The organism is Methanoregula sp. UBA64 (assembly GCF_002502735.1).
GTDB lineage: Archaea > Halobacteriota > Methanomicrobia > Methanomicrobiales > Methanospirillaceae > Methanoregula.
In genome coordinates, this window is record NZ_DAQC01000007.1 from 55,916 (window position 1) to 111,272 (window position 55,357).

Consider the following 55,357-nt stretch of genomic DNA (forward strand, 5'->3'; position numbering starts at 1 on the left):
GGAAACAGGTTCTATCGAGGATGCCGAGAAGAGGAGCGTGATAGCGATGAGTCCCGGGATCAGGGTAACCGCCGGGGCGTTCTTCCCGATGGCAAAAGCAAGGAACATAAAGAGCGGGAAGAGGATGCCCGAGACGATGATGTTTGGCTTGAGGTAGTAGATCCTCATGTCTTTTGTTGCGATCGCCCATGCCGCGGAAAGCTCCCGGGCGATCCGGGAGTGCGCGGGTTCGTGGTTTTCAGTCGATGGCATGGACCGTACCTCCTGTTGTTTTGAGCCCGGTGATCCTGATGAAGACATCTTCGAGGGTGGGGCCGAGCGTGGTAATGCTCACCACCCGGAGCTTCCGGCTGCGGGCATAGTCCATCACCGCCTCGATGACCGTGGACGGGTCGCTTGTATAGATCCGGAACTTGTCTCCCTCCTTGATCACACTGCTGACCGTGGGAATCCGGCCCAGCGTGTCCGGCGTTCCGGCATCCGCCCGGTCAAAGGCGACCTCGATGGACTGGACACTCTGGATCGTCTTTTTGAGCCGTTCGGGAGCATCGATCGCTGCAATCGTGCCCCGGTTGATGATCGCCACCCGGTCGCACATCAGGTTTGCCTCCTCGATGTTATGGGTCGTTAAAAAGACCGTCACCCCGTCCCGCACGAGATCGGTGATGACCCCCCGGATGATCATGTTGCTCTCCACATCGAGGCCGGAGGTCGGCTCATCCAAAAAGAGCAGGCGCGGGCCGCTCACCAGGCCCATGGCAAGCGTCAGCCTGCGCTTCATCCCCTTGGAGAACCCGTGCGCCTTGCGGTCCCGGCGCCCGTACAGCCCGAAGGTGGAGAGGAGTTCTTCTGCCTTCTTTTTCCGGGTTGCGGGGTCGATATTGTAGAGCTCGGCGGCAAACATCATGTTCTGCCATGCCGTGAGATCGTCGTACACGTTCGAGGTCTCGGAGACAACCCCCATGGACTGGCGTGCGGCAATGGTGTCGTTCACGATATCGTGGCCGAAGATCGAAGCCGATCCCCCGGTGGGCGGCGAGATCCCGGTCAGGATCCGGATCGTCGTGGTCTTCCCGGCGCCGTTCGGGCCCAGGTACCCGAACGTTTCCCCCTCGTTTACGGTAAAACTCACGTCGTTGAGCGCGGCAATGTCCCGGAAACGTTTGGACAGGTGGGAGGCTTCGATCGCGTACATAAATCTGCATTACCCGGTGTAACGTTTATAGTACATCGTTTGGGATCCGGCAGGGAAGGAGACAAAAACGCATACCTTTATCCTGCAGAGGATCAATTTCATCGTAAAAGAGAAAAACCCCGGGAGAGACGATGATCTTCAAAAAGCTGCCCCGTCCTGTGTTACTGCTTCTGACCGCTGTCTGCATCTGCCTCCTTGCCGTACCGGTGGCGGCGATCTATGCCACCTCCGATATCGGGGGAACGATCACCCGGGGGCACCAGTTCACCATCGAGATCACCGGCCGGCTCAACACCCCCTACTATGTCTGGCTGACAAAGACCTGGTCGCTCAGCGGCGAGGCGGGAGACGAGCCCCCGGTCGTGGTTGCCAGCCAGTATAACGTGCAGCAGGATCCGGCCGGCGGGCCGTATACGATCGGCTCGTACAAATACTACAATGGCGGCGGGCGGACGATCCTCGACGATGTTGCGCCCACCTCGTCCCTCCTGCCCAATACCAGTTACTATGCCCTTGTCACCACCGACAATTCGGGAAAAGCGGTGGTAGCCTTTGCCACGTCCTACAATACCGCAACGCAGTCCTATTCCGTCCGGGTCGAGAACCCGACCTCGGTCAACAACGATACGCTCTTTGTGGAACGCGGGGATACGAAGGTGAACAAGGGATCGATCTCGATAGCGGCCGAGACCCGGCCGACCCGCCCGGTGACCACGGTCACGACTGTCGCGACCCCGGAAGAGACCGTAACGATACAAATCCCGGCAACCACTGTCCCGGAGACTACCGCGGTACCGTCAACGATGGCGACCCCCCGCGTCCCGCTTGACGGGCTGCTCGGTATTGCGGCAGCGGGTTGTGCCATTGCGATCTTCAGCCGGCGCTGACCTTTTTTAAAAAAACGTGGAGGCCGCAGCCCTGACAGCCGAACCAAACACCTGCACAGATCCCGGTGCAGGGCTGACCGACCGGATCCAGCGGTTCTTTACCCGGCCGTTCTTCCTCTCCCTTACTATCGGCATCCCCTTCTGCATCTTCAAGGGCCTCTTTGGCCTTGCCGCCCTCCGGGCCGGGATGGCTGCGGCCGCGCTCCCGCTCACGATCTTTGGCTGGGCGGTCATTCTCTGGGCGGTCGTGGATCTCCTCATGAATATCTGGCGCTCCCTTACCGACCTTGACCGCCGCGTGGCCGGTATCGAGTTCTGCTCCCTTGCCGAGCTGGGCCGGATCTTCCACCGGCCGGCGGTCTTTCTTGCCGTGGACACCCTCATCTCGTTTACCATCATCAGCCTGATGCTCTGGTCGGGCTGGATTGCAACGCTCACGACGCCGGAGGCGTACCTCTGGTACGCCGCAACAACGCTCAACCTGATCAGCATCTCGGTGGTCTCCCTCTATAACGAGATAAAAAAAGCAGAGCAGCCCCGGGTGTCCTGAACCGCACCTTACCGTGCCGCAAGATACCCGATCACGCCGGCTATCGTCTCCGGTGCACGGGGGAGGAGGATGTGGCAGTACTGCCTGGCCCCGGCCGCCGCTGCTGCCGGGTCGGAGGGGAGGACCAGCAGGGACGCACCCGGGAGGGCCGAGTCGCTTAAGGGAACGATCCCGTCGCCGGCGTACGTCATCTGCCAGCTCCCGTCCGGCAGCAGTTCGCAGGTCTTCCCCTCAAGGGCGGGGAAGAACGCCGGATCCCGGGCCGAATTTTCCGCACAGATGAGATGATATCCGATATCGGGCCGCATACCGGCATTCCGCAGGGCCTGCATGGTCCGGCTCTTTGGCCGGCAGGCCTGGACGATCACGTCGGCCGCAGGATCGAAGTGTTCCGGGACAAACGTACCCGCAAGACGCCGGGTGATCCCCGGGCCGATCACCGGATCGCAGAAGAGCTCTGCGAGGGCTGAACCATTGTTGGGCGGGCCGATTGCAATGAGCCGGCGCACCCTTTCGCGCCGGGCAGACCCGTCCATGACTTCGAGCAGGTACCGGGTAACGCACGAACCAATGGAATGGCAGACGATATCGATCGGACCGTCGTATCCCTTCTCCCTGCGCTGTGCGGAAATATAGTCCCCGAGCGCTGCGGCAATAACTTCCATGGACGCCCCGTTAAGAGGGGTATAATCGAAGCTCCAGAAGGGGATCCCCTCATCCTGTAACCGGGGCACGAGCCGGTTCCAGATGCCGGGATGGCTCTTCCAGCCGTGGACAAGGATCGCCGGGATCGCTTCAGGAGACATGGTATTAAGGGAAATATGGGCGGGAAACGGGCATAGCTGTTGTGGAAAACCAAAAAAACGATCGGGACGGCCGGGTGCGGTCTTCCCTCCCGCGCCACCGATCCGGCCCGCTGCCGGCCATCAGGGATTTACCGGGGCGGTTCGTCCCCGAGCGACTCGCGGCTGCGCATCTGGTAGAGCACCATCGGGTCCATCTCCTTGTAGTCCGCAGGAGTGGTCCGCATGACAACCCGGGTGATCCCGCTGTTCACGATCATCTTCGAGCACAAAAAGCACGGCCAGATCTGGGTGAGCTCGCCCGTGGCGACATCGAAGCCCGCAAGGTAGAGCGTGCAGCCCCGGGCGAGTTTTCCCGCCTGGAGCATCGCGTTCATCTCGGCGTGAACGCTCCGGCACCGCTCGTAGTTGGAGCCGGACGGGATGTTGTGGTCTTTTCTCCAGCAGCGGTTGAGCTCGGTGCAGTCCATCTGCTTCCGGGGCGCCCCGGTGTATCCCGTCGAGACAATGGTATTGTATTCGTCGACAATGATGGCCCCGAAGTTGCGCCGGAGGCAGGTGCCCTGGTTGGCGCACCTTTGCGCAAGGTCGAGGAAATACTGGTGCCTGTTGGTTCGCATCAGAGATCTGTTGGTACAGGGCCGATATTAACATGGCGGGATTGCCCCTGGTTACGGGAGAGGGAGCCCGTGTCCCTGGTACAGCAGCCACCCCAGGTACAGGATCCCGGCGATGTGCAGGACAAGGATGACCGGGACAAGGTAGAAGAGGATTTTCTTGGTCTTGTGCCGGAATACCCGCATCCCGGCCCATGCGCCAAACGGGCCGACAAGTGCGGCAAGTAAAAGGATGCGCTCGGGGATCCGCCAGTCGCCGGCCCGGGCCCGGTGCTTGTCGGCGCCGTAGAGGACAAACACGCACAGGTTTGCGACGATATAGAGTACGACCGCTGCGGTAAGGGGGGTAACGATCATGGTTCAGGGTTTTTGTTGGTCACGGGACACGAAAAAGACCGGGCGTTCATTCCCTCGCAAAAGAGATGTAGCGGGCCCCTGCAATAAGTACCCATGAACGCCCCCCGGGGAACCGCAGCCTGCGGTGCCGTTATCGTTCTCATGCTGCTCGTCGCCCTTGCCGGCTGCACCGGTCTTTCGCAGCGTCCGGAGGGACTCCCGTCGTCCGGCCAGTACGCATTCCTCGACCACCAGGTTATCTACACCGGGACGCTCGTGAGCGGGACCTGCCCCGCGCCTGCCATCAATGTCTCGCCCTATATCTTCGATGCGGACTCTAAAACGCTCGCCGGGATCGTGCCGTTCGAGATCAACGAATCCCTCCTTGTCGTGTACGGGGAGAGCACGACGCTTACCGGCGCATACGGCCGCGGGGGATACGGGGAACTCTCGGGGGTATACGCCCTCCCCTACAAAAACGGGAACCTGACCGTCGACGGGTTCACAAAAGACGGGACAATGTATCTCACGTACAACAACAAGTCAATCGCATTAACCCCGGGCATGCAGTGGATGGACTTCTCCTCCGGCACCGAGACGACCCGGGCCTGCACGGTCAACCGCACCGTCACCGATGTCATCACCTATTACGGGAACTACCCCCAGGCGGGGATCGCCCGGACCCGGCTTGCCTGACGAGCCGGGCCTTCACTTTCGTTCCGCGCCCCCAAGGGCTTTAATATCCCGGTACGGATCTCTACGTTAAACCATGATCCTCGGGAAAGGGGCATACCTAAAACAGCTCACCGCCGCCACCATGCAGATGAAGTCGGTGGAGGTGGGTAAAGAGATGGCCGGCAGTACCCCGCCTTCTGTTTTTATCGGGAGCTACAACTATCCCGACATCTATGCCGGGCCGATGATCGCGCCCGTCCACGGCGACACGGGCATCATGGACCGGCCCGAGGACTGGATATCCGGCAACCACCCGCAGGAAGAGATCATCGGGTACCGGATGAACCTGGTGCGGGGGAAGAGGCTCACCAATGCGTTTGATATCGAAAACCGGTTCGTGGAGAAACTCCAGGAGATTGTCCTTTCCGAAAACTCGATCGAGAGCGAGGCTTCGTTTGAGACCGCACCTTCGGGGCTCTCGTTCTCCGAGGAACACACGCCCTTTGGCCCGAGCGCCCCGCTCGAACGCTTCGATATCACAGCCCAGCGCTGGGACCAGACCCTTGAAAAGGTCTACTACGACACCGATCTCCTCTCAAAGGAAGCGGTCCTCGGCCTCCACCGGCAGGGGACGGCGTTCTCCACGATCCAGAAGGCGTTCTCGGCCGGGACCATGGGCAGAGGCGGAAACCGGCACCTTGTTCCCACCCGCTGGTCGATTACCGCCTGCGACACGATGATCGGCGACAACCTCCTAAAAAGCGTGAAGCAGTGCCCGGTGATCGATACCGTGCGCCTGTACGAGTACGCGAGCCTGCACAACCGGTACGCCGTGATCCTTCTCCCGACCGCGTGGCAGTACGAGTGGACCGAGGCATTCCTGCATGTGCTCGGGAACGAGGAGTACGTCTTCTCCGATTACGAGGGTTTCAAGCGGAAGGTCGGGTACTCCCCGCTCGGGGGCTGCTATTACTCCTGCAAGATGGCGGTGCTCGAAGAGCTTGCGCGGGAACAGCGGCAGGCCGGGGCGATCATCCTTAGGGAGGCCCTGCCCGGCTATGTCCCGATGGGGGTCTTCAATGTCCGGGAGAATGTCCGGAGCGCGATGCGGGAACGGCCGTCCGAGTTCGAGGACCTCAAGTCGGCCCTTTCCTATGTCGGCGGGCGTTTCACCCTGCCGGTCCAGCGCTTTATCACCGAGACCACGCTCTTACAAGAGAGCCTCCGCCAGCGCCAGTGCACGCTCAGTGATTTTGCCGGGCAGGCGGCCCGGAAAGATACAGAAGGGCCGGCCCCTGACATTGCGGGGACTGCCTGAACGGTAACGTAGGCACACAGGTCATCGGGGGATAATATGAGCGGATCGGCCGGAATCACGGGGCAGCGGATCATCCTGCACGCGGACATGGACTGCTTCTATGCGGCAGTCGAGATGCACGACCGGCCGGAGACTGCGGGAAAACCGGTGATCGTCGGCGCCGATCCGGCCGGGGGAGCCGGGCGGGGCGTGGTCTCGACCTGCTCGTACGAGGCCCGGGCGTTCGGCGTAAAATCCGCGATGCCGATCGGGCAGGCATACCGGCTCTGCCCGGATGCCGTCTACCTCCGGCCCGACATGGCAAAGTACGCGGCGGTATCAGCGGAGATCATGGGGATCTTCAAGAGCACCGGCTGCCGGGTCCAGCAGGTGAGCATCGACGAGGCATTCCTCGACGCGGGCCATGCCGGGAGTTTTCCTGCGGCCCGCGACCTTGCGGTGCGGTTAAAGCAGGAGATCCGCGAACGGGTCGGGATCACCTGCTCGTTCGGGGTCGCTCCCTCAAAAATTGTCGCAAAGATTGCCTCGGACTACAAAAAACCCGACGGCCTTACCGTAGTGACTCCGGAGGAAGTCCCGGCCTTCCTTGCCCCGCTTTCCGTCCGGAAGATCCCGGGCGTGGGCGGAAAGACCGGGGCGCAGCTCGAAGCCCTCGAGATCACCACCATCGGGGAGCTCGCCACCTGCGACATCCAGCGTCTTATCGGCGCGTTCGGGAGATCCGCCGGCCTGCTCCGGGAAGCCGCGCTCGGGCAGGATGAGAGCGAGGTGGTGGAGCGCGACGAGGTCAAATCCATCTCGAAGGAGACCACCTTTGCGCGCGACACCGACGATCCCGCCGAGATTGCCGCAACCATGGAGCTGCTTGTAACCGAAGTGGCCCGCTCGCTTGCCGAAGAAGGGCTCTATTTTAAGACCGTCACGGTCCGCGTCAGGTATACCGGCTTTGTCTCGAAAACAAAGGCAAAGTCGCTCCTGCATAACCGCAATGACGAAGCTGCCATCCGTTCCTCTGCCGGGGAACTTCTCCGCGAGCTCTGGGACGGGAAACCGATCCGGCGCCTCGGCCTGCGCCTCTCGGGGCTCTGGAAGCAGGACGCCGGCCAGCAGACCCTGTTCTGAGTCGGCGGTACCGGGGAAAAAGAGGAGTTATTCCGGGATTTGGGAGGATTCTTTTGGGGTTTCCTGGCTCACGGTCCCGTCCGGCAGCAGCCCGATCACCACAAACGAGAGGCCGGCGGCAACGCAGGGGCCAAGAATGGCAAGCAGGGCATTCCCGCTCAGGTAACTCTCCCGGAGGGGATAGACCATGAAGGCGAGGGCAAAGAGGATGGTGCCTGCGAGCGCGGCCGGGTGTTCGGTAAACGAATAATTAAAGGCCGTGATCAGGAGCAGGCCGCAGGCAAAGAAGTAGAGCAGGATCATCAGGGACTGATCGGTAACCCCCGCTGTTGCAAGGATGGCAAGCGGGATTATGAGCACAAGGACAAGGAGGACCAGAAGAGCCGGGCCGTTTACCTGTTTTCGCGGATAGATCCGTTTATACGCCGAGGAGAGCAGGAGGATTGCGACAACGAACCCGAGATCGATCGGGCCCGGGAACGGGAATGTCCCGATCTTAAAAAAGACCGCGGCGTACCATGCAATGTTTGCGGCCCCCCAGAGGGCAAAGGCCGCGGCAGCCCAGAGAAATCCCGATCCGGCTTCGTGGCGGAGGTAGTACCAGCAGAAGACCGCGGCGCCAGCAAACGCCACGAGGATTTGGAGGTAGTTGCTGAGCGTAACGTACTGTGCGGACGGGAACATGAGAAGGGCGAGTGCAAGGGCCGCGGCGATGCCGCAGAACCCCCCGAAGATGCCGGAGATCACGGAGCCGGCGGTTCCCCTGCGGCAGGGTGTGGCGATGACTGTCATACCTACCCTTTGTGCAGCCGTACGGAAAAAATGTGCGGGGCAGTAAGGAGCCGCCAAACGGGACGCGAAAAGGCCCTGTTCTTCGCCCTGATGGATATGTTAATTATTTACCACGTCGTTTATATATGCGGAGTTGTTCTCATCACCGATAATACCAAAAAGAAGACCGACAACGGTTTTGAGGAGACGGGCGCGGTAAACGCCGACGGAACACCGGTAGTGCGTGTCAGGCTGCCCAAGAAGTGGAATAACGAGATGTTCGGCTCGGCCGACCTGATGATGGGGGCAAACCACATCAGGGTGCGGTGTTTCGATGGTGTCACCCGGATGGGCCGGATCAAGGGGAAGATCAAGAAGCGCGTCTGGATCCGCGAGGGCGATACCCTGATCATCGTGCCGTGGACGTTCCAGAACGACAAGTGCGATATCATCTACCGGTACCTTCCCCCCCAGGTGGACTGGCTGCGGAAGAACCGGTACCTGTAACCTCTTTTTTTGTCCGTTCCTGCCCGTTTTAAAAAGACCGGCAGCTGTTTCATACCATTGTTTCATGGTGTCGGACGCCAGAGTATCTCCTGCTCTTATGTACGACAATGCAAAGAAGATCCGGTTGATCCGCGACCGGCTGACCCGAATAGGTATCGGCGAGCGGAGTATGAGCGATGAGATGATCCTTGCATCGTACAGCCTCAACAGTACCGGGCAGCTCTGCCGGGCAGAACGGCCCCGCCAGCCCGGATCGTAAAGAAAAAGGCTTTGCGCGCCGGCGGGTGGTCCCGGACCACCCCCGTATTCTTTTTTACCAGTTCCTACCCGGCCGGGCCGTTTATTGCGATTGAGATGATCCAGAAGTAATTAAACTAGAACATCATGCATTCTATCACAGTTTCTACACTGTATGAGAACATCATGTATGGATCATCCAATTTTGGTGGTCGCGGTCCCAGGGACTTCGGCCCACGTGAAATGACAAAGGTTACCTGTTCCGACTGCGGCAAGGAATGCGAAGTGCCATTCAAGCCCACCGAGGGCCGCCCGGTCTACTGCCGCGACTGCCTGCCCAAGCACCGGAAACCCCGGTTCTAAGGGTACAGGTTAATTTCCAAATTCTTCTTTTTTTTCAGGCATTGCCTCGTTAGTCTGTTTCCAAAAACCTGCGGCGCGTGGTCCGTTTCCTGCCACCCGCAATGTCCGTGCGGCACGGTATCCCGGATATAAAAAAAGGTGTTTTTCCCGGGGCCGGGATCGGTCAGTTGAGGAGCCAGATGCCTGCATTTAACGTTGCGGCAAAGCAGCACCAGGCAAGGTACGGGACGAGCAGCCATGCGGCCGGGGCCGAGACGCGCCGGAAGATCACGAGGGTCGCCGCGATGAGGGCAATGAGGAGAAGAAGTACCGCAAGCGCCGCGGCAACGGCATGCATGCCAAAGAAGACAACCGACCAGGCAAAGTTGAGGGCAAGCTGGGCGGCAAAGAGGATGACCCCCTGCGTTACAACGGGGCGGGAGAGACCTTCCCGCAAAACAAGGAAGAGCGCGGCTCCCATGAGGAGGTAGAGCACGGTCCAGGCCGGGGCAAAGATCCATGCGGGCGGGGTAAAGAAGGGTTTTACCAGGCCGGCATACCAGACGGGGATGCTGCCGACAGTAAAGAACGAGCCGGCGGCCCCCACAAGAAGGGGGATGGCGATGCAGAGAACAAAGAGGAGGGCGGTGCGGATGCGGGAAGAGTCCATGGAAGTAGGGTGGCGTCACCGGGTGATGAAAGTGACTGAGGGGGCAGGGAACCGTGATCGGGCGTCCGGGATGCCCGTACTCGCCCTAGATGCGAGCAGCATTAAGAAGTCGGAAAAACTCAAAGGCAAGGAGAAGGTGCAGGAGAAGGCGGCGGCAAGGAAGCGCACCCTCCAGATTGTTTCCGTTGTCGCGGTGATCATCATCGTTATCGCCGGGGTTACGGCCTATATTTCGCTGTATAACCCGTTCGTGGTTGCGGCGCCCGGCGACAAGGTGAGCGTGGTCTATACGGGCATGTTCGAGAACAAGACGGTCTTTGAAACGAACACGAACTCCTCCCCGATCACGTTTACGGTGGGCTCGGGCCGGATGATCAAGGGATTCGATGCAGCGGTGCAGGGGATGAAGATCGGCGAGACAAAGACGGTGACGATCCCCTCGGACCAGGCGTACGGCCCGTACGATCCGTCGCTGGTGCAGATTGTCCCAAGGAGCATGTTCCCGGAGAATACGTCATTCTACCCGGGTGAGCCGTTCGGGTTCCGCAGTTCGGCGACCGGGCAGTCGTACCTGGTCCACGTGACGTCTGCGGGGGTCGCCGTGGATGCGAACTCGGCGCTTGCGGGCCAGGACCTGGTCTTTACGATCAAGGTGACGGGGATCACGAAAGCGGGCTCCGGCAGTTCGGCTGCGGGAAGCTCGTAACACTTTTTTTGTTTTATTAGTAACTGATTCGTTTTTCCGGAAATACCTATTGGTCTTTCTATACTCTTCATCGGTGCAATGTTTTCATCTCGCAATCCTTATGCCCCCTCCGCAACCCATCATTATTCATGAGAAAGATTACCCTCCAGGTGGCACTGGATCTTCTTGAACTACACCGGGCAGTGCAGATTGCACAAGAGTCGCTTGCCGGGGGGGCAGACTGGATCGAGGCCGGTACACCGCTTATCAAGAGCGAGGGCATGCAGGCAGTCCGGGCATTACGCGAAAAATTTCCGGACTCCGTAATCGTCGCGGATATGAAGATCGCAGATACCGGCACCATGGAAGTGGAGATGGCGGCAAAAGCCGGGGCAGATATTGTCTGTATCCTTGCCGATGCAGATGACGCGGTCATCAAAGAGGCAGTCAGGGCGAGCCGGTTATACGGGACCCGACTGATGGCAGACCTGATCAATGTCAGGGATCCTGCCGGACGGTCCCGCACCCTTGAAGAACTCGGGGTGGATATTATCGTGGCCCATGTCGGTATCGACCAGCAGATGATCGGGAAAGACTCGCTGGATCTTTTACGGACGATACGGGAGGGGATCCATATACCGGTTGCCGTTGCAGGGGGACTCGATGCCGTGACCGCGGGAGAGGCCGTAAAACAGGGCGCCGATATCGTTATTGTCGGGGGATGGATAGCCCGGTCTGCCGATGTAACCGCATCTGCAAAAAAAATCCGCCAGTCTCTCGATTCGCCATCGGCAGCAGCGCCGGAAAAAAAGAATCCGGATGATGAGATCCACGAACTCTTTATGCAGGTTTCGACCCCGAACATCAGCGACGCAATGCACCGGAAAGGAGCTCTTTTTGGGCTTGTTTCCGTCTGCGGGAACGTGAAGATGGCAGGAAAAGCGGTAACCGTGCAGACGTTTGCCGGGGACTGGGCAAAACCCGTTGAGGCCATCGAGAAAGCACCGGCAGGTGCGGTTCTTGTGATCAACAATGACGGCGGCATCCACGTGGCGCCGTGGGGGGAACTGGCAACCTTAAGCTGCCAAAAAAGAGGTCTGGCCGGTGTCGTGATTGACGGGGCTGTACGGGATATCGACGATATCCGGGCAATGAAGTTCCCGGTCTTTGCAAAGGCCATCGTCCCCAATGCAGGAGAACCCAAGGGCATGGGCGAGATCAACGCGGAGATCCGGTGTTGCGGCCAGTACATCCATCCCGGCGACTGGATTGTCGGCGACGAAAGCGGCGTTGTTGTAATTCCCGCAGAACGGGCCTATGAAGTTGCCCGCCGTGCGCTGGAAGTAAAAAAGACCGAAGCCCGGATCCGCGAAGAGATCCGGAGAGGGAGCACGTTATCGGAAGTAACCGAACTGATCAAATGGGAGAAAAAGTAAAATTTAATGGAATACCGTGTGTTCGAGAAGGGTTGCGCCGGATCCCTGGATCTTTCCGATGGCGTCGTCTACCTGATCCACACGGAGGATAAGTACGGCAGCATTCTTTCCTGAATAGGCATAGGAATATTCGATGTTGATTCCCGCATCCCCGAGCACTTTTGCGATCTCGTAGAGTCCGCCGGGCTGGTCTTTCATCTGCACGGCGATAACATCCGTAAAGGCGACATTGTAGCCCATCGATGATAACTTCTTATGGGCTTTTTCCGGGTGATCGACCAGCGCCCGGATTACCCCGAAACCATTTGCTTCTGCAATACTGAATGCAAGGATGTTGATCTTCTCCTCACCCAGCGCATGGGCTACGGCTGCAAGCCGGCCCGGCCGGTTCTCCGAGAAGATCGAGATCTGCTTGATGACATACTTTTTCGTGTCCATACCTAGATCGCCCTCTTGTCGATAACTTTCTTGGATTTTCCCTCGAACCGGGGTAACGATCCCGGCTCCACGAGTTCTACATCAACGGCAACATTTAACGCATTTCTGAGCCGGTGTTCGACGTTCTGCCGGATCTTCATGAGATCGTTAATCTTGTCGCTGAAAGAGTCTTTTGTCAGCTCCACCCGGACGAGCATATCGTCAAGGGCCCCTTTGCGCTCGACAACGATCTGGAAGTGCTGTCCCACCTCGGGGATGGTCATCAAGGTATACTCTACCTGTGAGGGGAAAACATTGATGCCCCGGATGATCAGCATGTCGTCCACGCGTCCCTGGATCCGGTTGATCCGGGGGCTTGTGCGTCCGCAAGGGCAGGTTTCTTCGTCAACCGATGCGATATCCCCGATACGGTACCGGATCATCGGGAGCGCCTCTTTCTGGAGCATGGTAAGGGTCAGTTCTCCCTTCTCGCCGGGCTCAAGGGACTCGCCGGTCTTTGGATCGATCACTTCTACCAGCGCGATGTCGGACCAGATATGGAACCCGTTCTGTTCTGCACATTCGGTAAACATCGGGCCGGAGAGCTCGCTTGTACCGTAGATGTCATACGCTTTGATACCCAGCCAGTCTTCCATCCTCTTGCGCATGTTCTCGGTCCAGGGTTCTGCACCGAGGATACCAGCCCGAAGGTGCATGTCCTTTTTGATGTCGACTCCCATTTTTTCCGCAACTTCGCCGATGTGAAGCAGGTAGGACGGCGTGCAGGCAATTGCCGTTACTTCGAGGTCCTGCATCAGTTCGATCTGGCGTTCGGTGTTTCCCACGCTTGTCGGGAGCACGGTTGCGCCGATCCGTTCGGCACCGTAGTGCATACCAAGGCCGCCGGTAAAGAGGCCGTACCCGTAACTGACCTGGATGACATCTCCCCGTCCCAGGCCAAACGAGGTAAGCCCCCGGGCAATGGACGTACTCCACATGTCGATGTCTTTCTGGGTGTACCCGACAACCGTTGGCTTGCCGGTGGTTCCCGAAGAGACATGGTACCGGACCAGTTCTTCCTGGGGGGCGGTAAAGATACGGTTGGGGTAATTATCCCGGAGGTCTTTCTTGAACATGAAGGGGAGTTTTTTCACATCCGCGAGTTCATGGATGTCATCCGGGTGGACCTTCTGTGCCTTCATCCGGTCGTGGTAAAAGGGGGAGAAACTGTAGAGCCGGCAGACAAGGCTCTTGAGCAGTTTGTACTGCATCTTTTTCAGGTCTGCTTTTGGCAGATCTTCGATTCTCGGGTCCCAGTACTGCATCACATATCACTCCTTCTGTCAATCACCCGTTTTGCCTTTCCCTCGAACCGGGGCAGCGAACCCGGCTCAACGAGTTTTACAGTAGTCCTCAGTTCAAGGGTATCGTGAAGCTCTTTTACTACCTTTTTCTGGATCTTTGCCAGATCGGCAAGTTCACCGGAGAAATGGCTCCTGTTGATCTCGACTTCCACGGTCATCTCGTCCAGATGATTGATTCTGTCGATATAGACCATAAACTGATTGCCTACTTCAGGGATCCGGAGGAGCACATGTTCGATCTGGGAGGGGAAGACGTTGATACCGCGGATGATGAGCATGTCGTCGCTCCTGCCGGTCAGGCGTGCCAGTTTCTTTCCCCGCCCGCAGAGACACCCGTCCTCCATCACCATGGTGACGTCACCGGTCCGGTAACGGATGAGGGGCATGGCTTCCTTAACGAGCGGCGTAACGACCAGCTCCCCGCGTTCGCCATCGGAAAGGCGTTCCCCGGTCTTCGGGTTGATGATCTCGACAAGGTAACTGTCATGCCAGATATGGAGGCCGTTTCGCTCGGGGCATTCAAACGCAACCCCGGGCCCGAAGAGTTCGCTCATGCCATAGGAATCGTACGCGGTCACCCCAAGACGGTCTTCAAGCGTGTGCCGCATATTGTCCGACCAGGGCTCTGCACCGAAGATACCGGTTTTGAGCGAGGGCAGGTCTTCGTGCATCTCTTCTGCAACTTCCGAGAGGTGCATTGCATAGCTGGGAGTGCAGTGAATTGTCGTGACACCGAAATCCCGGATCATCTCGATCTGGCGGCGGGTGTTGCCGGTTGCGCTCGGGATCACGGTCATCCCGATCTTTTCCGCCCCGTAATGGAATCCCAGCCCGCCGGTGAACATCCCGTAGTTCACCATGTTCTGGAAGATGTCGTTCTCGGTACCACCGATCATGGTCATGTTTCTCGCGATGAGGTTTGCCCACGTATCGAGATCGTTTCGGGTATACCCGACAACGGTTGGTTTCCCGGTGGTACCGGAGGTGGTGTGGATGCGCACGATCTGCTTTAACGGAACCGCAAAAAAGCCAAACGGGTAACCGTCGCGGAGATCCTGTTTTTTGGTGAAGGGCAGTTTCTCCACATCGTCAAGCGACTTTATTTTTGAACCGGAAATTCCTGCCCGGGCAAACTGGTCCCGGTAAAACCCGATTTCTTGTACTGCACGAAGGGTTTTTTTTAGCCGTTTGAGCTGAAGTGCTTCAAGATCCTTTGACTTCAGCGTTTCCATCTTTTTATCCCAGAACATGAGAGCCCTCTGGTATGCTATTGCATGACACTATACCAATATTGCCTGTAATAGCCTTTATAGGTCGTGGTTTGGCCTGTCCTGTCGGGATATTCCCTCTTCCCATCCTCCGCAAAGTACAGGGAAATTCCGGAAAAATCCGTACAAAACGATGCCTTAATCAGAAGGCAAACGGCACTAATTAAATGAATTTGTAAACATGGGATTGTGTGGGCGGATATGACAAAAAAGATCCCCTGGCTGGCGGTATACGGGTTTGGTGCCCACATCAAATCCACACATGATAAACTGATTGTTTTACAGAAAGGACGCTCTGAAGAATATCCGCTTCAGGATATCAGGCACCTGCTCATTGTCGGAGGACACACGGTAAGTTCCACGACCGTGTCCCATTTAATGAAAAACGGATCGTACCTCTCCTTTTTCGACCCTGACGGAACCCCGGTCGGGAGCGTCCGGCCGCCCCATGGGAACGGCATGGATCATGAGATCCACCGGCTGCAGGAAGAGCTCCCGCAGCAGCGCTATGCAATAAAAATTGCTCAGGCAACCCTTCATTCACACCTTGTTGCAATCGGGAAATTCCAGGCACTGTGCGACCGGGATCTTTTGTATGCCGGCGAACTCGATATTCTCCACAATGCACTCGATGAATTTGAATACCTGGTAAAGATGGATGAGATACGCCGCTTGTCAAACCTGACCTCAAAAATGTATTATGAGATTATGGCCCGGATTATTCCGGAAAAATTTAATTTTAAACAGCGGACGGTCCGTCCCTTAAGCGATCCGGTCAATGCGATGCTTTCGTTCGGGTACGCCATGCTCTATGGTAACTGCATGATTGCCGTTATCGGGTCCCACCTGGATCCGGATTGTGGCCTGTTACAGGAAGGACCGGGTGCACTGGTCAAGGATCTCATTCATCCCTTTACCTCCGGGATGATCGACCCCGAGGTCTGCCGGATTGCCAGAAGTACCCTCACCGCTCAGGACTATGAACAGACTGCTACCCGGTGTATGCTCACGGATCTCCGCATAAAAGAGTTAATCGGGACGTTTAAGGAGACCATTGACAACGGTAAAATCGACAACCAGGTACAAAATTACCTAAATGCCCTGCAAAAGACGGATGATTTTACCGTGTTGTATTGAGCTGGCCTTCCGATTTAATAATTGAAAACTCGTCGTATTTCTTTACCGGGAGATCCTGTGTTTTTATCTCCCGGATCACTGCGCGGGGACAGCTGAAGAGCATTGAGGTGAACTTTTCAAGGATCATGGGTTCAGCAGTTGCAAAGATCTGTACCCTGCCATCGGTAAGATTGACGACCGTACCGGTAACCTTCAGGTCCATGGCAATCTTCCGTGCACATGCCCGAAAACCGACTTTCTGGACTCTCCCGGATATGAGGATCTCAATTGTTTTCATTCACGCATCCCCTGCATGATCTGGATTGCCAGTCCAAGCTCATCGAATACCTCGTCTCTCAACGAGGATTCCCGTATGGTTGTGGCGGTGTCTATCGCGCTATCGAGGATTTCCTGAGCGGGATGTTCGTACCCTGCTGCGAACATTTTCATGGCGAGATTACATCGCACAAATGCCCTTTTCGAAAGAGGACGGATAATCCCCGACACATTTATTGCATTGGCTAACATCCGTTTTGAAAGTTTCATATCGCCGCGTTCGCGGAACTGGATGGAAAGCCGGCAGAAAAACAGGGCCTGCCGGCTCCGGTCAGGGATGCCCCGGACTGCACGCTCAAGAACCGGGATCTGGCCCGAGGGGCAGCCCTGTTTTATCACCTTATCTGAAAACGCAATAATTTTTGGAAGATAAACACTCCTTTCCGGAGAATCCTCATATCCAATCTGGGACAGACGGATCTGTCGTAGTTCATCATCCTCAATCTGGAACAGCTGCCGGGCAGCTTTCTCAAGATAGGACGGATTATTTTGCTTTTTATAGAGTACTGATAGTAACCGTGCTACTTCACCATGAAGGGTATCTGAAATATACGGGATATTGAGAGTTTTTGAGCATCCCTCCACTTTTTTTAAGAGATACAGGGGGATCGTTTCATCGCAACTCTCAATCGAGATGGGGATAATTTCCAAAAGAAGAAGGATCTGATCATAGGGAGATTCGATCTTTTCGATAGCACCGGTAATTGTCCGGACAAACGGGGCACATTGTTCTTTATCTTTTTGTACCAGGGGATAGGCCAGAATCAGGGTTCTGACGTACTCTGCGGGACGGGAGTGTTTTTCTGCGATATCATGCACGAGGGATATAGCTGTATCCAGAGGTAAAATTTCGCCTAATCCCGCAACTGCCATAACAATCTGGCGCCGTGCAACCGCATCGTTCTCCGGTCCGACAGCAGGTAATCCGGCAAGGCTGTCATGCAGGCATTGTTGCGCGTTTATCGGATCTATCGTGCTGTATCCAACCGTTAAACCGGCCAGGATCTGGATTTTCTGGTGTTCGGCTGGCAGGTACTGAACTGCAGAATAGGTTTCATCGAGGATCTGACATGCCCGTACTGTTTCATTTATCCGGAGTGCTGAATCTGCGAGAATGCAAAATCCCCTGAGTTGTGCAAACGGATCCTGTGCAAGGTCAAGGAGCCGCTTTGTCAGGTCGATAACCCGAAGTCCGGGTCTTTTTTGGTAATGTTCCAACAGGAGATATGCCATGCTTTCGTACGGGTCTGATGAATCGGGATGATCGATCGCCTCCCCCAGGCCTGCAACGATCCGGGTCATCATGGCATCGCGTTCGCAGGAATTTGTAATTTCAAGAGTGTACTGCGCAAGCGGGATGAGATAATACCGGTTGAGATCCTTTTTTGAAGAACTCATAAGGATATCGATCATTCTGGCGAGTTTTATGGAATCGAGAGGCTTACGATTCCCGACATTAAGCAGAGCCAGTCCCCGGTCAAAGGGACGCAACAACTGATCCAGGGAAATCAGGATATTTCCCTCACCTGTCGGCTTTTCGATACGATCGCATCCGATCCGGACGTAGGCCTCCGCTATACGTTCGTACAACTGCATCCTCATCGATGGATCCGTAATATCCTGTGCCAGTGTGTACGCTTCCTCAAGGGCCCCCGAATCGCAGGTAACAAGCGCATATTTCAAAACCCCCTCGGTAATATTTGTCATTGCATACCCGGCAAGATCCTGATCCTGGAGTAATCCGCTCCAGTTGCGCATTCGTAACAGAAGATCGAGATCGCCATGTGCTGCAGCAAAACTGGCTGCAGTATCAATGATACTGCTCAATATTGCAGACCGTATCGGAAGTCCTTCGATAAGACAGGTAATTCCCAGGGCCTGTTGAAGAAGGTCGCGATCTCCGGACCGGACACCGATTTCAGCAAGGGTCAGGACAATTCTGGAAAGTGCCTGCTCACTGATGGCTTGATCGGGGATTGATTTTGCCAGATCTACGAGGAACTGAGAGTCGCAGGCATCCAAAAAGCCCCGGTTAACAAGACCCGTCACAGCCTCCAGAATAAGGGAATCGCACCGGGGATGACAGGCCACCAGTTGTTTGAAAGATTCCCCGTGGGTTATAATTTCTGAAAACGGCAGGGTGTGGACGATCCGTGAAATCGCCTGGGAGATAATTCCAGAGGATAGAGACCTGTCAACTCTTGCAAAAAGCGCAGCATCCCGGGAAAATTTTTGGTCGTGCCGGACGCCTTGGACGATCAAATCCTGAAGGCACAGTGTATATACATGCAAATTACCAGCAGGCCCGGAGACTTTCTCAAACAACAGGATTGCGTTTGGATAATCATTTAGAGATAGCAGGCTCTGCAAAAACTGAAGATAAATCCCGGGACGGTTACTGACAGGAGAGATCTGTTCAAGACACAAAATCAGATCCAGAAGAGGCTTGGACGAGGCAACATTTCGGGCAACGACCTCACCAGCCCGGATTATATCCCGGATCAAGATATCCTCTTTTTTCGGAGAAGCCTTGAGGTACTGGATCGCTAGCGTCAGGTACCATGGATCGCCGGATCGTTCCGCAGCAGAGAGGAGCCCCGGGATCACCAGGCTCGTTGCCGGAGGATAGTTACCACACAAAGATTCCAGCAGTGGTGAAATCCGGGTTTTGTCCGTTTCCACCATGAGAAATTGTTCGATCAGGGCACCAATCAGATCGTTTTGACCCTCTTTAGGAAGGCCCGAAAAATGATTGAGAAACTCCGGAACTGACAACAGATCCCTGCGGAAACCGGACTTCATACCGGTGCTGATGATATGCCGGATAGCTTCCCTTCGTTTCAGGGTCTGGGGGATTTCTGCGGTGAGCCGGATGCTGTCAAAAAACAACGGGAGATCGTTTTTATTGATCGCTACCGCTGCATACGCCCGGGCAAGATCCGAATAGCACAGGGCACGTTTTGATGCATCGGTTACTTCAGTTAAGAGGCCCTGTGACCGATTCAACCGGGTAAGATCGTTATGAGCGGTAGCCCAGGGAATAAGTAACGGGATACTCCGTACGATACCTTCTGAACGATATTTCTTAAAGGAGATACGGGGGAGGCAGTCGAGACCCTCGGAAATAAACCTCGCTTCCGATTGTACAACGCCGGCTGAAATCAGGAACTCTGCGATCTTTGCAGTAATTCTGGACCGGACACTTTTCTTTCCCACACACCCGGAGACGTGATCGAGAGCGTCAAACCACCGTTTATCTCCGGTGGAAACATACCGCTCCAGAATACGGGAAACAAGATCGTCTACACTCACGGGGGATATATCGCGAAGAACGGATACTAGTTCAGGCCGGTTATTCTTCAGGGCAAAGTCCACGATTGCAGAATTTACCAAGCACTGGACAGAATCACGGGCCTGTTTTCCTTTAACGTTCGCCACACCAGAAATTACGGATTGTACTGAGGGCAGATCACCGGCTTCGAGTGCCGTAGTTAAGGTTTCAATAAAAATTGAACATTTTTCCATTGTTATATCACATTGCAAAGAACCGCGCGGGATAGTGTCAGATTGAGTGAAATGCTATATATAAGTTATCCATACCCCATTTAATTAATTAATAGTAATTTTAAAAAAAAATCGAAAATCGGCTGTTTTGGAGAGTTATACAAGATTGATTGCACTTAATCATACGACACGTAATTCACAAGAAAAATACAGAATCATAAATTAAAAAGAATAAAAAAATGGCAATCCCCTGTGTCTGTCGTGACAGATACTCCTGGATAGGAGGATAGCATTGAAAAATTGCTACATTTTCCAGAATCCAAAAAAACAGAACTGTTTTTTTTAAGAGATTCCGATGTTTCCGAATCATACCAGGATCAAAAGCGAAAAACAAATCCCCTCAGGTATGCCCAAGAGGTACCTTCATTTCCCACAGATCGCATCAAAATTCAGGTATACCTGACTGCCGTCCTGCGTATGACTGACCTCAGGATGCCACTGAAGGCCGTATATTTTTTTATCCGGGAGGGCTATTGCTTCGACGTCGCAGATGTCAGAGCTGGCAAGAACAGAAAAACCTTCGGGCACATTACATACTTCGTCCGCATGAGATGCCCAGACGGATATTTTTTCTGGATATCCTTTGAGGATATCATCGTGTTCACGGATATTGACATCCACCGATCCATAGCCGCCGGATTTACCCGGCCTGACCTCCCCTCCAAATTTTTTTGCGATGATATGAAGGCCAAGGCAGATCCCGAGCACCGGGATTCCCAGATCCAGGTATTCGGCACATACCCCGGCGCGTCCGATATCCGGGCCCCCGCCAAGGATAATCCCCCGGTATTTTGCAGCGATCTCCTGAGGGGGCGTAGTATTTGAGACGAGTGCAACTTCGATATCCAGATCCCTCAGGGCACGATGGATCAGGTGGTTAAACTGACCATGATTATTGACAACGCAGATAGGAAGCATTGTAATACCTACTATTGGGCAGGGGGACTATTAAGACTGCTTAACTATATGCTTCGACCGTTGCGAGGATCTTTTCCTGAATCTGCTGCGGAGTATACCCCATCATATATGCAAGGCACATCGCACCCCCGGCTCCGGTCCCTTCTTTTACTTCTCCCTCGCAATAACGGGCAAGGCCGGGATGGCCCAAGGTCCCAAACGAGGGATCGACATAACAGATGCCAACCCCTATACGCGATGCAAGTTCTTCCACATTTGCGGATCGGTCCTCCTTTACATAAATCGTCGTCGCAACCGTGGGCAGTGGCCGGCCCATGGCCTTTAGTACGGCACAGACAGCAAGCATCTGGGTCCCCCCGGCAAGTACAAGCGTTCCCGCATACGATTCGGCAATGCCCGCGGCCACCGGTATCATGGGGTCCCCCACCCGGCAAACAATTTCAAGAGGATCGCCAACTGGTTTTTTGGCGAGCCGGGCCAGGGCTTCCTGACAGAGAGCTTCTTTGTTGTTGACGGGATTCTTCACAAAACTGCTGCTGACCGAGGCGGGATACCCAAGTGCACGCAGGACACATAACGCAGAGGTCGTCCCTCCGGGGACACATTCTCCAAGGACGAGCAGGTCGCTTGTACGGGAAAGGAATCTGCCAATTTCTCTGCCATGGGCATAGAGGGTTTTTGCCTGAGGCACAGCATCTCCCTTGCGGGGATCGTTTCCCGGTTCCCCGAGCGCATCGATAAAGGGAACCGTCATACGGTTTTTCAATCCGGCATTGATGAAAAGCGGGGGAATGCCCGTCAGCTCTGTCATGGCCCGGGCAATTGTCGCGGGTGTCGGACAACCGGTGGGTGTGTTTGGTTTGAGGGGGAGACTGGTGATCCGGCCGGTGGTAACCAGTTCTGCATCGAGATTGGGGGTGAGAAGCGTCTTTTCAGGATCCGGTCCCGCCCCGGATAAACCGGGTATTGTCGAAAGGAGCGTATTTCCCAGGATTACACTGAATATCGGGCGTTCTGGTGAACAGGAAGGCACATCTCCGGTAATAAACGGCATATTGATCTGATGATCCTTTTTCACGTAAGGGGGTTTGAAGATATCGTCACCCGTTTCGGTCGCGTTTAAGTAAAGGAGCGGACAAATACCACGCAGGTACCCGGGCGGATATGAAGGTTATAAAAACCGGAAACTATATCCGGGAAAACCTCAAAAATCATTCTACGGTTCATCTCCCCCGTCACGTGATTCTTGCATGAAGTCAATCCTTGCCCTTTTGCAGTTTACGACAATCCTTCCCTTGGGAAAACCCCGGGAGTTCGATGCGTTCGCACGACAATCCTGGTTGTATCCCCTTGCGGGCTATGTAATTGCACTTCTTGTTGCAATTCCCGTTTTTTTTATCAGTGACAAAACGCTCGCTGCAGCAGTAGCGGTCGCGGGAGTGATCGTTCTTTCCGGGGCCCATCATTTTGACGGATTACTGGATACCGGTGACGGGCTGATGGCGCACGGCGACCCTGAAAAACGGGTTCACGCACTCACTGACCGTTATGTAGGAGCGGGAGGGATTGCGGCGGGAATTATCGTTACACTCCTCCTCTTTGCCGGTTTTCAGGCAGCAGTTTCTCTTATCACGGTATTGATTATCGGAGAGGTAGGGGCAAAATTTTCCATGGTATTCCTAACCGTGTACGGATCTCCGTTTAAAGAGGGTATGCACAGCTATCTCCACCAGTTTGCACGACCGTATTTCCCGCTGTTATCGCTCCTGCTCTGTATTCCCCTGCTGATTCTTCCGGTATCTCCGCTCCAGCTTGCAGGAGCGGGCATTATGATGGTCCTGTGTCCGGTTATTCTCCTGAAGATTGCGGAAAGCCGATTCGGAGGAGTAAACGGAGATATCGTGGGGGCATCAAACGAGATCACCCGTGCCCTTATCGTTGTGCTTGTGGCAATTCTCTAAAAGACATTATGACACGCTCATTCTTTTTGAAATAATTCCCCGGCACATTTCAGTAACGGATATGCAGGGAAACAACCCCATCAGGCTGCGCTAAACATGATAGATGGGTATTCAGCCACCAGAAGATCCCTGGAGAATTCCGGTTTTGTTTTGACAGGAAATCTTACTCTTTCGTGAGAAATGATAACCCGTGAAAAAACGGTTTCCACCCCATACGACAGGGGTTTTGGAACGGTCTCTCACAGGAGGGAGTAAACCTCTCTCAAAACCAGAGAGGAAAAACCCGCCCGTGATATATTAGAAAAACGGGAGCGTTTAATACAACCTCATATACCCTTCATTGCTGTCATCGTCACATTCAACAGCGGAGCCATCCCGGACAAGCGTGTTAAACAGGAGCGCTGCTTCCATCATGACCTCATCTGCGGCACCGCGCTGACGGAGATCGGTAAGGGCCCGGGCCTGAGGCGCGGGTGCAACCCGGTTTCCCACGCGGATGCCGCGGCAATGCCGGCAGTACGCGCATGTACTGTATACTGACACTTTACCGCCGGTACAATCTACCATGACCTGATTTTTCCCGGAATCACGCTGGAAGGGTATTGTCTTCATGCAAAAGAGAATACCCTGACATCAGATATGAGAATATCGATACAGATCTTCACCTGAAAAGACAGCCGCGGAATCGAAATACTTTAAATAGATGCGTCTCATATATGTAATGCTCGCATAGACAGACGGTATGCGGATTATCCCTCAAGGGGAGGAACATTACATGGCAGCTGATAAGCCCCACATGAATCTGGCTGTTATCGGACACATTGACCACGGAAAGTCAACTACCGTTGGCCGCATGATGTTCGAGACAGGTGCAGTACCTGCACACATCATCGAAGCCTACCGCAAGGAGGCTGAATCGAAGGGTAAGGCGACTTTTGAATTTGCATGGGTCATGGATAACCTCAAGGAAGAGCGTGAAAGAGGTATCACCATCGATATCGCACACAAGCGGTTCGATACACCCAAGTTTTACTTCACTGTCGTCGATTGCCCCGGACACAGAGACTTCGTCAAGAACATGATCACCGGTGCATCGCAGGCCGATGCAGCAGTTCTTGTCGTTGCAGCTCCCGATGGCGTCATGGAGCAGACCAAGGAACACGTATTCCTTGCCCGGACACTCGGTATCACCCAGATCATCATCGCCATCAACAAGATGGACGCAGTAAAATTCGATGAGAAGCGGTTCAACGAGGTCAAGAAAGATCTGTCCGAACTTATCAAGATGGTAGGATACAAACCCGAAGAGACTCTTTTCATCCCGATCAGTTCGCTTCAGGGCATCAACATCAAGACAGTCAGCCCCGAAACCCCCTGGTACAAAGGGCTTGCACTGATTCCGGCTCTCGATACATTTAAGGAACCCTCAAAGCCCACCGACAAGCCGCTCCGCTTACCGATCCAGGACTGTTACAGCATCAGCGGTATCGGAACTGTACCGGTTGGCCGGGTTGAGACCGGTGTCATGAAGAAAGGTATGAAAGTCTCCTTCATGCCGGCAAACAAGGATGGAGAAATCAAATCCATCGAGATGCACCACGAAGAAATCCCCCAGGCGGTTCCTGGAGACAACGTCGGGTTTAACGTCCGTGGTATCGCAAAGGGAGATATCCGCCGTGGCGATGTCTGTGGTCCCGCAGAACAGCCGCCAACTGTTGCCGATGAATTCACCGCACAGGTTGTCGTGCTCCAGCACCCCAGTGCAATCACCGTTGGTTACACACCGGTCTTCCACTGTCACACAACCCAGACCGCATGCACATTCATCGAACTCAAGAAGAAACTCGATCCCCGCTCTGGCCAGACCAAGGAAGAGAACCCCACGTTCTTAAAGACCGGTGATGCGGCAATCGTCCAGATCAAGCCGACGAAACCGATGGTCATCGAGAACGTCAAGGAACTCCCGCAGCTGGGCAGGTTCGCCGTCCGTGATATGGGATCGACCATCGCAGCCGGTATGTGTATCGCCATCCAAGCAAAACAGATGATTAAATAAATTTTTTTGGTGATCATCATGCAAAAAGCCAGAATTCGCCTGACAGGAACTGATTTCAATAAAGTAGAGACGGTCTGTGACAGGATCCGCGAGATTGCCGAACGCACAGGTGTGAATCTGGCTGGACCCATCCCGCTCCCCACCAAAAGACTTGTTGTACCGATTCGGAAAAGCCCCGATGGGGAGGGAACTGCAACATTCGACCGCTGGCAGCTGCGCGTACACAAGCGGCTTATCGACATTGATGCCGATGAGCGGGCACTTCGCCAGCTGATGCGGATCCAGGTACCGAAAGATATCGGTATTGAGATTGTCTTAGAGAGTTAAACGTTCGGTACGTGGAACGCACTGCGTTTCCCTCCGATACGATATAAAAAATTTTACTTTTTTGTTCTATGGAACACCCAAACTAAAAGAAAACATAAGATCCTGCGAACAGATTAAATAATTAGTTATAGACATTTTCAGATTTCTGAATTTGGAAAAGTCTTGCGTTGAGCTCACCATAAAATTTTCTTTTCAGGATAGGAATTTTTTCCAATAGTTTTTCTCTGCGATAAATAATGTCCTTGAACTAACAAACCTTTTTTGAGGGTACGTAACTCATTTTGTTTTCAAGACCGGAGATGGGAGATATCATAAAAAGCGTGAAGATCTTCATGGATCAATCGATAAATTGTTTCAGAATTATTTCCTCAATCTGTAACGTAACTCGTGAACTTTTGGATTTAGTAAAATTAGAAAATAATTTTTCTTCCTACTAGGTATCGCGGATATGATGGATCGAGGTAACCAATCAGGTGATTGTCCGGTTACTCTTTCTTGAATTTGTCGAAAAACACTACTTTCTTGGTCTCTTTCTTTGCCGCGATAGCCACATCGTCCGGCAGGCCGGCAGGAACAAGAGATACAAGGGTGTATTTTTCAGGAACATCGAGAAGTTTCCGGATATCCTCTGCGTACTCCTTTTTGTCGCCGGCAACCCAGCATGAACCGACACCGTACGAGTGTAATCCGAGAATCAGGTTCTCGGTTGCCGCACTGCAGTCTTCGAGATAATACTTGGCTGTGCGTTCTCCAAACACCACAAAACAAACCGCAGCCTCCGAGATGAATTTGCCGTGATCCGTAAGTCCGGCAATCTTTCCGAGTGTCCCTTTATCCCGCACAACTCCTATCAGCCAGGGCTGGAGATTCATGGCGGTAGGCGCATGCACCGCGCATTCAAGCGCCTCGTGAATGAATGCCTCGTCAACAGGCGCCGGCTTGAATTTCCGTATGCTGTGGCGGCCCTTGATTACTGCCGTTATAACATTCATAGAACGGATATGGAAAAATATGGGATAAAAATGTTGTGTCCGTGCCAAAAAAGGGATTACTGCTCTCTTTTTACCACGAAGAGCAGAAGGGCAGCTATTGCGATCAGGGAGACCGCCACATCAAAGCCCGGAGCGAACGTGGGGGAGGTCGTTGCTCCGGTGGTTACCGGTACTGCAGGCGCCGTTGTCGTAATGGCAGGTGCCGTGGTGGCAGCACTCGTCACCATAGTCTTCGGAGTCTGGGTTGCCGTAGTTACCGTTGTTGACGGTTTTTTGGTGGTACTGACCGGAGTAACCTGTGTTGTAGGACTTGTAGTAGGAACATTCACGGCTATGAGCGGGTTCTGGTCCTGGTTGAGTAGGTGTGTGGTCTGGCTCTTGGTCTTGCCGGTGGCACCGTACTCATCGTTCATGCTGTTAACATTGCATTCGGCCCAGATCGTATAGGATCCCGCAGGGTAGAGCGCGTTGCCGGTATCCCAGATAGGATTTGTCTGATAGTACTGTGACGAGGTGGTTATCCCGATGTTTTCCAAGGATGTTGTTGTCCCGGCTGAGTTCATGAGTGCTGTGAAAACACCTCCGTTTGGAGACTGAACTTTTAAGGTGACGGGTGCCGAAGCTCCCCTCTGGATAGAGATCGCATCAAGATTAGAGTCAATCCGGAACCTTACCTCATCGCCGCGGGGGACCCATCGATCCGTTACGTCGACATTGACCGTTGTATCCTCTACCCGGATGGCAAGTGACGGATCTGCAACTAAAAATGCCACGCCATCAGCATTCCCCGCTGCATTCAACCGGTACCATGAACCGGTATATGCACCGAACTGCGAAGGAAGGACATAGAAGCTGGAGGGGTTTGAGACCGGTATTTTTACATCGGGCGAGCTTGTTGCTATCGCTGCACCGGATGCCCACCACCCGATCTGTGTATCGCTTCCCATTGCGGGTGCGACATTCAGATTGCTTTCCCCGAGAAACACCGTATTTCCCTGCGAGATTGTCCTGAGGTCTCCGGCTACTGCCGGCACGCACAGCAGGAGCAAAATTCCAATGAGGATAAGTCCCCGTATCGCGATCTTCTGTACCATAACCATCAATTCGGTTTTGGTTGTAAAAAATCTGATGCTGATGGTATCTAAAAAAAGTATGAGACTAATATTCCCGGTATCCTTTCTTTATTTTGCAGACGTGACAGCGCGATTCCGATCAGTTCCCGTCCGGTTGTACGTTTTTTAGATCGGGATCGTGAAAAAGGATAATTGCGGTATAAATTTCAGGAACCGGGTTTCAGGATTTTATCAACACGTTCACGGATCTCCTGATACAATGCCCTGCCCGATGCGGCATCCGGAGAATCGACCATGATCCTGACGAGAGGTTCGGTGCCCGATGCCCGGATCAACGCCCATTCGTTCTTCCGTTTGATCTTCAGGCCATCGGTCCTGTCAATAGATTCATGCCGGTAGTGTTCTGCCAGTTTATCGATAAGGAGCGATCCATGAGGGGTTGCTATCTTCTCCTTAATCATGTGCCGTGCGGGTAATTTGCGGACAAGCTCGGACAGGGTGCTTCCCGTTTCTGCCAGAAGTGCTACCATTGTCGCCGCGGTCATTCCCCCGTCGCGGCAGAACTGGTGCGCAGGGAAGATCAGGCCGCCGTTTCCTTCCCCTCCAAAGATGACCGGCTCCCCGGCCTCGATCAATTCCCGCATGGTCCGGGCCACATAGATACTCCCGACAGGGGTGTACTGGACCCGACACCCCTCCTTTTCTGCAACCATTTCCACCATCTGCGAAGTGCTGACCGGTGTCACTATCGTTCCCTTTGCCGTTTTACAGATGTGTTGTGCGATCAGGGCAAATTCATGATTCTCTTCGACAAACGCTCCCGTCTCATCAATGAAAACCGCGCGGTCGGCATCTCCGTCATGGGCAATTCCGAATGCTGCTTTGCTTGCCACGACAAGTGCAGCCAGTCCTTTTAAGCCTTCAGCCGAAGGTTCCGGCAGGCGCCCGGGAAAGGTTCCGTCCATGATCCCGTTGATGGTGAGAACCCTGCAGCCCAGAGCCTGGAGAATTGCGGGTGTTGTAGTGCATGCTGCGCCCGACCCCGGGTCAACAACAACGGTTATGCCTTTCCCCGGCAGTCCTTTGAAATGGGAGGTAATTGACCGGACATAGGTATCGACCAGGTGGGCCCCGGGCGTCTCTTTGCCTACGCGATCCCATGATTGTGTTTCGAGAGTAGTGGATTTGTCCAGTAACCCTTCGAGTTTTATCGTTTCCTCGTCGCCCATCTCGGTGCCATCGGCTTCGATAATTTTTATGCCGTTATATTCGGGAGGGTTGTGCGAGGCGGTAATCATTGCGCCGCCGGCATACTGTCCTTTTACAATATACTGGAGAGCCGGGGTGGGGAGGATTCCGCAGTCAACAACATCACAGCCGGTTGCCATGAGTCCTGCCTTGACTGCATTGATAAGAGCCGGGCCGGATGTCCTGGTATCCATTCCTACCGCGATACATCCGGGCCGCATGGTACCAAGGGCTTCGCCAATGCGGAGCGCCAGCTGGGGCGTGATCTCCTTACCAACGATCCCCCGGACGCCGTTTGTCCCGAACAGCTGTTTTGACATCTTTTTTACGGTCATCTTCGTGTAGATCCGTTCCGGTTTGTTCATTTTAATAGTCTTCGAATGCCGAAAGGGATGCAATTACGTCGTTTACGGAAGGGTTTCTCAGTATGCAGGTATCGCTGGGGAGGTCGCCGACAACGATCTTCGGGAACCTGCGTGCTTTGAAGCCTTCGATTACGGCGAAATCGATCCCGGATGATTTGAGGTAGGACAGGGTGGTATCCAGATCGTCCGAGTGGAGTGCGATGACGGTTTTTTTGGCATCGATCCCGACTGAAATGTCTGCACCACCTTCAAAAAAGAGGGTGGTGTCCTTTCCTGCATCGAGGGGAAATTCATGGTCGCCGAGGTGTTTGATCACGCCTACCCGCCCACGGCGTTTCAGTTCGGGGATGAGATTCCGGATAAACGTGGTTTTTCCGGTATTTGCCCGGCCGGCTACCTGGATTATCTTCATGGGGGGTTTCCTGTCGCAGTATCAGGAGCGGCAGGATCTACGGGGTCTGGTTCTTGTACTGGTTCTGCGGGCAGGGGTGTACCTGGTAATTCCGGGGAGGGCCCCGGTCTCTCCGCGGAGTTTTTCGGGGTATTTTGTGGGAGTATGGCCGGTGAACCATCTGATCCCGGGGTGGGTTCGGGCGAGTTCTCTTCTTCTGCACGCGTCTTTAAGATCGTTTTTGCGGTTTCCCCGACGCTCCGCATCACCCGGGTGATCCGGTCCTCGATGTCGATCTCTTCATCGATATCAAGGGTTGTTCCTTCGACTTCAAGGAGGAACCGTGAGACCTCGCTTGCTTCAAACAGGAGATCGTCCAGCTCGTCGGTGGTAAAGAATCCGCACATGGCCCCGTAAAAAAAGGTAGCACTTGCCTTACGGACTTTTTTCTTGAAAGAATGCCGGGCCTGGTTGACGGCCTGCGGGCTGTACGGCTCTTCCATGAAGGGGACGAGTTCGGGGAGGTGTTTTCCGATAAACGTCATCTCTGCCCCGCCGGATGTCCTGAAATCCGTGCATAACCTGGCAAGCGCCCATTCCCGTGCGGTGATATACGTGCGTTTCCGTAAGAACTGGTTGACTTTCCGGTAGGTGGCGCCGTCGACTTTTTTGAATTTCCGGTATTTATTAATCTCCTGTTGAATTACTGAATCGTCCATGGTATGTTCCCTGTAATTTCGATTGCGAGGAGAGTGATCAGGCTTGTCGGGTTTGATTTACAATGGTTAATAATACGTCGTTTTTATATATATCTCCATAAGGTTTATCCCGCCGTGAAAATTGGGTACTTACCTCTTTTTCAGGATCTTATTTAGGGACTTCTGAAAGAGGCGGTTTATGGGAATGGTTGTTCAGGTCAGATCTTATTATGATCCGGGGAATCTTCCCCCATGATATCGCGGATATAGTGTTTCATTTTTATGGTGGGATCTAAGTTCCCTGGATCCGGCAGCGTCTTGTCCTGCGGGTGAGCGGGATCCTGTGGAAAAGTTCCTTGTTCCTCACGGGCGGCCGGCTTGCCGTACGTGGAAGACCTATTGCTGCTCTGGGCTATGAATTGTTCGAATGCGGAGCGGGAGATACGCCATGCACGGTACGATATTTTGGTCCCGGGTAATTTTCCTGTCCGGAGCCACTGGTGGACCGTCTTTGGATGGACGCCTAGTATTCCTGCCACTTCTTTTGGGGTCAGAAACTGCGGATCGGTTACCATGCTATCTGCATTACCAATGGCTCCTTTTAATTACATAAAGCATGAGGGATCCGTTCTCCTTTTGCATGGCTCTTCCCATAGCTGACGGGCCTGAACCCTGGAATAATCGTGCCTCTTTGGTTCCAAAGGTCACCCGACAGATTCTGGCTGAGGGCTCTCCCTGTTCCGCGTCCTCTTGCATGGGGGGGCTCGCTGATGAATGATATGCGGGGATCTGAATCGGGGGATTACACCCGGTCTTTCCCTGCGGGAATCGCGGGAATAACGGGTGATGTCGTATCCCGGCTGCGATGGGGTTTTGGGCCGTTTCCCCGGTATTTGTCCCTGATATACCGTTTCGATAGTGTTTCAGGGAAAATAATCAAAAATAGTGTATAGCATCATACGGTTTATTCAATCCCGATTTTCAACACCTGGTGTCGTGAAAATAACTGAAAATTGAGCCCTGTTGGGATAACGCTGCGGTTTTTGCAGTTTTTTGCATTCCCTGATCTTGTAATGGTGTGGTATTTGGATCCCCGCCCTGCCAGGATTTTCCCGACCGTCCAGGATCGAACAGAGCAATTATTGGGGGAGATTTGCAGGCTTCAGGTCTGATCAATGATATCAAAATGAGCGGGATGCTTCGATTTTCAAAAAAAAAGATCAGTATTTCGCAGATTCCAGTCCGCGGAAGGGGCCCAAATATACGTTAACTATACCAATCGGGTGATGGTTCTTTCGTTAAAACCGGGTCATGAAAACTGCTTGCTGCATCTGCTCTGACTATATGGTTTCAATCTCATACATTGCAGCAAAGTGGAAAAATCCAAAAAAAATCCAAAATCACTCTCTTCGGAGATACAACAATTTTCCAGATTTTCTATTTTTCAGGACCACGCATCAACAAATGCCGTTTAGCGCAGGGAACCAAAATCAAAAGGCATCTTTTCACTGGAGCGATTAATGCGATCTTGAAAATGGTGACCGGGGACATCTCTTTAAAAAAGAAATGGCCCCAGATTATTCCCCGGTCTGTTTCGAGAATTCTTTTTCCCCAGGTCCTTGTGGTATCTGCAGTGTGCTCCCAGAATGTCAAAAGTAATTATCGCAATCTCATTTTCCATTGTCTGTCAGAACACGGTTCAATTGCAGCGATCTGCCTTTAAAAACAGGTATGCCCGAAATACTCTCCGTCATAAATCCAAAAATTTTCCGGATTTTCCAATAGGGTTACCGGAGTTTTTTTCCTTATTTTTTTGGGGAATTCCCTCCGAGAACAACCCCTGTTTTTCGAAGTTTTGGAAGGGCGTTCCCAGAATACTGGTGAAGATCGCGGGGGGATCTAAGTCTGATTCATGCGTTTCGGGCAGGATTATCCATCTCATTCAGCCATTATAACGGGATGTAACAAAGTGGAAAAATTTCGGATTGCTGACGGGAGAAAATTTGGATTTTCCAAAAATTTCAAAAAATACCTCCATTATAGAATATCTGCCGGATCCTCCGAATAGGCCAGGAATAACCGGGGTCTTCGTGGCAGTTCTTATTTAACAGTACTAGTGTTTTCAGGGAGATTTCAGAATGTAAGTCAAATCGGGGCCAGCAGCTGTAGTGAATCTCTGTTAACTGCCGGTGGCGCTCTCCCGTGTGTTTTTACCCATTCCTGCGACACACTCCTTTCAAGAAGCCCGTTTTAAAATTCATAAAGCCGCTCTTAATATACCCACACACGAATCTTCGGGGATAATTCGACAATCGTGCCAATAATACCCGAGCGATGAGTGGTTTATTTCGACTTGACGAGACCGCGATTTAGTCTCTGTCGAGGATATTTCCATTTGTATCCTGAACGTTCCAGAGGATCTTTGCAACAAAAAAGCAGATATTCAAAATTTTTCGAACTACCCATTAGATCAGCACGCTCGTCAGAGAGATCCATCAGTGAGCCGAACCATCGTCATCCTTCTTTTGGGCATAGTGACGGTACAGCGTTGTATATGGAATGTCCAGCATCCGTGAAATGGCGGCAAGGGAGATCTTCTTTTCTTCCAGTTCCCGGACTTTTTTCCAGGGAATCGAGCGTTTCGGGCGTCCGAGAGGAGTTCCTTCAGCCCGTGCCCGTGCTATCCCCAGTTTGGTCCGTTCGATAAGGTTTTCGCGCTCCCGGTCAGCAACCCAGGAAAATATCGAGAGCATCAGGTCCCGCAATTTTTTGTCGTCGATCCTGCTCCACGATTCTGCAGGGGAGAGCGACCAGACCCGGGTCCCGGACTCTTCCAGGGTGCGTACCATATTCAGGGTCTCGATAAACGATCTCCCCAGACGGGAAATCTCGAAAACGTAGAGGGTAATCGTCTCCCCGTGATGATCCTGGATAAACTGCATCATCTTTGAAAAACCCGCCCGTTCCTGCATCATTGATATCCCGGAGATATGATCGACATAGATGGAATCCCGGGAGAGTCCCTCCTCAATAAGGAGCAGGATCTGGTTCTCTGCGTTCTGATCTTCCCGGGACACCCGGACATATCCAATCTTTATCATAAATCTTGCCTTTTGATAAGTTATTCTTATCAAAAACAAATAAACATTTTGAATTTTAAAAACGGTCGATTTTGGAGCTATAATCGGAGCCCGATTACCCGGAACCGGTCACTTATATCAGATCCCAATGCTGGAGTTCTCCCGGAGGCAAAGGTTCGATCTGGTTTTAACTGGCGTGTTAAGGCATGGAATCCGCGTTTCAGGATCGTCCTGGTATTTTCAGAGGAACCTGGTCTCCGGGGATCCGAGGGAAAATGCTGGCAGAAATCCGGCGATACTATTTTCACCCGGATGCTGCCTTCGACGGTTTTGCGGGTTCCTGATCTGGAAAAATCGGGAAATTCCAAAATTTGTTTACCCCTCCCGGGTCTGCGGGCTACTTACCGATCGGAATTCTCCGGCAGCTTTATGTCAGACAAAACCCGTGGTCAGATATCGTCCGTGCTCCCGATCGACGTAAAACCTCCACAAACGCGTTCCTGCGGCTTTTCCCGTGTGAGATCGTATAATCCTCTAGGAAAACGAAAAGAACCCCTGTTTTGGGGCTTTGATCTTTGGGACGAAAACCCCAAAATTCAGGGTTATTTGGCAAATCAGAGAGTTCGCAGAATATGTATTCTGCGCAAACCTTTATTTATTGGCGCAAAAATAGAATAGACCATGGATAGCGGGTATTTTTCTGAGTGGCTTAAAAGCTACCGGAACTACCTGCGGATGCGGAACTACTCCAAGCGGACGCTCGACAGCTACGAGCAGGTAATCAAACATTTCGGCTACTATGTCTGGCTCCGCCGCCATACCGAGATCACCAAGCTCGTCTTCTTCTGGAAGGATTTTGAGAATGCACGACTGGACACCGGCGTCGATGTCCCGCCTGCCATGATCACGGACTTCCTCTCTTTTGTATCAACGATGCGGACCTACAAACCCAAGACCTTCCACCGGATCATCTCGACACTGAGCTCGTTTTACCGTTTCCTCTGTGTCCAGGGCGTTGTCGTAACAAATCCCTTAAGCGGCATCGAGCGCCCGCGGATCAAACAACAGGAGATAAAATACCTCAAGCACAGCCAGGTCCTCCGTCTGATCGATTCCATAGAGGACCCCCGGGACAAACTGATTGTCCGGACTATTTATTCAACGGGTGTCCGGGTCTCCGAGCTCTGCAACATGAATATCGAGGATATCGATTTCGAGGAACATACCATCCGTATCCTGGGTAAAGGCGATAAGATCCGGATTGTTTTTGTCGATGATGAGACCCTCTCAGAGATCCGGGCATATATCGGCAACCAGATCGCCGGCCCCCTCTTTATCGGGCAGCAGGGTAAGCACATATCCCCGCGTGCAATCCAGCATATCTTCAGGAATTATGCCCCCCCGGGGATTACGCCCCATAAGATCCGGCACAGCTATGCAAGCGAACTTTACCGGCGTTCGAAGAACCTCCGGGTTGTCCAGGAGAACCTCGGTCACACTTCGATAAAGACAACGGAGGTCTACCTCCATACCGATATCGACGAACGCCGCCAGGTGTACCAGCAGTTCTTCCCTCTCTCAAACGATACTGAGTAACCTTTCCGGGACTCATTTTTTTAGGATTTCCCCTGTTCAAGGTACATTTTTTTGATCGAATGACTCCCATTTTACTCCCCGCATGTCCGGACAGGCTTTGCCACAGTGTCTTTTTTCGCCGTTTTCCGGTAGTATGATCAACGGGATGAATCTCTTCAATCTGCCCTTTGATTCTGAAAATACCTGCAATCCATTGGATTTTGTGTAAGTATTCATCATCAACAGTATCCCCAAATAAACCATATAATGCTATACACTAATTAGCCCTGGAAATTATCAGTTTCTTATCGTTTCCGGCATCCCGGATACCCGGGTTTACCGTCAGAATTCACCCTCTTTTCATCCGGGAGACATGAGAGAAATCCTGCTTTGCCCGGGTCTGAAAAATTTCGGATTTTTTGGAAATTTTTTAGAAAATCCGGATCGCCGCAAATTGGAATTTCCAGAATTTTCCAAATTTCCTGTGAGTATGTTTTCGTCGAAAAAAGATGCATATTGGGAACAATCGTTCCCTATAATTCCCACAATTTTCCATTCCGTCAGATCCGGAAGAGATCCAAAAAAATCCGGATTTCCGGTTTCCTTTCTCTCTGCCTATCGCTTTAATACCATCCGTTTCCAATATTATCCCCACGCACCCCTGTAGTGTAGCGGTCAATCATGCAGGACTTTGGATCCGGCGACACCAGTTCGAATCTGGTCAGGGGTATCGTTATCGTTTGATACCATTGTGGAACCTGTTTTATACTGCTTCCCTCCATAAAACCGGGTTGTGACAAACTCCATCGGGCTGCGGTTCCGGATCTACTTTGCCATCCTCGTTGTTGTCATTGTTGCGGGCATACTCGGGATGATCGCGTTTGAACACCGGACTCCGCTTGATTCCCTGTACTTCGTAGTGGTGACCATTGCAACGGTGGGTTTTGGAGATATCTATCCTGAGACCGCCGCCGGCAAACTGCTCACAATCGGCATTATTCTCGTGGGTGTCGGCTGTTTTGTCGGCCTTGCAGCATCGGCACTCGATCTCATGATCGAAAAGCGGGAGCGGGAGACCCGGATGCAAAACCTCAACATGGTAATCGGGGTCTTCTTTTCAGAGACCGGGACCCGGCTGCTCCGGTGCTTTTCAGCACACGATCCTGCGGTCGGGAATATCCGATCCGTCCTTGTCGTATCCGATTCCTGGAGCGATGATGATTTTTCCCGGGCTGCTTCTGCCCTGACTGCGCATACCGGAACCCTCGACAGCAGGACCGTTGACCTTCCAAAACTCAAGGCATTCCTGTCATCCCGTAAGGATTTCCTGCTCTCCCTCTTTGAGAACCCCCAGATCATCGAACACGAGGAGTTTACACCCCTCCTCCAGGCAGTATTCCATCTTGCAGAAGAATTGTCGGCAAGAAAATCCCTTGACGGACTGCCGGCATCCGATTATGCTCACCTGTCGGGGGATATATCCCGGGTTTACCGGCTGCTTATTCCGGAATGGCTTGTCTACATGCGGCACTTAAAGAAGCATTACCCGTACCTCTTCTCCCTTGCAATGCGGACCAACCCCTTTGATGCGGATGCTTCTGTAATTGTCAGAAAATAAGGTCTGCTATCAACGGTGCAGGAGGCATGCGGAAAATACACTGTACCGTGGGGCTCTGTCTGGCCAGGCGCTCATGTTACTGCCTGTGATCCCCCGATGCGGGGCGGAATTTCCCCGGGGGAATGCGGATCTCGAACCGCGCCCCTTTGCCCGGCGGGTTCGTCTGGTCGATTGCGATATCCGTAAGCATGAGGATCTCGCGGGAGAGGAAGAGACCAAGACCAGTATGTTTTCCAAATCCCTGCTCGAATAACCGTTCCTGGTCTTCTGCCGGGATTCCGACCCCGTCGTCCTCCACTGCGATAACCAGTGCCCCGCTATCAGGATACGATGTCACGGTAACGGCAGTCAGGTTTTTGCCGCCGTACCGTATGGCATTGTCGAGCAGGTTATAGAAGACCCGCTCCAGCATCTGGTCGGCATAGACCTCGGTGGATTCGACCGTGATCGCAAACCTGACCTGATCGAAGAAGACCTGGGTCTTTGCCCGGCGGATGATTGTATCGACGTTCTGCCATATCGGGGCACGGGAGCCAAGCTGCTGGTACTCCCGCGTGAAAGCGAGCTGTTCGTGCATGGCATTTACCGCAGCCTCCTGTTTTTCCAGGTATTCAGACAGGGCCTCGGGAGAAAGGGGTTTACGGAGGAGCGCGATATAGCCATGCACGATCATCAGTTTGTTCTCCAGATCATGGCGGGTGATCCGGGTGAGGAGGTTGATCTTCTTGTTGGCCGTAAGGAGCGAGAGTTCCGCCTGCTTGCGGCCGGTCACCTCCCGAAAGATGCACAGGTATCCTTTTGAGCCTGTACCTTCAGGATCGAGCGGGATCATCTGGACATCGTAAAACCGGGGCGTGTCGTCATGAATGATCTGGATCTCCTGTTCCGGTATTTTCTGATCTGGGGGGCGGTAGATCCCTGCGGTCTCGGGAACAAGGGATGCAAGGTTTTTGCCTATCGCAGATGCAGCCCGCATGCCGGTGAGCTGTTCTGCTGCGGGATTGAGGTCAATGACCCGGAATTCTTTGTCCAGAACAAAAACGCCGTCGTGGAGTGTCGAGAATACGCGGGAGTAGGCAACCGGCACGGCAGAGAAGAGCTGGTACCGGAGCAGTCCTGCCGAGATGATGACCCCGGTCAGGAAGAACGCCACGGGTGTCAGGTCGTAGTCCGGTAAGGGTGCTGCGTGGAGGATATAGGCAATATTGAGAAGGAACGGGATAGCTGCTGCAATTACCAGAATAATGGACTCCCAGCGATAGAATTTATGTCCCGAGAGGTACCTCCCGGCCACCAGGAAGAGGGCAGCCAGGCCAACGACATAGTTGTATGCAATCAGGATCAAAAACAGCGGCCCGTGATCGTAGACCCAGATCAGGGTACCCCCTCCCGTCTCCATATGGAACCCCGTGTAGTAGAGCAGATGCACGGGGTTGGTATAGACGAGGAGGCAGACCAGCGCAGGGACAATAAAGAAGAGCGGGACGATCTTTTTTGTGAGATAATGCTCCCTGCCGGAGTAGACAAAGGCAATAAAGAGCAGTGCTACCGGCACGGTCATCATTGCCGGGTATTCGATATTGTTGATCAAAAGGACCGTCTGGAGCTGGGTGCTCATCAGCTCGCATGCCGAACCCAACAGCCAGACGGTCTCAGCTGCCATAAAGAGGACAAACGGCCGGGCGATTGGGAGAGCACGGTTGTAGTACCCGATGACCGCGAAACCTGCAGAGAGGATCCCGCAGGAAAGCAGAAGCACTACCATGGGTGAGAACTGGAGTATCATATGCCGACCTTCTGGTGCTGCAGCTGGTTCCAATGCGAGGCCGGGCTGCCGGTGACTATCTCTCTGATTATTTCATAAATACCGGTTCATAAATCACGCGATATTGATCCGATCCCCGATCAGATGTAAAAAAGGGCAGGATTGGGATTGATAAAAAATGATCCTCGTGGGAGTCCTTAACAGTGGCACCGGAAAAGATCCCTGACCAGGTCCGGTATCTCCGAGGGCCGTGAAGCAACCGGGATATCCATCTTCTTAAGCCGGGCGATCTTCGACTTCGCATCGCTCTCCCCGCCTTCCACAATAGCCCCGGCATGGCCCATCCGTTTATCCGGCGGTGCCGAGACGCCGGCAATGTAGGCAACGAGCGGCACATCGGTGTTCTGTGCGCCTTCCGCTTCGAGGTTCCCGCCCACTTCGCCAATGAGGACAACCGCCTTGGTCTCCGGATCGTCCGCGAACCGGGCGAGCACATCCTCAAAGGTCTGGCCGATCACCGGGTCGCCGCCGATCCCGACCACCGTGCTCTGGCCGATACCGGCCCGGGTGAGCTCGTCCACGACCTCGTACGTGAGCGTCCCGCTCCGGGAGATGACCCCCACGTGGCCGCGCGAAAAGAGCCCTGCCGGCATGATCCCCATCTTTACTTCCCCGGGCGAAAGGAGGCCCGGGCAGTTGGGGCCGATCACGGCGCAGCCCTGCATCTTTGCATAGGCAATGGCCTTCATCGTGTCGTGCACCGGGACATGCTCGGTGATCGCGACCACCAGTTCGAGGCCGGCATCTGCCGCTTCCATGATGGAGTCAGCCGCCGCACCGCCCGGCACAAAGACTACGCCGGTGGTTGCATCCTGCTCGCGCAGCGCCTCTTTTACCGTGTTGTACACCGGGACCCCGTGGACGGTCTGGCCGCCTTTCTTTGGCGTGACCCCGGCGACAACTCCTTTCCCGCCTACCTGTCGGGCGTACTCGTTCATGAGGTTGATATGGTACTCGCCCTGCCGGCCGGTTGCGCCGGTTACGATGATGCCGGTCTTCTTGTCCCCGTAGATCATGGTGCCACCTCCACGGCCTTTTTTACCACAAGATCCATGGTGTCGAGCATCTCGTAGCCCTTCTCCGAGAGGAGCTTTCGCCCCTCTTCTGCATTGGTCCCTGCGATCCGCACAATAACCGGTACGGAAACACCGGACGCGATGATACCCCGGGCAACCTCGTCGCACCGGGTGATCCCGCCGAGCAGGTTCACCACGATGACTTTTACCGTTGGCACGCTTGCGACAAGGCGCACCGCGTGCATCACGCGCTCGCTGTCCGCACCGCCCCCGACATCGAGGAAGTCCGCAGCCTTGCCACCATAATACCCGATGAGGTCGAGCGTGGACATCGTAAGGCCCGCACCGTTCCCGATGACGCCGATGCTGCCGTCCAGCTCCACAAACGAGAAGCCGTGTTTCTCTGCTTCCCGCTCGCGCTCGGAGAGGTCGCGGTTGATCGCAATCCCCTGCCGGGCAAGACTGTTGTCGTCCACAATCAGTTTCGCGTCTGCTGCGTACACGCCGTCCGGTGTGGTGACGAGCGGGTTGATCTCGGCAAGCAGGGCATCTTTCTTGCAGAAGACATGGTAGAGCCGGTTGACCGCCTTCTGGATATCGGCCGGCGCATTCCCGCAGAGCTCGCGCAGGAGGAACCCCGGCACGTCGGGCAGGATCGGGCAGAAACTGACCGACCGGATTGCGTCTTTCGAACTCTTTGCCGTCTGCTCGATGTCCACGCCGCCGGTCTCTGCAAAGAGGATCACGGGCTGTTTCTTTGCCCGGTCGATCGTAATGCTCACGAAATACTCGTGCTGGATGGCGAGACGCTCTTCGATCAGGATCCTTTGCACCGGGACGCCCTTGATGGTCGTATTGAAGAGTTTGCGTGCCGTCTCGATGACGGTATCTTTGTCGGCCATCAGAACGCCGCCGGCCTTTCCCCTGCCGCCGACATCCACCTGGGCTTTTACCGCAACCTTTGCCGGCATTGCGTCCATGTGGAGGAGGATCTCCTCGTGCTTGCTTACCAGGATGCCCTTTGGCACCCTGATTCCTTCTTCGCTAAAGAGCTGCTTTGCCTCGTACTCCAGTAGTTTCATGCCTTCTTTCCTCCTGCATGGGCGATCCCGAGTTCCATGGCTTTCGTGTTGAGCGATTCGGTACCTTTCGGAACGGAATCGAGGATGGCTTTTTTGAGCGCATCTTCGCTCACTACCCGGGTATACCCGACAAGGGCCCCGAGCATCACGATGTTTGCCACGATGTCCCGCCCGAGCACGGACTTTGCCTCGGCGGTTGCCGGGACCTCGTGGTACGTGCAGCCGGGCCGGGAATGGACAAGCGTGGAATCGAGGATCATTACTGCCTCCTTCCGGGCCGCAGAGCCGTACTTCTCGAATCCTTCCTGCGACATGATCACAAATACGTCGGGGTCAGCCACCTTGGGGTACAGGATCTCGTCGTCGTCGATGATCACGGCGCTCATCGATGCCCCGCCCCGGGCCTCGGGCCCGTATACCTGCGTCTGGACGGCGAACTTGTGGTCGTACATCACGGCCGCCCGGCCGAGAATAACTGCGGAAAGGATGATCCCCTGCCCGCCAAACCCGGAGAACCTGACCTCGCGCCTCATGGTGCGGCCTCCTTTTTTGGGATGCCCATTGCGGGCCGGCTGCGTTTCATAAGCTCCCCGATCACGTACATGTCCTCGGGAACTGCCTCGCCCTGTTCGAGCATCCGGTCCCGTTTTGCCTTCAAGAGGGAATGGGCTTTGATGTACTCGATCTGGTCGGAGACCTTCTTGAACTTGTTCCGGCGCCCGAAGTTTGTCGGGCACTGGACGAGCGCCTCGATAAACGAGAGCCCCGGGGTTTCAAGGCCGGTCTTTACCGCCCGTTCGAGTTCCTTGACATGGTACGAGCTCCACCGGGCAACGTAGTTTGCCCCGGCGGCTATTGCCAGTTCACAGAGATCGAATGCCGGCTCGGCACACCCATAGGGTGTCGTGGTCGAGAGGCAGCCCCGGGGGGTGGTCGGGCTCCCCTGCCCGCCGGTCATCCCGTAGATCTGGTTGTTCATGCAGACGACTGTGATATCGATGTTTCTCCGGCAGGCGTGGATGAAATGGTTCCCGCCGATTGCCGCAAGGTCGCCATCGCCGGTAAAGACGACCACGTGGAGGTCCGGCCGCGCCATCTTGACCCCGGTTGCAAAAGCAAGCGCCCGCCCGTGGGTTGTGTGGAGCGAATCGGTAACAATGTAGCCCGGCGCCCGTGAAGAACACCCGATCCCCGAGACAAAGACAGTCTCCTCCTTCTTCCAGCCCATCGAATCAACGGCAGCGAGCGTGCAGTTGATGATTGTGCCATTCCCGCAGCCGGCGCAGTAGATGTGGGGGAGCCGGTCCTGCCGGAGCCACTCGTTGAAGCTCATGCGCCTGCCTCCAGGATCTTCCAGAGTTCTTTTGGCGTGTGGAGTTCCCCGCCCAGTTTCGGGACGGAGAGAACCGGCACCTTCGCGTGCCTCTCGATCTCCCGGGCAATCTGGCCGAGGTTGAGTTCGGGGACGATGAACCTCTGTGCGTTTGTAAAGATCGAGAGCGCATGGACCGGGAACGGCCAGACCGTGCGGATCCGCAAAAACCCGATCGAATCCCGGGGGTGATCGTGGAGCACCTGCTGGACAGTGCGGACCGGGGAACCGTAGGCAATAAAGACCTGTTCTGCATCGGGGTCGACCACATCGAAGTCCGCGAGTTTCTCTGACGCCAGTTCGATCTTGTCCACCAGGCGCTTTACGAGTGCTGCATGCAGGCCGGGGTTCGTGGCGCTGGGAAAGCCCCTCTCGTCATGGGTGAGGCCGGTGACGTGGGTGCCGTACCCGTTCCCGAACCGGGGAAATCCCGGGATGAGGGTCTTCTCATCCGGTCTGAACGGCGGCGTCCCCGGAACAAAGGCCGGCCTTTCGGTATGCGCAACGGAATCGGGGATGATAATGCGTTCCCTCATGTGCCCGATCACTTCGTCGGCCATCAAAAAGACCGGTACGCGGTATTCGTCTGCGAGGTTGAACGCCTTTGCCGTAAGGTCGTACATCTCCTGTACGCTTGCCGGGGAGAGGGCGATTACCGCATAATCGCCGTGCGACCCGAACCGGCACTGCATCATGTCGCCCTGTGCCGCCATGGTGGGCTGCCCGGTCGAGGGCCCGCCCCGCTGGACGTTTACTACCACGCAGGGGGTCTCGGTCATCGCTGCGTACCCGATATTTTCCATCATGAGGGAAAAGCCCGGCCCGCTCGTGGCAGTCATTGCCCGGGCGCCGGTCCATGAAGCCCCGATAACAGAGGCGATGCTCGCGAGCTCGTCCTCCATCTGGATAAAGACCCCGCCTTTTTTCGGGAGCTTTGCCGCCATGTGCTCGGCAATCTCTGTCGAAGGGGTGATAGGGTATCCCCCGAAGAACCGGCAGCCTGCCGCAAGGGCCCCTTCCGCCGAGGCGATATTACCCTGCCAGAATTCCGTCCGCGTCAATATTCAATCGCCACCTTGTGGGGTTCGTAGGGCTCCTCTTCAACCCAGTGGATCGCCTGGTCCGGGCAGGTGAGCTGGCAGACCCCGCAGAGCTGCCTCCCGTAGAGGTGCCGGAGCCGGCAGTTGGTGCAGCGCTCGGGCCGGTCGAGTTCCGGTACCACGATTCCCCGCCGGTTGGGGCGTTTGCCCTCCTTGAAGATCCGGTAGGGGCAGACCTGGGTACAGAGGTTGCAGCCCTTGCACCGGGTCTCGTCGATGGCAAGCTTCATGTGATGATATCCTATGTATGTAGCCGTTGAGGCGAAAAAAACCTATTTGTCCGTGCATTTTTCCGCAGGGCCTGCACCGGCGGCGGCCCGCGCCCGGTTCTCTACCTCAGAGAAGAGATCGTTTCCCGCGGAATCGATCCCCACAACGAGCGGCAGCCGGTCGAGCTCGATTGCCCAGACGGCTTCGGCCATGCCGAGATCCGGGAAGTACTCCCCGACAAGTTTCATGTGGGAAGCTGCAAGGGCCGCGCAACCGCCGGTAAAGGCAAAGTACACGCCCCTCCCTTTGAGCTGCTCCCGGACTGCCGGGCCCATGCCGCCTTTCCCGATCAGCGCCCGCACGCCCTTTGCAAACAGGAACCCCGAGAGGGAATTCATCCGTGCCGATGTTGTCGGCCCGGCAGCGATAATGGTCTTTTCCCTGACGACCGGCCCGCAGTGGTAGATTACGGCACCTTTTGGATCGAACGGGATGCCGTCTTGTTGCATGCGCAGGTGCGCCTCGTCCCGCGCCGTATAGACTACCCCCGAGAGCTCGACATGGTCCCCGGCCCGGAGGGCAAGGACTTCGTCGCCGAGGGGAGTGTGCAGGTGCACGGCCTCTTTTGTCACCATTTCACCTCCACGGTTGCGTGCCGGTTCGCCCAGCACTGGACATTGACTGCTACGGGAAGCGATGCGGTGTGGCAGGACGAGGTCCTGACCTTGACCGCAAGCGCCGTCGTCCTCCCGCCAAGGCCCATCGGGCCGATCCCGAGCCGGTTTACCGCATCGCAGAGCTGCTGCTCGAACGCCGTCATGGTATCGACCGGATATAAGAGCGCCTCTTTTGCAAGCGCAGCCGCGAGATCGAAGGTCCCGCCGATCCCTACCCCGAGGATGACCGGCGGGCAGGGCCGGCCCCCGGCGATAAGCATCGTCCCGGTGACCACCTCCGGGATCTTCTCTTTCTGGGACGGGAGGAGCATCACAATCCTCGACACATTCTCCGCCCCGGCCCCTTTGGGCAGCACCGTGACGGTCAGCCGCTCCCCGGGCCGCACATGTATGACAGGCATCCCGGATCCGCTATTATCTCCGGAGTTATGTCGGGTGAGCGGGTCGACCACGTTTGGCCGGAGCGGGATAGCCTCCGTTGCCCGGCGGACGCCTTCGGCAACGGCATCGTAGAGTTCCTGCGTAAGCGGGACCTCTTTTGGGATCGTGAGATAGACGACCGGCACTCCCGTGTCCTGGCACATCGGCACCCCGAGCCGTTCCGCGGTTTTGATATTTGCGAGGATATTGGCAAACTCTCCCTTAGCCACCTCATCGGTCTCTTGAGCGGCAGCCCGTTTGATAACCGCGAGCACATCCGGCGGGAGGCGGATCACTGCGCTCCGGTATGCCGCGGACGTGGCTGTGGCAAGCGCATCGAAAAGGGGGGAGTGTTCCGGCGTTTGCATTCAATTATACTGGGAGGCGCGGGTTATAAAGGAGAGGGCTTTTGCGGGCCGGTGATCCGGACCTCGCGGTCTGTCATAAACAACAGTTCCAAAAAAGCTCAAAAAATAATCGGTAAAAAAAATTACTTCTTGCCGCCCTTTTTGTGGTCGGCACCTTTTGCATCTGCGCCCTTTGCTGCCTCGGCCTTTGCCGGTTCAGCCTTTGCGGGGCCTTTTCCACCCTTGTGGTCAGCACCCTTTGCCGCCTCGGCTCCCTTTGCCGGTTCTGCCGCTGCTGCTTCCGTCTCGGCTTCGACCTTGACCGGTGCTGCGATCTTATCGCCGGCGATCTTCGGTGCCGCAACGATCCTGCCGCTGACCTTGATGGTGTGAACCTTTAAGTGCGACGGGCTCGGGAGCTTGTGTGCGCCGTTTCTCATTGCCGCCTTGATCTTATCCAGGTACTGGGCCGTGGAAAAGACCGTGAAGATGACCTGGCCGGCCTCGACACGGGCTGCCGTGCCGACAGCCTTGCCGAATGCAAGGCGCATGCCTTCCGACACACGGTCTGCACCTGCGCCGGTTGCCTGCTTGTTCTCGCGGAGCACGTGGTGCGGGAAGACCCTGACCTTGAAGTGGAAGTTCGTCCTGCCTACATCCTTTAAGAGTTTCCTGTTGATGGAGATACGGGATGCCTCAAGGGCGCTGTGCCGGATCTGGCAGGTCTCTTCGACGATCAGGTCAACTTCGGTCGGGAACTCCTGCGAGAGGTTTCCCATCTCGAACTGTACGATCTTATTGCCGGGAACCCCGCCCATATATTCGCGCCGCGTATAGGCTTTCTTTGCAAGGTTCCTGTACATCTTTCCCGGTTTTCTTACCATCGAGTCCTACTCCTAGTGTATGAATAGTAAACGCAGGCACGGAACTGGCAGGGATACTTGCTGCCATCGTGCCGGCACACTTCACAAACTGCTTCTATAAAATAGGGATGGCGCGTATTAAACCTTACTGGACTGCGCAGTTCCTGCTGATCTGGTCAAGGATATCGCGCCTGAGCTCTGCGAATTCCGGGTTCGTGCGGTCCCGGGGCCGGGGGAGTTCGATGGAGACCGTCCTGCATACCTTTCCCGGGCGGGGCGAGAGGACAATGATACGGTCGGAGAGGTAGACCGCCTCGTCCACGCTGTGGGTGATGAAGATGATGGTTTTTTTGGTCTTCTCCCAGATCCCCAAAAGCTCGGTCTGGAGCATGTTTCTTGTCTGCGCGTCGAGCGCCCCGAACGGTTCGTCCATTAACAGGAGCACCGGGTCGAGTGCGAGTGCCCGGGCTACCGCCACCCGCTGGCGCATCCCGCCGGAGAGTTCCGCCGGGTAACTGGTCTTGAACGCGCTCAGGTTGACAAGGCTCAGGTACTGTTCTGCAATCCGGTACCGCTCCTCCCTTGGCACGCCTTTCATTTCAAGGCCGAACGCGATGTTGTCGAGCACGCTCCTCCACGGGAAGAGCGAGTATTCCTGGAAGACAAACCCGATCTTCGGGTTCGGGCCCTTCATCTCTTCTCCGTCGAGGACAATGGATCCGCCCTCGGGGGTGTCGAGACCGGCAATAAGGCGTAAAAGCGTAGTCTTTCCGCAGCCGGACGGCCCGAGAATACAGACAAACTCCTTGTCCTTTACTTCAAGGCTGACATGGTCGAGTGCCGTCAGTTCGGTATTGTCGTCTTTTCTGAAGGCCTGTGTTAAGTCTTTGATGACCAGGTGTCCCATGGTGTCAGGCCACCTCCTTTACCTGCCAGCGCAGGAAATGCCGGTTCATGTAATGCCGGAATCCCATATCGATCACAAGGCCGATGAAACCGAGCAGTAACATATACACTACCACGCTGTCCATCTGGTGCAGGTCGTAGTAGAACCAGAGCGCCATGCCGAGGCCGTTGTTGGAGACCCCGAAGAGCTCTGCCGCGACAAGGCACATCCACCCCACGCCCGTTGCAATGCGGATCCCTGACGCAATCGAGGGCAGGGCTGCGGGAAACGCAACGTGCCGGATGAGCGACAGGTTTTTTGTACACCCGAGCATCCGGCCGGCCTCGACGTAAATTTTCGGGACGCTCCGAAACCCGCTGTAGGTGTTGATGACAATGGGAAAGACCGCCCCGATAAAGATAACAAATCCCGCCGACGATGCAGTCAGGCCAAACCAGATGATCGCAAACGGGATCCAGGCTAAGGGAGGGATCGGGCGGAGGAGTTCGACGACCGGGTCGAGAAAAGCATCGAACTTCCGGCTCCAGCCCATGGCAATGCCGATGGGAATTCCCACGACAAGCGCAGCCCCGATACCGATGATGAAGTGCTCCATACTCACTTCAAAGTCCAAAAGCAGCCTGCCTTTTTCAATCAGGCCGATAAATGCAAGGAAGACATCCGGAGGAGAGGGCAGGATAAACGGGTTGGCGACGATAATGACGGCCGCAATCTCCCATACGATAAGGACCAGCAGCAGGGCACACAGTCCCAGCCACCGGTAATTATTTTTCCCGTTTTCCGTAACCATCGCCGTACTTCCTTTGTGGAATATATAAGTAATAACCGGCCTGCCTGTGAGTGGCGCCCGGCCTTAAACTGGCTCTGTAGAATTGAGGGGAGCTGCTAAAAATAAGTGTTGGTACCGGCGACAGAGGCCGGTCCCTTTGTCATTACTTCTGGTACAGGGTCAGGTCAAAGAGGTCGGCCTCTGTCAGGTTCTTCTTGATATACCCGTTCTGGTACTGGAATGCTGCGTAATCGAGGACCGGCTGGACGATGATGTTCGGGTCCGATGCCCAGTTGCCGTCCCACTCCTGTAAGGATGCCTGCACATCGGTGAGTTTTGCGCCGGTCTTGTTCGCGTAGATTGCTGCGGCTTCGTTAAGGTTTGCCTCGTTCCAGGCAACCGCCTTGTTGTTGGTCTGGATGATCTGTTTTACGATCTCGGGGTGCTCCCGGATCAGCTTGCCGCTCACGACAAGGACACAGCAGGTGTGGTTGGGGTACATCTCACCGGAGTGGACCACGATCTTTCCTGCGCCCTGGTTCACGATCACGCTCGGGTTGGGTGTCGGCAGGAAGACTGCATCGACTTTTCCTGCGGTAAGTGCGGTTGCCGCATCTCCCGCGGAGGACATTCCCTTGATCGTGACATCGGTTCCGGGCGTAAGGTTATTCTTTGAGAGCCAGTTGCGTAGGACCGTATCCTGGATAGTCCCTGCCGGGAAGGTCGCGATGGTCAGGCCCTTGAGGCTCTGGGGGCCGGAGTAGGTGAGGCCGTTTCTGATGACAAGGTCGGACCCCTGGGTGTTGACACCGGCAACGATCTTTGCGTCAAGGCCGGTACTGATGGCCGAGAGGACCGGTGCTGCGCCGACATAGGCGACATCGATCTGGTTGGCGAGCATGGCCTGCATTTCAGGTGCGCCGGTCGGGAAGACCGTGTCGGTGACGTTCGTGACGCCGTACTGGGCGAGATCCTGTGCATACCAGCCCTTGTTCATGGCGGTGATCTCAGCCATCTGGTGGGTGCTGGGCTGGTACCCGATCCGGATATCCTTTACCGGTGCGGCAGTCCCCGGGGACCCCGCGGTGCCGGACTGCTGCGTGCAGCCGGCGGCAACAATAACGAGCACGAGGGCGAGCGCGAGAAGTGCGGCTGCCCCGATCTTTGGAAACTTCATACCCACGGGTTACCCGCGCTATCATAAAAAAGGGTATTATTCAGGCAGTTTTTCTCTCCTTTTGGGGTTTAAAATCCAAAAAATTATCCCAATACGATAATGTATTGGCCTGTATTGTCCATTTTTTGGGGCCGAAGTGCCTCCGGGTTTGGACACAAAAGAACATTTTTACTTCTGGATTCTCCAATTGTACTATTGTCATGACACACGTGGACCCGATCGACCGGCTCATGCGCGCGGCCCTCTCCTCGGACGAGGAGTTTGTCGCAACCCTAAACGATCTCATGAAAAACGACCTGCGCATCAGCGTCCGCGACCTTGCGGAAAAGAGCGGGATCGCCCAGAGTTCGCTCTATAAGATCCTGCATAATGAACGCTCCCCCAATCTCTCGACCCTGCGGGATATCGTCCGGGCCCTGCGCCAGTTCTACCGCGTGGGCGACGAGCACTTCATCGGCCTGATCGCAGCCCGGCCGGTGCTCGAAAGCGTGGAGGAGCGCCTTGCCGATGTGGACGGCCACCGGATGCGGGTCCGGGAATACCCGGTCCATACCATGGAGGACGCGATTGTCGGGGCGGTCCGGGCCGAGCGGGAAGGGGCGATTGCAATTGTCTGCGCCCCCATCGTCTCAAGCATCATCGAGCAGCTCGTCCATGTGCCCGTGGCGACGATTGTCCCCCGGGAATCGGTCCAGCGGGCAATAGAACTTGCGGCCCGGAAGGCGTGGATTTAATCGATCCGCGCACACACGTTGTACTATATAGTGAGGAGAAACGGATGCGGACCGATGTAGTACGACTCGGACGCCTGTCGGGCGAGCGGACGGGGGAGATGATGAAATTCCTCTCCTCCATGCGTTCCGACCGGTATATTGCGGATTCTGACGTGCTGGTGGATATCGCCCACGTGCTGATGCTCGAACGCCAGAAGATCATCGGCACCGATACGGCAAAGCAGCTCCTGCCGGCGCTCCTTGAGCTCAACAGCGAAGGGATCCCCGAGGAGGCCTTCGACGACCGGTTCGAGGACGTGCACGCGGGAATCGAATCGCTCATGATCGAAGCGGTAGGTGCCGATGTCGGCGGCCGGATGCACATGGGCCGGTCCAGGAACGACGAGGTCGCCACCTGTATCCGGCTCAAGCTCCGCGACGACCTGCTCAAGCAGATGGCGGCGCTCTTAAAAGTCCGCGAGGTCCTCATCGCGATTGCCGAGCAGCACCGCGAGTCCGTGATGCCCGGGTTTACCCACATGCAGCACGCCCAGCCGACCACCCTCGCCCACCACCTCCTTGCCTACGAGCAGCAGTTCTCCCGCGACTTCGACCGGCTCCGCGACGCGTATGCGAGGGTGAACATCTGCCCGCTCGGGGCGGCCGCATTCGCATCCACCGGCTACCCCATTGACCGGGAATATACCGCCAAGATACTCGCCTTCGACGGCCTTGTCGTCAATACCATGGACGCGGTCGCAACGCGGGACTTTGCCCTTGAGACCCTCGCCGACCTCTCGATATTAATGGCCAACGTGAGCCGGCTCTGCGAGGAGCTCGTCATCTGGAGTACCTCGTTTGTGAAGTTCGTTACCCTCGACGATGCGTTCTGCTCCACCTCCTCCATCATGCCCCAGAAGAAGAACCCGGACACCGCCGAGATCATGCGGGCAAAGACCGGCTCGGTCTTTGGGGCCTACACGGGAGCGCTCATGACGGTCAAGGGCCTTCCCATGAGCTACAACCGCGACCTCCAGGAGCTCACCCCGAATATCTGGCGGGGGATGCAGGACGCAAAAGAGAGCCTCCGTCTCCTCATCGACATGCTTTCGAGCGCAACGTTCGAGACGGAACACATGAAGGAGGAAGCAGGAAAGGGCAACTCTACCGCAACTGAACTCGCCGACACGCTCGTCCGCGACTACGGCCTGCCCTTCCGCACCGCGCACAACATTGTCGGCCGTGCCGTCTCGAAGGGAAGCCTTTCCTTAGAGACCCTCGAAGCCTCGGCAAAGGAGCTCGACCTCGGGATCTCGCTTGCGGGAAAAGGGCTCACGCAGGATCAGATCGATAAGGCCCTCGATGTGGTGCACTCGGTCGAGGTCAGGAAGGCAACCGGGGGCCCGGCGCCGTTTGCAACGAAGATCGCGATTGCCGACCGCAAGAAACTGCTCGACACCGATTCGGCGTTTATCGACGAGAGGCTCGCGAAGATTGCAAAGGCGAAAGAAGACCTCCTCTCCGACGCGCGGAGGCTGGTAGCATAACGCAGGCGTTCTCGTCAGGCGACCATGTCTCCTGCACCTACGGGGGAAAGACCCTCTCCGGGACGTACATCACCGACCGCGACGGCATGGCCGTGGTAAAACTTTCGAGCGGCTACAATATCGGGGTGGAGAAGGGCTGCTGCACGCTGGTGGCCCCGGCCCCTGCACCGGCTTCGCACATGGCGCCGGTCCGGCAGGACCCGAAGCTGCCCGAGCTCTCTATTATATCAACGGGCGGGACGATTGCAAGCCGGATCGATTACCGCACGGGCGCGGTCACGAGCCAGTTCGATGCGGACGATATCCTGACGGCTATCCCGGCGCTCGCCGAGATCGGGCGCTACCGCACGAAAGTGCTCTACACCATCCTCTCCGAGAACATGACGCCTGCCATCTGGCAGGAGCTTGCCCGGGCAATCCACGACGAGATTAAGCACGGCGTCACGGGGGTCATCGTCACCCACGGTACGGACACGATGGCCTACAGTGCGGCGGCGGTCAGTTTCATGCTCGACACCCCGGTGCCGGTGGTCTTTGTCGGCTCGCAGCGCTCTGCCGACCGGCCGTCGAGCGACAATGCCATGAACGGCGTCTGTGCTGCGCTTGCCGCAGAGAGCAGTCTAGGCGAAGTGGCTATCGTGATGCACGGGACCACCAACGACGATTACTGCGCTATCCACCGGGGAACGAGGGTGCGGAAGATGCACACCTCCCGGCGCGACGCATTCCAGAGCATCGGCATTCCCCCGGTGGGAACCGTCGATTATGCGTCCCGCACGGTCACCCTCTCGGACGATGCGGTCAAAAGGGGCACGCACAAGCTCGCCCTGCACGACAAGCTCGAACCGCACTGCGGCCTTATCCAGTTCTACCCGGGCATGGCCCCGGAGCTTCTTGTGGCGTACGAGGGATACAAGGGCCTTGTCCTCTCGGGCACCGGCCTTGGCCACGTGAGCACGGCGCTGATCCCCGGGATCAAAAACCTGATTGCGGGCGGGACGCAGGTGGTCATGACCTCGCAGTGCATGAACGGCCGGGTCTGCGACCGGGTGTACGACACGGGCCGCGACCTCCTTAATGCGGGCGTGATCGAGGGCGGCGACATGCTCCCCGAGGTGGCGCTTGTAAAACAGATGTGGGTGCTCGGGAACGAGAAAGACCCCGCAAAGGCGGCAGCGATGATGGCCGCCGATCTCAAGGGCGAGAACATGCGGAGGAGCGGCCATGGATTGTAATCAATCAGGGCACACGGTCTTATCCGTAGTGGATGGAAAAATTGTCCTGCCGAAAAATGCCTATAATGAATTAGGCCTCACGGCGGGGATCGAGATCCACCAGCAGCTCGACACGAAAGAGAAGCTCTTCTGCCACTGCCCGACCACGCTCATGGATAACGCCGAGCACACGGGCGAGTTCTCCCGCTACCTCCGCGCAACCGAGAGCGAGATGGGGGAGATCGACCGGGCCGCACAGGAAGAGATGAAGCGGATCAGGAAGTTCCGGTATTACACCTACAGGACCACCTGCCTGGTCGAGAACGATGAGGAGCCCCCGGCGCCGTTCAACGAAGAGGCGCTCGCGATCGGCCTGACCCTTGCAAAGACCTTTGGCATGACGCCGATCCCGCAGGTCCACACGATGCGCAAACTCGTGATCGACGGCTCGAACACGAGCGGGTTCCAGCGCACGGCGCTTGTCGCCATCAACGGGGCGCTCCCGAACGGCGGGAGCATCGAGACGATCTGTATCGAGGAGGAGGCGGCGCAGAGGGTGAAAGACGAGATCTTCTCGCTCGACCGGCTCGGGATCCCGCTCGTCGAGATTACGACCTCGCCCTGCATGCACACCCCCGAAGAGGTCCAGCAGGTCGCCGAGTACATCGGCATGGTGCTGCGCTCGACCGGAAAAGTCAAGCGCGGCCTCGGGACCATCCGGCAGGACGTCAACATCTCGATCAAAAACGGCGCCCGGGTGGAGATCAAGGGCGTGCAGGAACTCGACCTCATCGCGGAAGTCGTCCGCCGGGAAGTCCAGCGGCAGCAGACTCTCCTTAGTATCCGCGAAGAACTGGTGAAGCGCAACGCCAGCGTCGGGACCGAGCAGATCGATGTCACCGATCTCTTCAAGGGGACCGGGTCTGCGATCCTCAAAAAAGCGAAGAAGATCTCCGCGCTCGTCCTGCCCGGCTTTGCCGGGTTCGTGGGCTGCGAGCTCCAGCCCGGCCGCCGGCTCGGGAGCGAGATGTCGGACTACGCAAAGAAGTGCGGTGTGGGCGGGATCTTCCACACCGACGAGCTCCCCGCGTACGGCGTGACCGCGGAGGAAGTTGCAGAGCTTCGCAAGGTTGTCCGTGCCGGCGAACAGGACGCCGTGATCCTGGTCTCGGGCGCAAGCGCAAAGCAGGCGGACTGCGCCTGGCACCAGGTAGCGGACCGGGCAAAGGTCGCGCTCTCGGAAAAGCCGGTGCCGGAAGAGACGAGAAAGATGCTCGAAGAGGGGAGCACCGCGTACATGCGGCCCCTGCCCGGCGCAGAACGGATGTACCCCGAGACCGATGTGCTCCCGGTGCGGATCGACGAGGCACGCTGGAACGCGGTCACCGTCCCCGAACTGCTGACCGTTACGGCGGAGCGGTATGCAAAGGACCTCGGCCTTGACCCGGCGGTGGCAAAGCAGATGGCGTTCTCCGAGGAGCGCCCCCTGTTCGAGCAGGCCGTGGCAAAGGGCATCAAGCCCACGCTCGCGTCCCGCACCCTCCTTGCAACCTTAAAGGAGCTGCGGCGCGACGGCGTCGAGGCCGGCAAAATCCCCGACGATGCGATCATTGCCGTGCTCGAAGCAGTCGAGAAGGGCAGCGCTGCAAAGGAAGCGGTTCCCGAACTCCTCACTGCGATTGCAAAGGGCAGCACGGTAAAGGACGCTATGGCAACACTCGCCCCGACCGTCTCCCGCGACGAGCTCGAAGCGGTAATCAAGAAGATCGTCACCGACCGGGCGGAGTTCGTCACCCAGAAGCAGAAAGGCGCACTCGGGCCGCTCATGGGCGTTGTCATGCAGGAGGTCCGGGGCTCGGTGGACGGGAAGGTTGTGAGCGAGTTGCTGAGGAAGGAGATTGAGATAGTGCTTGCGGGGAAGAAGTGAGTATACCTCTCCCTTTTCTCTTTTTTGATTATCCGAATTAACGATGGCTCCCCGCCTCAGGGCCCCTCACGGGGCACGGCGGGGCAGGGAGAGTAATTAGGCTCCCTAAATTAGATAATTTGTCTGCGCTATTCTTTCTGATATATATCCACATCAGACGGCTCTATATAACTTATAGAATCTGTCATAATTTTTCTAACAATATTTCCTTTGTGGAGGGTCATAATATGCCCCTTTTGAGATTCTTCAATAATGAAAACTCTATTAAAAATATATCCTGATTTAAGGAAAATATTGTTTGGCCCTTTGACAGGTCCTTTTGGGAACTCTATAGACAAAACAATAAACATCCAAGTGATAAAGATCGATTCGATATAAACTAATGATAAAAGATTAAAATTAAGCCAATAGGACACGTAAATAATTAGGAACATCGAAATAAAAATTACAGTTTTAAGGAAAGGTTTTAACCAAATAAACGTAATTAAAACGTCTTTACGGGCATTAGATGATGAAATAACGTTTGATTTTTTCTCTATTTCGATAGAGTTCTTCATTTCGCCAAAGATCTCATGGGCATTTTCTAATAGTTCTCTTGGGGGTTGCGTAGATTTTAAATTTTGAATTTGTTGGAAAACATTTTTTCTAATTTGCATCAAATTCCGGTTTTGATTCTGCACATTTTGCACAGATGCCGCTTTATTAAGGAACTCCATGCAAAATTCGTCTAAAAGGTTATAGTTATGCATTAATTTAGTGTATTTGCTAAAAATTTGAACAAATAGAAGACTCATTCCATACAATATCAAAATCAAGGCCGCTTCTACTGGTCGATGAACTATTATAATTAAATAAAATAGATATGGTAGGATTAACACAAAATTAAAAACCATCACAATAAAGAGGACAAGTTGAACATATTTGCCGCTGATATCTTCACTCTCAAAAACCATATGACCCTGTTTTTCCATAGAAGAAATTAAAAAGCAAAATGCCAAGACAAAACCGAAAAAAACTGCTATTTCCGTAAAATTTGGATGATATAACAAATAAATAATTTTGAAATAATAAATGCATAAAAGATGTGAAGAATTCTCAAAAATATTGAAAAGATCTATGAGTACTTGTTTACTTTCCGTAAAGAAAAAAAGGACATATAATGAAATAAAATAAATTATAAACCCGACAATAACGACGCTCAAGTACTTCGATAAAGATTTGAAAAAAATATCTTGTGGTTTAGCCTCTTTACTATCTCCACGAACATTCAATTCATGGTTCATTATATGGACTTTATTAATTCAGATATTAATCTTATTGATGTGTTCATACTCTTGATGGTTTGCAGAGTTTCCTAAAACAACGCAGATCTGTAACAGAGGGAAAATTAAATCCCCATTTGTTCCGCCGCGGGGGCGCCCCGTCGGGGGCGGCGGCGTTCATCGCTCGTGGGGGTGTGGGGGCTGTCAGCCCCCGCCTTAATGTGCCGTTATCGTATTCTGCCTAATTTGGATTTTCCAGATTTTTCCGAAATTTTCCAAAAATGACTACATCCACAACTGAGCTTTCCAAAAAAACCTCAGGTCCGCAGCTGAGGATTCCGGAAAAACCGCGGATCGGTTGCTGAGCTTTTCAAAAAAACCTCAGGCCCGTTGCTGAGGATTCCGGAAAAA

Annotated in this window: 57 protein-coding genes and 1 tRNA gene (1 of these 58 only partly in view); 21 read left to right on the top strand and 37 right to left on the bottom strand. The window is 55.0% G+C overall.

All coding sequences use genetic code 11. The features are described 5' to 3' along the window. Together BP758_RS10125 and BP758_RS10130 are read right to left on the bottom strand one after the other, a co-directional pair. Positions 1–252: the beginning of an ABC transporter permease gene (locus tag BP758_RS10125; protein ID WP_292370762.1), read on the bottom strand. The gene continues 519 nt to the left of window position 1, outside the view; only the first 252 of its 771 coding nucleotides appear in the window; it begins with the start codon at positions 250–252; its stop codon lies beyond the left edge, outside the window. Further along, positions 239–1,195: an ATP-binding cassette domain-containing protein gene (locus BP758_RS10130; protein WP_292370763.1), complete on the bottom strand. Its 957-nt coding sequence runs from the start codon at positions 1,193–1,195 to the stop codon at positions 239–241. The genes BP758_RS10125 and BP758_RS10130 overlap by 14 nt, the downstream gene beginning before the upstream one ends. Positions 1,196–1,326: 131 nt before the next feature. Between BP758_RS10130 and BP758_RS10135 the strand changes: the two genes are divergently transcribed. Both BP758_RS10135 and BP758_RS10140 read left to right on the top strand, forming a co-directional pair. Continuing rightward, complete coding sequence (locus tag BP758_RS10135) at positions 1,327–2,082, top strand: hypothetical protein (RefSeq protein WP_292370764.1); 756 nt, start codon at positions 1,327–1,329, stop codon at positions 2,080–2,082. Positions 2,083–2,098: 16 nt separating this feature from the next. Next, positions 2,099–2,632 carry a hypothetical protein gene (locus tag BP758_RS10140; protein ID WP_292370765.1) on the top strand — a complete coding sequence of 178 codons (534 nt, stop codon included), beginning with the start codon at positions 2,099–2,101 and terminating at the stop codon, positions 2,630–2,632. A gap of 8 nt (positions 2,633–2,640) precedes the next feature. Here the strand turns inward: BP758_RS10140 and BP758_RS10145 are convergent, their stop codons facing one another. The 3 genes from BP758_RS10145 to BP758_RS10155 all read right to left on the bottom strand — a co-directional run bounded on the left by BP758_RS10145 (position 2,641) and on the right by BP758_RS10155 (position 4,409). Continuing rightward, entirely contained in the window at positions 2,641–3,438 is a 798-nt protein-coding gene (locus tag BP758_RS10145; RefSeq protein ID WP_292370766.1) for an esterase/lipase family protein, read from the bottom strand. A gap of 128 nt (positions 3,439–3,566) precedes the next feature. Beyond that, positions 3,567–4,055 carry a deoxycytidylate deaminase gene (locus tag BP758_RS10150; protein ID WP_292370767.1) on the bottom strand — a complete coding sequence of 163 codons (489 nt, stop codon included), beginning with the start codon at positions 4,053–4,055 and terminating at the stop codon, positions 3,567–3,569. Between the two features lie 51 nt (positions 4,056–4,106). Beyond that, a complete protein-coding gene (locus tag BP758_RS10155; RefSeq protein ID WP_292370768.1) occupies positions 4,107–4,409 on the bottom strand; it encodes a DUF1294 domain-containing protein in 303 nt (100 codons plus the stop codon). A gap of 93 nt (positions 4,410–4,502) precedes the next feature. On the opposite strand from BP758_RS10155, the gene BP758_RS10160 reads away from it, so the two are divergent. The 3 genes from BP758_RS10160 (at position 4,503) to dinB (ending at position 7,503) form a co-directional block, all read left to right on the top strand. Next, the gene (locus BP758_RS10160) at positions 4,503–5,084 is read left to right on the top strand and encodes a hypothetical protein (protein ID WP_292370769.1); all 582 of its coding nucleotides are present in this window, start codon (positions 4,503–4,505) and stop codon (positions 5,082–5,084) included. A gap of 73 nt (positions 5,085–5,157) precedes the next feature. Continuing rightward, positions 5,158–6,381: an Nre family DNA repair protein gene (locus tag BP758_RS10165; protein ID WP_292370770.1), complete on the top strand. Its 1,224-nt coding sequence runs from the start codon at positions 5,158–5,160 to the stop codon at positions 6,379–6,381. A gap of 36 nt (positions 6,382–6,417) precedes the next feature. After that, a complete protein-coding gene (gene dinB / locus BP758_RS10170; protein WP_292370771.1) occupies positions 6,418–7,503 on the top strand; it encodes a DNA polymerase IV in 1,086 nt (361 codons plus the stop codon). 27 nt (positions 7,504–7,530) lie between these two features. On the opposite strand, the gene BP758_RS10175 is transcribed toward dinB, so the two are convergent. Beyond that, complete coding sequence (locus BP758_RS10175; protein ID WP_292370772.1) at positions 7,531–8,295, bottom strand: hypothetical protein; 765 nt, start codon at positions 8,293–8,295, stop codon at positions 7,531–7,533. A gap of 90 nt (positions 8,296–8,385) precedes the next feature. Between BP758_RS10175 and eif1A the strand changes: the two genes are divergently transcribed. The 3 genes from eif1A to BP758_RS10190 all read left to right on the top strand — a co-directional run bounded on the left by eif1A (position 8,386) and on the right by BP758_RS10190 (position 9,381). Further along, positions 8,386–8,781, top strand: coding sequence for a translation initiation factor eIF-1A (eif1A, locus tag BP758_RS10180; RefSeq protein WP_292370773.1), 396 nt, complete (start codon positions 8,386–8,388; stop codon positions 8,779–8,781). A 64-nt stretch (positions 8,782–8,845) separates the two neighbouring features. After that, entirely contained in the window at positions 8,846–9,040 is a 195-nt protein-coding gene (locus BP758_RS10185) for a hypothetical protein (RefSeq protein WP_292370774.1), read from the top strand. A gap of 164 nt (positions 9,041–9,204) precedes the next feature. Beyond that, positions 9,205–9,381 (top strand): CxxC-x17-CxxC domain-containing protein, encoded by a 177-nt coding sequence (locus BP758_RS10190; protein WP_292370775.1) that lies wholly within the window; start codon positions 9,205–9,207, stop codon positions 9,379–9,381. 163 nt (positions 9,382–9,544) lie between these two features. Here the strand turns inward: BP758_RS10190 and BP758_RS10195 are convergent, their stop codons facing one another. After that, complete coding sequence (locus tag BP758_RS10195) at positions 9,545–10,030, bottom strand: TspO/MBR family protein (RefSeq protein ID WP_292370776.1); 486 nt, start codon at positions 10,028–10,030, stop codon at positions 9,545–9,547. Here BP758_RS10195 and BP758_RS10200 point away from each other — a divergent pair. Both BP758_RS10200 and hxlA read left to right on the top strand, forming a co-directional pair. Further along, positions 10,029–10,736, top strand: coding sequence for an FKBP-type peptidyl-prolyl cis-trans isomerase (locus tag BP758_RS10200; RefSeq protein ID WP_292370777.1), 708 nt, complete (start codon positions 10,029–10,031; stop codon positions 10,734–10,736). The genes BP758_RS10195 and BP758_RS10200 overlap by 2 nt on opposite strands. Positions 10,737–10,864: 128 nt before the next feature. Continuing rightward, complete coding sequence (hxlA, locus tag BP758_RS10205) at positions 10,865–12,151, top strand: 3-hexulose-6-phosphate synthase (RefSeq protein WP_292370778.1); 1,287 nt, start codon at positions 10,865–10,867, stop codon at positions 12,149–12,151. A gap of 3 nt (positions 12,152–12,154) precedes the next feature. Here the strand turns inward: hxlA and BP758_RS10210 are convergent, their stop codons facing one another. From BP758_RS10210 to BP758_RS10220, 3 genes are read right to left on the bottom strand one after another with little or no spacing between them, the layout of a single operon-like run. Further along, positions 12,155–12,589, bottom strand: a complete 435-nt coding sequence (locus BP758_RS10210; RefSeq protein WP_292370779.1) for an ACT domain-containing protein — start codon at positions 12,587–12,589, stop codon at positions 12,155–12,157. A 2-nt stretch (positions 12,590–12,591) separates the two neighbouring features. Then, positions 12,592–13,893: a phenylacetate--CoA ligase family protein gene (locus tag BP758_RS10215; RefSeq protein WP_292370780.1), complete on the bottom strand. Its 1,302-nt coding sequence runs from the start codon at positions 13,891–13,893 to the stop codon at positions 12,592–12,594. Next, complete coding sequence (locus tag BP758_RS10220; RefSeq protein ID WP_292370781.1) at positions 13,893–15,182, bottom strand: phenylacetate--CoA ligase family protein; 1,290 nt, start codon at positions 15,180–15,182, stop codon at positions 13,893–13,895. The genes BP758_RS10215 and BP758_RS10220 overlap by 1 nt, the downstream gene beginning before the upstream one ends. Positions 15,183–15,401: 219 nt before the next feature. Between BP758_RS10220 and cas1 the strand changes: the two genes are divergently transcribed. Beyond that, positions 15,402–16,337: a CRISPR-associated endonuclease Cas1 gene (gene cas1 / locus BP758_RS10225; RefSeq protein WP_292370782.1), complete on the top strand. Its 936-nt coding sequence runs from the start codon at positions 15,402–15,404 to the stop codon at positions 16,335–16,337. On the opposite strand, the gene BP758_RS10230 is transcribed toward cas1, so the two are convergent. From BP758_RS10230 to cobT, 4 genes are all read right to left on the bottom strand, one after another. Beyond that, a complete protein-coding gene (locus BP758_RS10230) occupies positions 16,321–16,614 on the bottom strand; it encodes an acylphosphatase (protein WP_292370783.1) in 294 nt (97 codons plus the stop codon). The two genes, cas1 and BP758_RS10230, sit on opposite strands and share 17 nt — an antisense overlap. After that, on the bottom strand, positions 16,611–20,177 hold the full coding sequence (locus BP758_RS10235; RefSeq protein ID WP_292370784.1) for a hypothetical protein: 3,567 nt from the start codon (positions 20,175–20,177) through the stop codon (positions 16,611–16,613). The genes BP758_RS10230 and BP758_RS10235 overlap by 4 nt, the downstream gene beginning before the upstream one ends. A gap of 402 nt (positions 20,178–20,579) precedes the next feature. Further along, on the bottom strand, positions 20,580–21,134 hold the full coding sequence (locus BP758_RS10240) for a GMP synthase subunit A (protein ID WP_292370785.1): 555 nt from the start codon (positions 21,132–21,134) through the stop codon (positions 20,580–20,582). Between the two features lie 40 nt (positions 21,135–21,174). Beyond that, the gene (gene cobT / locus BP758_RS10245; protein ID WP_292370786.1) at positions 21,175–22,188 is read right to left on the bottom strand and encodes a nicotinate mononucleotide-dependent phosphoribosyltransferase CobT; all 1,014 of its coding nucleotides are present in this window, start codon (positions 22,186–22,188) and stop codon (positions 21,175–21,177) included. 196 nt (positions 22,189–22,384) lie between these two features. Between cobT and cobS the strand changes: the two genes are divergently transcribed. Further along, positions 22,385–23,095 carry an adenosylcobinamide-GDP ribazoletransferase gene (cobS, locus tag BP758_RS10250; protein ID WP_292370787.1) on the top strand — a complete coding sequence of 237 codons (711 nt, stop codon included), beginning with the start codon at positions 22,385–22,387 and terminating at the stop codon, positions 23,093–23,095. Between the two features lie 315 nt (positions 23,096–23,410). Here the strand turns inward: cobS and BP758_RS10255 are convergent, their stop codons facing one another. After that, a complete protein-coding gene (locus tag BP758_RS10255) occupies positions 23,411–23,587 on the bottom strand; it encodes a hypothetical protein (protein ID WP_292370788.1) in 177 nt (58 codons plus the stop codon). Positions 23,588–23,870: 283 nt separating this feature from the next. On the opposite strand from BP758_RS10255, the gene tuf reads away from it, so the two are divergent. Beyond that, a complete protein-coding gene (gene tuf / locus BP758_RS10260; protein ID WP_292370789.1) occupies positions 23,871–25,151 on the top strand; it encodes a translation elongation factor EF-1 subunit alpha in 1,281 nt (426 codons plus the stop codon). A gap of 18 nt (positions 25,152–25,169) precedes the next feature. Continuing rightward, a complete protein-coding gene (gene rpsJ, locus BP758_RS10265; RefSeq protein WP_292370817.1) occupies positions 25,170–25,478 on the top strand; it encodes a 30S ribosomal protein S10 in 309 nt (102 codons plus the stop codon). Between the two features lie 485 nt (positions 25,479–25,963). On the opposite strand, the gene BP758_RS10270 is transcribed toward rpsJ, so the two are convergent. The 8 genes from BP758_RS10270 to BP758_RS10305 form a co-directional block, all read right to left on the bottom strand. Next, complete coding sequence (locus BP758_RS10270; RefSeq protein WP_292370790.1) at positions 25,964–26,470, bottom strand: nitroreductase family protein; 507 nt, start codon at positions 26,468–26,470, stop codon at positions 25,964–25,966. A gap of 56 nt (positions 26,471–26,526) precedes the next feature. Further along, positions 26,527–27,564, bottom strand: coding sequence for a DUF3821 domain-containing protein (locus BP758_RS10275; RefSeq protein ID WP_292370791.1), 1,038 nt, complete (start codon positions 27,562–27,564; stop codon positions 26,527–26,529). 185 nt (positions 27,565–27,749) lie between these two features. Next, positions 27,750–29,156, bottom strand: coding sequence for a phosphoglucosamine mutase (gene glmM, locus BP758_RS10280; protein WP_292370792.1), 1,407 nt, complete (start codon positions 29,154–29,156; stop codon positions 27,750–27,752). 1 nt (position 29,157) lies between these two features. Continuing rightward, positions 29,158–29,568, bottom strand: a complete 411-nt coding sequence (gene mobB / locus BP758_RS10285) for a molybdopterin-guanine dinucleotide biosynthesis protein B (RefSeq protein ID WP_292370793.1) — start codon at positions 29,566–29,568, stop codon at positions 29,158–29,160. Next, complete coding sequence (locus tag BP758_RS10290) at positions 29,565–30,266, bottom strand: DUF5806 family protein (RefSeq protein ID WP_292370794.1); 702 nt, start codon at positions 30,264–30,266, stop codon at positions 29,565–29,567. The genes mobB and BP758_RS10290 overlap by 4 nt, the downstream gene beginning before the upstream one ends. 197 nt (positions 30,267–30,463) lie before the next feature. Then, entirely contained in the window at positions 30,464–30,820 is a 357-nt protein-coding gene (locus BP758_RS10295) for a helix-turn-helix domain-containing protein (protein WP_292370795.1), read from the bottom strand. A gap of 1,175 nt (positions 30,821–31,995) precedes the next feature. Beyond that, on the bottom strand, positions 31,996–32,187 hold the full coding sequence (locus BP758_RS10300; RefSeq protein ID WP_292370796.1) for a hypothetical protein: 192 nt from the start codon (positions 32,185–32,187) through the stop codon (positions 31,996–31,998). Positions 32,188–32,740: 553 nt separating this feature from the next. After that, positions 32,741–33,346: a recombinase family protein gene (locus BP758_RS10305; RefSeq protein WP_292370797.1), complete on the bottom strand. Its 606-nt coding sequence runs from the start codon at positions 33,344–33,346 to the stop codon at positions 32,741–32,743. Between the two features lie 660 nt (positions 33,347–34,006). Between BP758_RS10305 and xerA the strand changes: the two genes are divergently transcribed. The 3 genes from xerA (at position 34,007) to BP758_RS10320 (ending at position 36,518) form a co-directional block, all read left to right on the top strand. Further along, positions 34,007–34,921 carry a site-specific tyrosine recombinase/integron integrase gene (xerA, locus tag BP758_RS10310; protein ID WP_292370798.1) on the top strand — a complete coding sequence of 305 codons (915 nt, stop codon included), beginning with the start codon at positions 34,007–34,009 and terminating at the stop codon, positions 34,919–34,921. A 636-nt stretch (positions 34,922–35,557) separates the two neighbouring features. Next, positions 35,558–35,630, top strand: a tRNA-Gln gene (locus BP758_RS10315). A 63-nt stretch (positions 35,631–35,693) separates the two neighbouring features. Next, a complete protein-coding gene (locus BP758_RS10320; RefSeq protein WP_292370799.1) occupies positions 35,694–36,518 on the top strand; it encodes a potassium channel family protein in 825 nt (274 codons plus the stop codon). A 76-nt stretch (positions 36,519–36,594) separates the two neighbouring features. Here BP758_RS10320 and BP758_RS10325 read toward each other — a convergent pair whose 3' ends face one another. The 13 genes from BP758_RS10325 to BP758_RS10385 form a co-directional block, all read right to left on the bottom strand. Continuing rightward, the gene (locus BP758_RS10325) at positions 36,595–38,283 is read right to left on the bottom strand and encodes a histidine kinase N-terminal 7TM domain-containing protein (protein ID WP_292370800.1); all 1,689 of its coding nucleotides are present in this window, start codon (positions 38,281–38,283) and stop codon (positions 36,595–36,597) included. 197 nt (positions 38,284–38,480) lie between these two features. Further along, complete coding sequence (gene sucD, locus BP758_RS10330) at positions 38,481–39,359, bottom strand: succinate--CoA ligase subunit alpha (RefSeq protein ID WP_292370801.1); 879 nt, start codon at positions 39,357–39,359, stop codon at positions 38,481–38,483. Further along, positions 39,356–40,441 (bottom strand): succinate--CoA ligase subunit beta, encoded by a 1,086-nt coding sequence (locus BP758_RS10335; protein WP_292370802.1) that lies wholly within the window; start codon positions 40,439–40,441, stop codon positions 39,356–39,358. The genes sucD and BP758_RS10335 overlap by 4 nt, the downstream gene beginning before the upstream one ends. Beyond that, positions 40,438–40,974, bottom strand: a complete 537-nt coding sequence (locus tag BP758_RS10340) for a 2-oxoacid:acceptor oxidoreductase family protein (protein WP_292370803.1) — start codon at positions 40,972–40,974, stop codon at positions 40,438–40,440. Before BP758_RS10340 ends, BP758_RS10335 begins: the two co-directional genes overlap by 4 nt. Next, complete coding sequence (locus BP758_RS10345; protein WP_292370804.1) at positions 40,971–41,774, bottom strand: thiamine pyrophosphate-dependent enzyme; 804 nt, start codon at positions 41,772–41,774, stop codon at positions 40,971–40,973. The genes BP758_RS10340 and BP758_RS10345 overlap by 4 nt, the downstream gene beginning before the upstream one ends. After that, the gene (locus BP758_RS10350; RefSeq protein WP_292370805.1) at positions 41,771–42,874 is read right to left on the bottom strand and encodes a 2-oxoacid:acceptor oxidoreductase subunit alpha; all 1,104 of its coding nucleotides are present in this window, start codon (positions 42,872–42,874) and stop codon (positions 41,771–41,773) included. The genes BP758_RS10345 and BP758_RS10350 overlap by 4 nt, the downstream gene beginning before the upstream one ends. Next, positions 42,871–43,143: a 4Fe-4S dicluster domain-containing protein gene (locus BP758_RS10355; protein ID WP_292370806.1), complete on the bottom strand. Its 273-nt coding sequence runs from the start codon at positions 43,141–43,143 to the stop codon at positions 42,871–42,873. Before BP758_RS10355 ends, BP758_RS10350 begins: the two co-directional genes overlap by 4 nt. A 42-nt stretch (positions 43,144–43,185) precedes the next feature. Beyond that, positions 43,186–43,758, bottom strand: coding sequence for a FumA C-terminus/TtdB family hydratase beta subunit (locus BP758_RS10360; protein WP_292370807.1), 573 nt, complete (start codon positions 43,756–43,758; stop codon positions 43,186–43,188). Further along, the gene (locus BP758_RS10365; RefSeq protein WP_292370808.1) at positions 43,752–44,588 is read right to left on the bottom strand and encodes a fumarate hydratase; all 837 of its coding nucleotides are present in this window, start codon (positions 44,586–44,588) and stop codon (positions 43,752–43,754) included. Before BP758_RS10365 ends, BP758_RS10360 begins: the two co-directional genes overlap by 7 nt. A 122-nt stretch (positions 44,589–44,710) precedes the next feature. Then, complete coding sequence (locus tag BP758_RS10370) at positions 44,711–45,451, bottom strand: 50S ribosomal protein L16 (protein WP_349680509.1); 741 nt, start codon at positions 45,449–45,451, stop codon at positions 44,711–44,713. Positions 45,452–45,575: 124 nt separating this feature from the next. Then, positions 45,576–46,337 carry an ABC transporter ATP-binding protein gene (locus BP758_RS10375; RefSeq protein ID WP_292370809.1) on the bottom strand — a complete coding sequence of 254 codons (762 nt, stop codon included), beginning with the start codon at positions 46,335–46,337 and terminating at the stop codon, positions 45,576–45,578. 4 nt (positions 46,338–46,341) lie between these two features. Further along, on the bottom strand, positions 46,342–47,127 hold the full coding sequence (locus BP758_RS10380) for an ABC transporter permease (protein WP_292370810.1): 786 nt from the start codon (positions 47,125–47,127) through the stop codon (positions 46,342–46,344). Between the two features lie 142 nt (positions 47,128–47,269). After that, on the bottom strand, positions 47,270–48,283 hold the full coding sequence (locus tag BP758_RS10385; protein WP_292370811.1) for an ABC transporter substrate-binding protein: 1,014 nt from the start codon (positions 48,281–48,283) through the stop codon (positions 47,270–47,272). Positions 48,284–48,483: 200 nt separating this feature from the next. On the opposite strand from BP758_RS10385, the gene BP758_RS10390 reads away from it, so the two are divergent. Genes BP758_RS10390 through gatE form a run of 4 tightly spaced genes read left to right on the top strand, consistent with a single transcriptional unit; the run spans position 48,484 to position 53,684 of the window. After that, positions 48,484–49,017 (top strand): helix-turn-helix domain-containing protein, encoded by a 534-nt coding sequence (locus tag BP758_RS10390; protein ID WP_292370812.1) that lies wholly within the window; start codon positions 48,484–48,486, stop codon positions 49,015–49,017. A gap of 44 nt (positions 49,018–49,061) precedes the next feature. Beyond that, the gene (argH, locus tag BP758_RS10395) at positions 49,062–50,543 is read left to right on the top strand and encodes an argininosuccinate lyase (RefSeq protein ID WP_292370813.1); all 1,482 of its coding nucleotides are present in this window, start codon (positions 49,062–49,064) and stop codon (positions 50,541–50,543) included. Continuing rightward, complete coding sequence (gene gatD, locus BP758_RS10400) at positions 50,540–51,778, top strand: Glu-tRNA(Gln) amidotransferase subunit GatD (RefSeq protein ID WP_292370818.1); 1,239 nt, start codon at positions 50,540–50,542, stop codon at positions 51,776–51,778. Before argH ends, gatD begins: the two co-directional genes overlap by 4 nt. A gap of 28 nt (positions 51,779–51,806) precedes the next feature. Further along, positions 51,807–53,684: a Glu-tRNA(Gln) amidotransferase subunit GatE gene (gatE, locus tag BP758_RS10405; RefSeq protein WP_292370814.1), complete on the top strand. Its 1,878-nt coding sequence runs from the start codon at positions 51,807–51,809 to the stop codon at positions 53,682–53,684. Between the two features lie 128 nt (positions 53,685–53,812). On the opposite strand, the gene BP758_RS10410 is transcribed toward gatE, so the two are convergent. Beyond that, positions 53,813–54,967: a hypothetical protein gene (locus BP758_RS10410; protein ID WP_292370815.1), complete on the bottom strand. Its 1,155-nt coding sequence runs from the start codon at positions 54,965–54,967 to the stop codon at positions 53,813–53,815. Positions 54,968–55,357 lie beyond the last annotated feature (390 nt).

Excerpts from the sequence above, each read along its gene's own strand:
- BP758_RS10130 (WP_292370763.1), bottom strand. The coding sequence starts at position 1,195 with ATGTACGCGATCGAAGCCTCCCACCTGTCCAAACGTTTCCGGGACATT.
- BP758_RS10135 (WP_292370764.1), top strand. The coding sequence starts at position 1,327 with ATGATCTTCAAAAAGCTGCCCCGTCCTGTGTTACTGCTTCTGACCGCT.
- BP758_RS10145 (WP_292370766.1), bottom strand. The coding sequence starts at position 3,438 with ATGTCTCCTGAAGCGATCCCGGCGATCCTTGTCCACGGCTGGAAGAGC.
- BP758_RS10150 (WP_292370767.1), bottom strand. The coding sequence starts at position 4,055 with ATGCGAACCAACAGGCACCAGTATTTCCTCGACCTTGCGCAAAGGTGC.
- BP758_RS10155 (WP_292370768.1), bottom strand. The coding sequence starts at position 4,409 with ATGATCGTTACCCCCCTTACCGCAGCGGTCGTACTCTATATCGTCGCA.
- BP758_RS10160 (WP_292370769.1), top strand. The coding sequence starts at position 4,503 with ATGAACGCCCCCCGGGGAACCGCAGCCTGCGGTGCCGTTATCGTTCTC.
- BP758_RS10165 (WP_292370770.1), top strand. The coding sequence starts at position 5,158 with ATGATCCTCGGGAAAGGGGCATACCTAAAACAGCTCACCGCCGCCACC.
- dinB (WP_292370771.1), top strand. The coding sequence starts at position 6,418 with ATGAGCGGATCGGCCGGAATCACGGGGCAGCGGATCATCCTGCACGCG.
- BP758_RS10175 (WP_292370772.1), bottom strand. The coding sequence starts at position 8,295 with ATGACAGTCATCGCCACACCCTGCCGCAGGGGAACCGCCGGCTCCGTG.
- eif1A (WP_292370773.1), top strand. The coding sequence starts at position 8,386 with ATGGATATGTTAATTATTTACCACGTCGTTTATATATGCGGAGTTGTT.
- BP758_RS10185 (WP_292370774.1), top strand. The coding sequence starts at position 8,846 with ATGGTGTCGGACGCCAGAGTATCTCCTGCTCTTATGTACGACAATGCA.
- BP758_RS10190 (WP_292370775.1), top strand. The coding sequence starts at position 9,205 with ATGTATGGATCATCCAATTTTGGTGGTCGCGGTCCCAGGGACTTCGGC.
- BP758_RS10200 (WP_292370777.1), top strand. The coding sequence starts at position 10,029 with ATGGAAGTAGGGTGGCGTCACCGGGTGATGAAAGTGACTGAGGGGGCA.
- BP758_RS10195 (WP_292370776.1), bottom strand. The coding sequence starts at position 10,030 with ATGGACTCTTCCCGCATCCGCACCGCCCTCCTCTTTGTTCTCTGCATC.
- hxlA (WP_292370778.1), top strand. The coding sequence starts at position 10,865 with ATGAGAAAGATTACCCTCCAGGTGGCACTGGATCTTCTTGAACTACAC.
- BP758_RS10210 (WP_292370779.1), bottom strand. The coding sequence starts at position 12,589 with ATGGACACGAAAAAGTATGTCATCAAGCAGATCTCGATCTTCTCGGAG.
- BP758_RS10215 (WP_292370780.1), bottom strand. The coding sequence starts at position 13,893 with ATGCAGTACTGGGACCCGAGAATCGAAGATCTGCCAAAAGCAGACCTG.
- BP758_RS10220 (WP_292370781.1), bottom strand. The coding sequence starts at position 15,182 with ATGTTCTGGGATAAAAAGATGGAAACGCTGAAGTCAAAGGATCTTGAA.
- cas1 (WP_292370782.1), top strand. The coding sequence starts at position 15,402 with ATGACAAAAAAGATCCCCTGGCTGGCGGTATACGGGTTTGGTGCCCAC.
- BP758_RS10230 (WP_292370783.1), bottom strand. The coding sequence starts at position 16,614 with ATGAAAACAATTGAGATCCTCATATCCGGGAGAGTCCAGAAAGTCGGT.
- BP758_RS10235 (WP_292370784.1), bottom strand. The coding sequence starts at position 20,177 with ATGGAAAAATGTTCAATTTTTATTGAAACCTTAACTACGGCACTCGAA.
- BP758_RS10240 (WP_292370785.1), bottom strand. The coding sequence starts at position 21,134 with ATGCTTCCTATCTGCGTTGTCAATAATCATGGTCAGTTTAACCACCTG.
- cobT (WP_292370786.1), bottom strand. The coding sequence starts at position 22,188 with ATGCCGTTTATTACCGGAGATGTGCCTTCCTGTTCACCAGAACGCCCG.
- cobS (WP_292370787.1), top strand. The coding sequence starts at position 22,385 with ATGAAGTCAATCCTTGCCCTTTTGCAGTTTACGACAATCCTTCCCTTG.
- tuf (WP_292370789.1), top strand. The coding sequence starts at position 23,871 with ATGGCAGCTGATAAGCCCCACATGAATCTGGCTGTTATCGGACACATT.
- rpsJ (WP_292370817.1), top strand. The coding sequence starts at position 25,170 with ATGCAAAAAGCCAGAATTCGCCTGACAGGAACTGATTTCAATAAAGTA.
- BP758_RS10270 (WP_292370790.1), bottom strand. The coding sequence starts at position 26,470 with ATGAATGTTATAACGGCAGTAATCAAGGGCCGCCACAGCATACGGAAA.
- BP758_RS10275 (WP_292370791.1), bottom strand. The coding sequence starts at position 27,564 with ATGGTACAGAAGATCGCGATACGGGGACTTATCCTCATTGGAATTTTG.
- glmM (WP_292370792.1), bottom strand. The coding sequence starts at position 29,156 with ATGAACAAACCGGAACGGATCTACACGAAGATGACCGTAAAAAAGATG.
- mobB (WP_292370793.1), bottom strand. The coding sequence starts at position 29,568 with ATGAAGATAATCCAGGTAGCCGGCCGGGCAAATACCGGAAAAACCACG.
- BP758_RS10290 (WP_292370794.1), bottom strand. The coding sequence starts at position 30,266 with ATGGACGATTCAGTAATTCAACAGGAGATTAATAAATACCGGAAATTC.
- BP758_RS10295 (WP_292370795.1), bottom strand. The coding sequence starts at position 30,820 with ATGGTAACCGATCCGCAGTTTCTGACCCCAAAAGAAGTGGCAGGAATA.
- BP758_RS10300 (WP_292370796.1), bottom strand. The coding sequence starts at position 32,187 with ATGAGATGGATAATCCTGCCCGAAACGCATGAATCAGACTTAGATCCC.
- BP758_RS10305 (WP_292370797.1), bottom strand. The coding sequence starts at position 33,346 with ATGATAAAGATTGGATATGTCCGGGTGTCCCGGGAAGATCAGAACGCA.
- xerA (WP_292370798.1), top strand. The coding sequence starts at position 34,007 with ATGGATAGCGGGTATTTTTCTGAGTGGCTTAAAAGCTACCGGAACTAC.
- BP758_RS10325 (WP_292370800.1), bottom strand. The coding sequence starts at position 38,283 with ATGGTAGTGCTTCTGCTTTCCTGCGGGATCCTCTCTGCAGGTTTCGCG.
- sucD (WP_292370801.1), bottom strand. The coding sequence starts at position 39,359 with ATGATCTACGGGGACAAGAAGACCGGCATCATCGTAACCGGCGCAACC.
- BP758_RS10335 (WP_292370802.1), bottom strand. The coding sequence starts at position 40,441 with ATGAAACTACTGGAGTACGAGGCAAAGCAGCTCTTTAGCGAAGAAGGA.
- BP758_RS10340 (WP_292370803.1), bottom strand. The coding sequence starts at position 40,974 with ATGAGGCGCGAGGTCAGGTTCTCCGGGTTTGGCGGGCAGGGGATCATC.
- BP758_RS10345 (WP_292370804.1), bottom strand. The coding sequence starts at position 41,774 with ATGAGCTTCAACGAGTGGCTCCGGCAGGACCGGCTCCCCCACATCTAC.
- BP758_RS10355 (WP_292370806.1), bottom strand. The coding sequence starts at position 43,143 with ATGAAGCTTGCCATCGACGAGACCCGGTGCAAGGGCTGCAACCTCTGT.
- BP758_RS10360 (WP_292370807.1), bottom strand. The coding sequence starts at position 43,758 with ATGGTGACAAAAGAGGCCGTGCACCTGCACACTCCCCTCGGCGACGAA.
- BP758_RS10365 (WP_292370808.1), bottom strand. The coding sequence starts at position 44,588 with ATGCAAACGCCGGAACACTCCCCCCTTTTCGATGCGCTTGCCACAGCC.
- BP758_RS10370 (WP_349680509.1), bottom strand. The coding sequence starts at position 45,451 with ATGGTAAGAAAACCGGGAAAGATGTACAGGAACCTTGCAAAGAAAGCC.
- BP758_RS10375 (WP_292370809.1), bottom strand. The coding sequence starts at position 46,337 with ATGGGACACCTGGTCATCAAAGACTTAACACAGGCCTTCAGAAAAGAC.
- BP758_RS10380 (WP_292370810.1), bottom strand. The coding sequence starts at position 47,127 with ATGGTTACGGAAAACGGGAAAAATAATTACCGGTGGCTGGGACTGTGT.
- BP758_RS10385 (WP_292370811.1), bottom strand. The coding sequence starts at position 48,283 with ATGAAGTTTCCAAAGATCGGGGCAGCCGCACTTCTCGCGCTCGCCCTC.
- BP758_RS10390 (WP_292370812.1), top strand. The coding sequence starts at position 48,484 with ATGACACACGTGGACCCGATCGACCGGCTCATGCGCGCGGCCCTCTCC.
- argH (WP_292370813.1), top strand. The coding sequence starts at position 49,062 with ATGCGGACCGATGTAGTACGACTCGGACGCCTGTCGGGCGAGCGGACG.
- BP758_RS10410 (WP_292370815.1), bottom strand. The coding sequence starts at position 54,967 with ATGAACCATGAATTGAATGTTCGTGGAGATAGTAAAGAGGCTAAACCA.